Source organism: Candidatus Hydrogenedentota bacterium, from assembly GCA_035450225.1.
Classification (GTDB): Bacteria; Hydrogenedentota; Hydrogenedentia; order Hydrogenedentales; family SLHB01; genus DSVR01.
The window spans coordinates 1-57,671 of sequence record DAOTMJ010000010.1 but is presented as its reverse complement, the minus strand read 5'-3'; the positions used below and the strand labels follow the sequence as shown (position 1 = coordinate 57,671).

Here is a 57,671-nt window from a genome sequence, read left to right as displayed (position 1 = left end):
TACCGACGCCACCGCGTCGATGTCGCCGGGCAGGTCGTCCGGAGGCGTGCGATTCAACTCCAGGGGAATCGTTCCCACTTCATCGAACTGTCCCTCGTCGTGGCCATAGAGATTCTCGCCGGCCTCCCGGCGGAGGATGGTGGCCTCCTGGCCCGTGGCGCATATCAACGCCCGCACGTCGGACACGGCCGTAGCGCGCTCTGGGCCTGACAGTAAGGACATACGTTTACTCCCTGCTCATAGATGACCGGGGCGATATGCCCCGGATGAACGAAATAGTCGTCCTCGGCAAGAGCGGCCTCGGGCTTCACCTCCTTTAGTCGCGACCTGTATTGCTCGCGCAAGTCGGCTTCGAGCTTCGCCCACTGTTCAGGCTGCCTGCTCTTGTCCACCCGCTTATCGCCGCTGCTGAAGGCGAAGGCATTCGCCGTCCGCGAACGCATGATTTCGCACGCGTGAATCCGGGCCAGCAGGAGCAGGAGTTCCTGTTCCACGCCCTCCGGCGCGGGCACGATCTCACCGTCCACGATGGCAAAGACCATCTCCAAATCGCGGGCGAGCATGAGCGCCGCTCTGTGCAGACACCGCGTCAGGGTATTCTCGTCGAATAGCGTGGCATCGCTGTCGCCGAGGTCCGTGCGCAAGACGGCCAGCAAATCACTCGTTGCCACCCGTCAGTTCCTTCTTCTTCTGGCCGAGCGCATCCAGTGCCGACCGCCGCTTCTCGGTGCGCATCTGCGCCTTGGCGCGGTCGGGATCATCCATCGTATTCGCACTCGCGATGGCCTCCTGCGCGGTCATCGTGGGCAGGTTCGGCGTCTCAGGCGCCTGTTCCTGCCCCGACTCTTCCGGCTTCTTGTCAATCCGCGCCAGATGTCCGGAGGCGACCAGCGCCTCCATCTGTTTCGTGATCGTTTCCACCTCGACGGTCTGGCCCGGCTTCAGCTTCAGTCCCGCATCGGCAATCACGAGCATGCCCCGGCGTACGTTCTTCAGTTTCTCCATGGCTCGTAATCTCCTCAACCGCCGAGAATCTTGATCTTCGTGAGGATATCCGGACGCGTGACGCCCTGGCCCAGTTCCGACCACACGAGCCAGCCCGTCTTGAAACGGGTCTTCTGCTCGATGGCCTCGGTCTTGAGTGCCTCGCGTATGGGCATTTTGCCGACTTCCTCGTCAGGCACCAGGAGGATTTCGTTCAACGGCATAGACGAGGTCAGCAGAATGCCGCCGGTTCCGTAGTTTTTGATGACGCCCTTGGCGCGCAATTCCTGCTTCGTCTGCGGATCGAGGTCCCAGCCGCGCATGTCGTTGAAACGCCGCCCGCGCATGACGATGTACTTCACCGCGAGTTCCATGTCCTCGATCATCGAAATGGCTTCGTTGAGGCCGTCCGCCGTGAGGGCATTGCCGGAGATCTCGACCGTGTTCGCCGCGGGCACCGCCGCCGAGATGACGGTAAGCGTGCGCTTGTCGATTTCCTTGCGGATTTCGTCCGCCGCGCCGGTCTGGATGTCGGTCAGCGTGCCGATGTTGCCGTGTTTCAAGACGGAGATGTCCACCATCGGCGCGGAATGGATGCGGTTCGTCGGGAACTCGACTTCGTCCTTGCCGACCTCCTGTTCCCGCGCCTCGCCCTCCGTGCTGATCCAATGCGCCTTCACGGTAGGCTTCTTCTGGTAGACGGGACGCTCGCCCTTCGGGAGCGTATGCTGCGTGAGCAGCAGCGAGGAGATCTCCTTGCGTTTGATCTCCTGCTCAATGGGCGCGGCAACGGCCGCCGCCAGGGCGCGCATGCCCTCGGGAGACTCGAGCGCCTCACTCATGAGCCGCGCCATGGTCTCCATGTATTCCTGGCTGTGAATGTTCACGTTCTTGGTTTTCATGATGATTGGGATTCCTTTCCTCAGACGAGCAGCCGGAACTTGAGCGTTCCGCCGGCCACGGAAATGGCGCGCGCGACGACCAGTTCGCCTTCGCCGATGGTTCCGCCAGTGAGTTTGCCGTTCGCGGAGACCTTTAGGTCGTCGTCCGCATTGATGGTTCCCTCGAATACGTCGGTCTCGTAGACGCCGCCCATGCAGTAGATGCCGGGCATCTCGCCCGAGGCGTAGTCTTTAATCAGCAGCCCGAAGGACGGCGCGGTGGGGTCGGTGTTCACGGCGAACAGGTCGTTCCCGGCGATGGAAACCACTTGGCCGAGGGTGCCCGCGCCCTGGATATGGCCATCGCCATAGGCGAGACCTCGGTGACACGGATTGATGAATGGCATGTTCGTTTCTCCTGTGTGTTCCTGTTACTGGTTGGCGGCGGTGCCCACGCGCGACTCGTAGGCCGCCATGAACCCGTCGCGGAGCTTGTCTTCAAGGCTGGTCTTGCGGTCGTCCACATCGCGCGGACGCACCCCGGCATCACTGCGCATGGGCGGGTCGTCCTCGGTCTTGGCCGCTTCCTTCTTTTCCTGTTTGTCCGGCTTTTCCTCCTTCGCCTGCGCATCGGCCTTGGCCTTGCGCGCCATGCGCGAGAAGGCCGCTTCGGTCGCGGCAAACGCCTCGTCGGAAAGCTCCGTCAGCCGTTTCAGTTCCATTTCCCGCTCGTCGTCGCCCCCGAAATCCACGCCCTGCTTTTCCAGCTTGGCGAGCAGATTGCGGGCGCGGGACTTGTTCGCCGCCGCCTGCCGTTCCGCTTCGAGTTCCTCGACGCGTTTTTGCAGCTCGGCGACCTTGGCCTTCAGCGCCTTGTTCTCCTTCTCGAGTTCGGTGATCCGTTTCTGCGGATCGTCCGTGCCCGGGTTCTCCGGCGCGCCGCCGGCGGGCTTGTTCTTCGCCGCCTCGGCTGCCTTTTCTTCGTCTTTCTTCGTCTTTTCGTCCATGTCGGAATCTCCTTTGGATGGATCGTTGCCTGGTTGTTGCGAGGCGACCTGCAGAATCCGGGCGTTCTCGTCCGCGCCCTTGCGGTCGAGGAGGCCCAGCCCTGTGAAGGTCACGCCGTGGAGGATTTCATAGACGGGCTTGCCGCCCGATTCGCCGCCCTTCATCTTGCGTAGGTGCGGGCAGTAGTCGTTCTTGTTCTTGACCCGCTTGCCGCAGACGGAGCACTCGCCCTCGGCGTAGTCGCATTCCATCGAGACCTGCGCGATGATGCCCTTGCGCATGAGCTTGTGGGCGAGCCGCGCATGTTCGCTTTCCTGCACGTAGAGTTCGCCGACACATTCGATACGGCCGCCCTTCTCGTCTTCGAGGTAGTCCGCCGCGACGATACCGCCCACGATGTCCGCGAAGTCCTGTGAGTGCTGCAGGTCGATCTTCTTGTTCACGGCGGTCATGTGGCGGCTGGAAAGTTCCTCCGCCGTGAAGTGGTCGCCGTTCTTGTTGGTGCCCGTCCGGCACAGCACGAAGGTGAACTGCGGGTCGCCATCCGGCCCGGAGCGCATGGCTTCGGCGGAAAGGCCTTCATGGCTCTCAAACAACACCTCGACAGGAATGGTCGTGTGGAAGTTCGCGGCGGCGGAAAGCGGCGCGGCGCCCGGGATGTGGCTGGATTTCGTGCCGGAGGACCTCCGGCAGACGAAAAGCCGTTCCAGGGCGTTGGAGGCTTCCCCATGCCGCGAGGTGATGTTGTAATGGTGTTCCTTGCTCTGCATCCGGCTGTCGCGGCCCAGACCGGCGATAATGGTCTTCATTTCCTCTTCGTTCGGATACGCATGATCGCGATACGATATGAGCCAATGGGGAATGTGGCGCGCGCTGCCGAGGAAAGTCTGAAAAAACTCCGAGGCATTGACCTTGGTGACGGTTTTGTGGTCGGTCTCGTAATACTTGACCTTCGTGTCCGCCCGGAGCGTCAGGCCCTTCCAATAGGTCATGAGCCCCTCGACGAAGTGATAGGACCGCTCGTAGTTGGTCGTCGAAAACTCGGTGGCATAGGGCGGGTCGAAGTAGGCCAAGTCCGCCTTGACCTTCGGAAGCAGGGCATTTACGTCCTCGCAATGCGCTTTGCAGTCCTCGCCATTGTCGAAAACGAGTGCGTTGATGCGCCGCACGTTGTCCGCGAAGCGTTCCTTGAACTCCTCGGGGTTATCCTGCCGCCTCCCATAGCCCGTCGAGGACGAGAAATGACCGAAACCGCCCTTGCCGCTCATGCAGGTCTTGCCCAGCGCGAACAGGGCGATGTCTTTTTTGAATCCTTCGAGCCGGTCGCAGTTGGCGCGCATCACATCGATAAGCTGATGGACGCCCTTGGCGAAGAAAATGCCCTTGAAGTTGTCCTGGACAAAGCTGCCCGCCTTGGGGTTGTCCCCGAGTAGCATCTCCAAGTCATCGTCCGAGAGCCGGATGGACTTGTTTTCAATTATGGCGCGCGCCGCGTGGTGGCAGTAATGGAGCCGGTCGTTCGCCACGACGCTCAGGCCCTTGGTCTTGAACATGTACGCCACGACCGCTGAACCCGAGAACACGTCCACCGCCGACTTCACGTCCTGCGGTGTGTTTCGCCAGATCCAGTCCACCAGCTTCTGTTTGGAGCCGATGTAGTTCGTGATGTACTTCGGGCGCTGTTCCGGCGGCAGTTCCTCTTGCGCGCCCGCGCCGCCATCCGAGGCGGCTTCCGCCTCCAGAGCGCCCAACTCAACCTGAAAAGCGGCATCGGCCTCCAGCAGGAAGCCAAGCCGCTCCAGGTCCGTTGCAAACAGTTCCATGCGGTTCTCCCGGTATGTGGCGGGACACGGTCCACGGCGGACCGCAACCCCGCTATGGGTTACTTACCGGAAGAAGGCGGAAACTGTCGGGTCATGGAATTACTTCTTGGGGGAAAAGCCTCGGAGGATGGATGAGGCGCAGGATTCCAGACTTGGAGACTCCAATGTTGCGACGTCCAAGAAGGCGCCATTGTAGGGCGACCGCGTCTGGCGGTGGTATTCGAGAAAATCGTCAGGCAGGCTGGTGACATCGGCCTCGACAAGGCGGTTGAGGACCCAGTTCGCTTCGTCTTTGCGAGCAAGGACGGCGGGGTTCCTGCTATCGATATAGAACATCTCGATATCGAGCCCCGGACCGGGACCCTGGACCCAGACGCCAACAGGCTCGTACCAGGGGCGGTTATTCTCGTCGTGGCGCAGCACGCAATCGACCATATAGCGATATTTCATGCCCATTCCTCCGCGATTTGCAGGTGTTCCTCGAGTAGCTCCGCGTCAATACGGTCGAACATCCCGGCATTTGCGGCCTTGTACTTCACCCAGTCGCGCCAGTCACGGGCGTAATCCGGCTCGGAAATGGGTTCGATAAGCTCGACATGAAAGCGCCGTCCTCGGTCATCTGTGAGATCGACGATCAACCAGCAGTTTTCGAGGGTATCGCGGACGGTCACTTGGACGATCTTGACCGTGTGTGCGTACTGCCAGCCGTTGTTGTAGCCCACGGATTTCCAGAGCAACCAGAAGTCCGAACGCGTATGTTTGCCCTGCGCGTCGAAATGAGGAGCGATCCTCGTGACGGTGAAGCTGTCCACGAGTTCGCCAAAGAGTCGCTTCCCATCCTCGCCGAAGACCTCCATGCGGCTGCCCCGCTCATTGAAGAGCCGCAATAACCCCTGTATTCGGGCCTTCTCCTCGTCGATGAACTCCTTCACAGGACGACCTCCTCTATCTTGCGCCCATCGGGCAATGCGGTGATGCCGCGTTTGGCGAAGCTCTTCAATACGCTATCCCGCTCGGCCGTGTTCTCCGTGACGATGTACTCGACGTTGTCCAACAACGTGACCGAGTACTTGAAGATCGTCTCGTTGTTGGAGGAACCCGCGAATTCGCGCCACTCGCTCGGGGTGCTTCCGCGCCGGTTCCGGACATAGTCGTCGGTTACGCGGCCAAAGGCGTCGTGGTCATAGCTGACCGCGTCCATCCGGCGCAGCAGCCGCTTCTTGAAATACAGCCCCCGGTTCGTAGGCTTGCCGCGCGCGGGCAATTTCTTGATGCGCGTGAAGAAATAGCTGGCGCCGCCAGTGTCCATGTCCGCCTCCGGTGACATGCCCCCCGGCGGAATGCCGATGCGCATCTTCTCGACGGTGCTCACCATGGCCCCGTTGTTCTCCAGCGCCGTTTCGATGAAGGTGTTCATGCGCGCGCCGTCCGTCAGCTTATGAAAGAGCGCGTGCCCCTTCATTTCCCGTTCCAGGTCGGCGTCGCTCAGGTCAAAGCGGTACTGATGCCGGTACCCGCCCTCGAGTTTCCGGTCGAGGAACCCGAGTTGGTATTCACCGTGGGGGTTATAGCCGGGCATGGTTGCGAGATCGCGCACGCCGAGCCGCTGCTGCCAGTAATCGCGTAGCGTCTGCACCCGCTCGGTCACCGACGCGTCCCGGTCTTCGAGGCCCTTCAACACCTTCTTGTATGCATCGCCGCCGTCTTCCTTCGTCACGTAGGCCATCTTCCGGAGGTACATCCACTCGGTATGCTCGGGCAATGCCTCGGCGGTGTTGACGCCCAGTTCCTCGAGTCGCGCCAATGCGTCGACCACATCGTCCGGCGAGCCATGCCGCGGAAGGGTAATCTCGATCTCGCCCCGCTGCGCATAGAGGTTGTCGTTGTTCCACGGGCGGTAACGCACCCGCGTGCCATCGGGAAAAGATGCCGTGTACTGATCACCCTTCTTCATGCGGCGGCCCCGGAACATGTCCGTATTCGACGCCGCGTCGTCCTGTACGGTGATAGCGCCCTTGTCGAGGGTGCGAAGGGTGTTTTCCACGCCGCCACGCTGGACGGTAAAGGCGGCCTGTGATGTCTTGCGCGGCGGTTCCTTCTTGCGCAGGTATTGCGTCAGGTTACCCTGAATACCCCGCCGTTCCTGCCGGGCCTTCTCCGCCTCGCCCAACCATGCGAGATAGCCCTTGGCCATGTCACGTACTTCGGCATCGTCATGCTTGATCAAGGCTTCCAGAGCCGACCGGTGTTTCAGGGCCTTTTCCAGACTGGTCATGTTGTACTGGCCATCTTGCTGATGATGGTTGACGGTTTTCACCGCCGCGAGAATGTCATCGTAGAAGGCATCTTCATCTAGCGCTTTGCCGATCCGCTGCGGCGCGCCGCTCAGGTCGCCCTTGTGCAGCCCGGCCAACATCCGCGCGTCCGCTTCCGGCCGCAGCTTGAACTTCATGACGGTCCGTTTCTTGCCCTGATAGGTCTCGGTGAACACGAGCGCGTTCTGGTCCTCTATGTCGTCGAAATCGATGGGCAGCGTCTTGCCCTGCCAGCCCAGCGCCTCGGCCTCCTGAAGAATGCGTTCCTGCCCGGCGCTGATGCGCTTGATTTTCCCCGCGGGCGCGGCCATGCGCTGGAAAGAGAACTCCTTGTCGCCGAGAATATCGCCGTAGAACCCCTCGAAATCCCGCCGCAGGTTGTGTTTCCGGGCAAGGGCCTGGTCATAGAAGTGTTTCAGGCCGGCCTGATCGCCTCCGAAGCGCCCTTCGGCATAGGGCCGCAACATAGCCAGATAGGCGTCATCGGAGATCTTCTCGACTTCCTGGATATGCCGCAGCGTAACGGCGGGGTCGAACCGGACCTTTCCGGCCTTCGCGGCGCGAAATACCGTGTTGTAATAGGGTTCCTGCTCGCCGCAGGCCCGGTTCGGGTGATAGTCGATGGACAGGCTGTCCTTGCCCAGAAACTTGAATGCCTGCCCTTTGTCGATGCCGTAGACGTGGCCGTCCTTGCCGCGAATGAACTGTTTGGCGTGCCCATCGTGGTTGGAAACCAGCCAATCGACGACATGTTCCCGCTGAATCTGCTCCAGTTCGAGCGTGGTGAGGTTCTCTGGCAGCGTGTTCCGGAAATCGAAATCCTCCCGCAGGTCCGTCCGCCAACGCTGTATCGAACCCATGCGCCCGTTGAGCCGAATGGTTCGGACTTCGACGGCGTCGGGATCGATAAGCCGTCCGATGAGATACGCGGATTCCTCGCCATGAGCGACGAATTCATCCCGCGCGGCCACCGGTTTGAACAGCCAGCGGCCGCCGTTCTCGTCCACCCAGAATTCCTTCTCGTGGGCGCCCTCGACCTGCGCTTTCCCTTCCAGCTTGAAACCACCCGCTTGCTTCTTCTTTGTCCACGCATCGTCCGCCGCCTCGAATTCAACGCCTTTCTTGGCGAATGGCGCGGTGGACGGCGCAACGGTTGGTGCGGCGGGAGGCGCGACCGGCGGTTTTTGGGGTGGCAACGTCGCGCTCGGCATCGCGGACTTGCCACTCTTCTTTCCATATTTCTCCTGATGCGCCGTGTAGCCACCCTCGAGTTTGGCGTGGATCGCCGCGACCTTGGCCTCGTCGGTCTCGGTGAACAGGGTGATGAAGTCGTCCTTGCTGCCCCATTGCCAGTTCTTGACCTTGCCATCCTTGGCCAGTTTCTTCAGGTCGCCCGCTTTCATCCCGGCGATCTGGTCATGGAACAGCTTCTTCTTTAGGGCGAGGGATTCCGCCAGCGGCTTCATCTCGTCTGCGGACACCAATCCACTGCCCGCGAGCGCCTGCTCCGCTTCCTTCACCTGCACCAGGAACCCCTTGAACTGCGCCGGTTCCGCGGGCACTACGACTTTCTCGACCGATGCCTGCGCAAGATCCTTGGCCTTTGTCACTGCCGCCTGTTGGGCCTGTTGCTGGACCTGCTGGGCCATCTGCTGGCCCGCCTTCTTCTGCAGCGCCTCGACGAGTTGCTGCTTGTTCTTCAGCACGCCGATGCCGTATTTCGCCTTGGCCGCCGCGAGTTCCTGCCCCATGAGGCCCGCGTGGTCCTTGCCCGGTTCGAGTTTGTCCAGAAGGGCGATGGTGTCCTCCTTGGTCATGTTGAGCGAGATACCCTGTTGCTTGGCCATTTCCTTGAGTTGCGCGGCGGTAAGGTTTTCCAGGTCCGGCAGGGGCGCGAGGGCCGCCTGCTCCTTGGCAATGACCTTGGCCTGCAGCAACGCGGCCTGTTTCTGCGCGAGCAGTTCGGCGAGTTCCGATTTCGTCCGGAGCAACCCGATTTGGTGTTGTTTGAGCTTGGCCTTGAGCGCCTCGCCCGCAAGGTCGCTGTGGTCAATGCCCGGTTCGGCCTGGTCCAGCAACTTGATGAAGTCGGCCTTGGTGCGCGCGACCGAGACACCATTCTCCTTGGCGAGCGTCTGCAATTGCTTTGATGTGAGCTGTTCCAGTTCCCCGATCTCGCCGCTCTCGAAGGCCTTCTTGAGCGCCGCGTTCTCCTGAGCCTGCGCGTCGGCCATGCCTTCGAGCACATGTGGCGGCAGGATGCACGCATCGCCTTGGGCGTCATTCGCTGCGGCCTTCGCGGACAGGTCCGAGCCGCAGATGGCCAGCGGCTTTGCGATGGTGTTCGTGCAGCGGCAATGGGGATGCGCGGGTTGCTGGGGAAACTTGTCGATGGGAAAGACCTTGCCGTCGAGGCCGTTGCACACGGGACAGGACCGTTCGTCCTCCATGCACAGCCATTCGAGCCGCTGCACGCCCGCGCGTTCGTGGAACTTGAGCCGCCCCATGTTGTGCGCGCGCAGGACCTCCGTCCGGGCGATCATTTCCATCCGGTACTGGGCCTTGCTGAAGACCCGCGTCCCGGCTTGGCGGAAGGAGTCTTTGTCCTCGATGACCACGCCGAGGTCGCGCACGATGTCGCCCGCGCCCTTGCCCGTGGCGATGCCGGTCAGCAGCGTGCGCTTGATGCCGTCGGCCAGCTCGCGATGAATGTCGCCCGCGAGCGTCAGGTTGTACTGCGCGAGGAAATCGAGGGCGTTCGTGTCCACGATGGTGAAGCACTTCGTGGCGAGCTTGTCGAGACCGCCGGGCGTGAGGTCTTTATAGAAAGGAAGTGCCGCGTCGGTCAGTTCACCGATACCCCGCCCTATGCCCAAGCGAAAGGCTTCCTTCGTGCCGCGCCGCCAAACGAGGGTCTGCTCGCGCTTCAGCCGTCCGAGGCTCTCCCCAATTTCCGCCTGGAGCTTCTCCAAGCCTTTCAGCGCGGCCAGCTTGTTGTCCGGCAGCGAAGCGGGCGCACCATATTGGCCGAGACTCGCCTTTACCTCGCTTTCCGCCTGTTTGATCGCCTGCGTGAGTTGCAACGTGACTTGCGCGGTGTACCGGTCGCGCGCCGTGAGACTTCGCTCCGTGGCCGCGCGGATGCGTTCGGCCAGGGTCGGCATCAGTGCGCCTCACGCCGGTCCAGAAAGCGGCACGCGGGCGCATCAAAGGCCCGGTCGGTATCATGGACCCGGCAGCGGTTCATATCGCCGTCGAAATGGGAGCACTCATCGCATATCGCGCCGGACGCGGTTGTGGAGAGTTCCGCCCCGAGAAGTGAAGCCTCCGTCGCCGGCGAGCCGATGTGCGCGTCCTTGGGTAGCCCCAGCATCTCCTGCGCCCGCTCGACGCTCAAGATGCCCGCCATCACCATGTCCACAATGGGCTTGACCAGCTTTTCGTCGAACAGGTCGATGGTTTTCCCCTCGGTGGCCCGGTTCGAGGTTTCGATTTCCGGGTCGAGGTCCATCTTCAGTTGTAGGCTGGACCGGCTGATGAGCTTCCGGTCGTAGAGGTCCAGCAGCAACCGCTTCATATCCACGGCGTCGCTGGGGTCGAGGTCATTGAACAGATACTGCAGGGTTTTGTCCCCGTGGCCGTGCAGTTCCATCCAGTCGTCGAAGACCCAGTCGAGCAATGCGCGCGCCGCCTGCTTGATCTCCCGGATCATGACCATCATCTTCTGCATGCTCACGGAGGCCGTCGCGAAGTTGGGGCCGTCGCCCGTCACGAGTGAGCGGGACAGGCCGAGCGCAACGACGATGTCTTCCTTCACCTCCTTCACCTTGTCCTCGACCTTGAGCACTTGGCCCTCGGTGCCGTGGGTTTCGACGGTGACATAGAAGGGGACGACGAGGCCGCTCTTGAGGTCCATCTTGTTGACCATGTCGCGGACCTGTTCGAGCATGCGCTGGTCGGGCATGACCATTTTCTGGCCGAAGGCGCCGCCCACCTTGAGCAGGCGGAAAGGCGTGGTCCAGCGTTTGGCGATTGCTTGTTCGGCGCGGCGGTAGTCCCGGAGCAGTTCGATGGATTGGAATGCGGGCAACACAAGCGAGTTGCCGCGTGGTGAAAAGGCGGGCGCGTCCCACTTGAGATGTATCACCTGCTCGACCGGCAGGTCCACGCCCTCGTCCCCGGCGGACTTGTCCTCGGCGAACTGGCGGACCTCGACAAGGTCGCCCTGGGCGTACTTCACCTTCACCGAGACGGGATTGACGCAGACGAGTTCCTCGATGTCCCGGCCCGACTCGGCGTAGCGTTTGAAGCCGACGGCGTCGCCCTTCACGAGCAACTGGAGGACCATGTCCTTCACGAATCGCGATATGCGTAGCCGCCAAGCCGCTTCGACGGCCTCGTCCTTCAAGGTCTTGTCGTCCGAGGTGAGCTTGATTTCGTCACCCACGGCGAAGGTGCGCCACGAGTTCACGCAGTTCTTCACCAGCGGCTCTTCGAGGTAGTATTCCCACGCCTTCCGCGCCCGATCTTCCCAGGTCGCCGGGATCGCCTCGTTGGGGTTGAGACCGGCAAAGGTGGTCGAATCCAGCGCCGCCGCCGTCGCCAGCGGTGCGTCCACCACGCCAGCGGCGGAAAGGCCCGGTTCGGGCGTTTCTGGGTTTTGTCGGGTTTCCATGCGGTCTCCTCCGGTAAAGGGCGACACAGGCCCACACGCGCCGCAAAACGGCCGAACGTGCGGAGGGCCTATGGGTTACTTACCGGAAAACACCGTCAACTGTCTGATAGGCGAGGGAAAGAATGTTGACACAAAACAATCATCTTGTTGACAAAGTACACATTCCTGGTGTATAGTTGTGTTTGTCAACAGAAAAGGAGTGCTTCAATGTCAGCAGATACCCTTCTCGGAGTAGCGGAAATTGCTGAACTGGCTGGTGTCACAAAGCAAGCGGTCAGTAATTGGCGGATGCGCTACGATCACTTTCCGCGTCCGGTCCAAGACCTACAAAGTGGCCCCGTTTGGAATAGGGAGCCAATCGAAGCATGGGTTAGAGAGTTCAAGGGGGAGAATGCTCATGTCTTGAGTTTCATCAATCTCAAGGGCGGGGTCGGAAAAACTACAACTGCCGTGGCTGTCGCAGAAATGCTTGCTCAAGAAGACCGCAAGCACGTTCTCTTGATAGACCTTGACCCGCAGACAAATGCGACTGTCACGCTAATCTCTGAAGAAAAGTGGGCGGAAATGGATAGGGATGGGCGCACCATAGCTCAGTTGTTCGAAGATCGTCTCAATCCGCAGGCTCCTCAGAGGTTCAACATTGAGGAAGCCATCGCGCGACGCGTGTCCACAATCAATGACGGTATAGCGCGCCTTGATCTACTACCATCGAGTATACGACTTATCGACCTTCAGGATCGCATTCCTATGATTGCGTTGTCTGGCAATTTCACGGTAAATCCACTTGAAATACTTCGCGTTGCTCTTCAACCGGTTATCGACAGATACGACTACATTATCATCGATTGTCCTCCAAGCCTGGGTACCGTCACCAAGAACGGGTTAAGAATCTCAACGGGCTACATTGTGCCAACGATTCCGGACATTGTCTCAACATGGGGCATTTATCAGATTGTTGACAATGTTGCTCGCTTCTCCCAAGACACAGATCATCCAATTCAGGCGCTTGGTATTATTGCGACAAAGGTACAAGCAAATAACCTTCATCGGCGGGTGATCGATGATCTTGAGAACAGAAGACTGGGCCGATTTGGTGAGGAAGGTGTTTTGCCTCAGCCCCCGTTATTCACTAACACGATTCCGCAAACTGTTGCCGTTGCTCGTGGTGCCGATGTCGATGCTGATATCCGCACATTCAAAGGCAAGTATGGCAACGCATACGAATCTCTGCATGGAGTCACTCAGGAGATAAGGCAATTATGCGAAAAGAAAAGGCACTAATAAAGCTTCTTTGTGGTTTGGTAGAGGTGATCGCTGATGAAGCCTCACGAAACCCCGATTTCGAGGCGAAAATAGAGGGACTTCTTTGCAATCTGCCCGAAAGAAAAGTTGTCTCTGGGCGAAAGTGCTCGAAAAAACAGGATCACGCGCAACTACCCGACATTTACGCGGAGTGGAAGAGTCGTAGTGAAACAGATTTCCGCCTTTGGCTGCGTGAGCAGTCGGTCACAGATCTGCATGCTCTAATTCGCACCCAGGACCTCGATTCCACTCGGCGGACTTCAAAATGGAAAGAACCCGAGAAGTTGGCTGAATATATTACCGATTGCCTGCGTTCTCGCCTTTCAAGAGGTTCCGCTTTCATCGGAAGAGAATCTATAGAATGATACCCAGTGTTCCTGCTGGTGAGCCCGGACTCAGATAAACACCGGGTCCGTGAGAACAGGCTTGAGCGAGACAACCTCATCGTCGCTTTGGTCGAGGCTTTCCTCTTCCCGGATCAGCAGGGCACAACGGACAGCGTCGATGACGTGGTCGTTGCCCTTCGAGTAGACGACCTTACCGTCGCGCAGGGTGTACGTATGCGTCGTGAATTGGTCCTCGATGTCCGTATCCTCGGCGGGCAGGACTAGCTGCTTTCGTTGCAACGCACCGTTGATGAGGCTGGTCATGAGTTCCTTGGTGCGCTTCTTCACCTCGCGGCCATCCCGCACGGCCAGCCGGGTCATGCCGCCGAAGTCGTAGCCCTTGAGCCGTCCTTCCAGCCCAAGCTCCTTGTACTTGTCGAGCGTCAGTAGTTCCTGCACCACGGCCAGGCCATTGCCGCCGTTGTCCACGCCCATGCCCATCGGCGTGTAGTACCGCTCCAGCAGCGCGAGTGTCTGTGCGATGTGCGGGTACGCCACGTGCTCCAGATGCAGGCGCAGCACCAGCCGCAATACTTTGCGTTCACCGGCCTCGATCTCATGGAAGACCACGAGTTCCGTCGGATCATTGGTATAGCCGAGGTCGCCGCCGATCCAGAACACGCCGGTCTGCGGCGTGAGGTTCAGCAACATCTCCAGCCGGTCATGGGCCGTCTCCTCGTCCGCGCAGTCGCGCAGTTCGGAATCGGTGATGACTATCTTCCGGTATTCGAGAATGTCCTGCCGGCAAAGGTTGAACTGCTCCACATTGAATGCGCCATACGATGGCTTGCCGTGTTCGCCCGCGACTTCGTGCTGCCAGCCCGAGGTGTCGCGCCCGCCGTAGAATTCGAGTAACTCTGCCTCTCGTTCATCGTTCCAGAGAGGGTTCAGCCAGGACGGCCACCGGAACACCGTGAACTGCTCGGAAAGCGTCAGCCGGTAATAGGTGGTGTTGCGCAGACCGTTCGGCGTCGAATAGATGCGCAGCGTCCCTTCTGGATTGAGGCATTGCCGCAACGCCTTCCACGCCTTCTCGGAAAGCCAGGCCGCCTCATCCACCCAGATACGGTCCACGTGCAACGACCGGAACGCATCCCCATACGCGCCCGCCGGCCGGAAGTACAGGATGCTGCCGTTGGTGAACTCCAGCCGGAAGTACGGCTTCCGGTGAATCTTCGGCTTGCCGTACTTCGTGATCGCGACGCTGTTCATCAGGTCATCGTTGTGGTCAAGCTGGAACTCGATTTCCTCGATAACCGTGTCAAGATGTCCCTGATGCGGCGCGGCGATGAGTCCCTGCCCGCCGCGCGTGATGAAGGCGAAGTGCAGTACCTGTGTCGTCAGGTTTATGGTCTTTCCAACCGCCCGGCCGTCGAGGTGGATAATGTTCCGGCCCGGACACAGAAGGTCCTCCCGCTGGTGGGGCCAGTACTCCCTCGGCGAGCCATCCCGGTTCGCAAGGTATGCCTGGCCCCACCGCAGGGGACTCGCCAGCGTTTCCGCAAGGCGCTTTTCCTGTGCCGAGAGAGACGCCATCAGATCTGAGCGGCCCGCAACGCGCCGTTGATGATTGTTCCCGCGAGGTCGCCCAGGATCTGTTGGACCGCCAGCATGCCCTCGCGGTCGCGTATCACGGCCGCGATATCCGCCGTGGCTTGGTCAAGCTCATCCCACTCAGGGTACTTCTGCGGCGTGGCCGCGAGCTGCGCCAAGGCTGCCTCGATATGGCCCGAGGCGAGTTCCTTTCCGATCTCGGCCAAGGCCTGCCCGGCTTGGCGCACGGCAGCTTCATGTTCGCGAAGGATTTCTTTCATTCCGTTTCTCCTTCCGCCTCGCCTTCCGCTTCGCCCTGCGCCCACCGGTCGAGCGTGGCCAGGCCGTCGCGCAGCCGGGTGCCCATGCCCGTGAGCCGCTCGGTATCAGGATGGCCGCTGGCCTCCAGCGCCGCGTTGGCCTCCTCGACATACTCCGGCATGTGCCGGTTCATCGTGGCGATGGCGCTCTGGATGCGCTCCGGCGGTTGCGTCGTCGCACAGCCCGCCAGGGCCGCCGCAGCAACAACGATCATTCCTTCCAATAGTCTTCGCACGTTCATACCTCCTGTTTCGCGGCCCGAAGGCCGCACCGATGTTTCTCCCGGAAGCTCTTGACTTTGCCCCGGGAACCAAGCGTGTATGTGTATGCCGCGGGCGAAGCCGCCCGTGGCAAGCAACCGGAAACCAAATGAGAGAAAGGAATCCCACCATGCCAGAGCACACCATCCACGAAGCCGCCGAAGCCTTCCTCGGCCATCTCCGCGAACAGGGCAAGAAGGAGCGGACGCTGTATACGTACCGCAAGGATCTGGAAATCGTCGAGGCCTTCTTCGGCGGGGACAAGAAGATGAGCAGCATCCGCACGCCACAGGTCGGCAAGTTCTTCAAGTCCGATACGCTCCTCAAGCTGCCCACGGGCCGGGAACGCGCCAAGCCCACGCTGGACAAGACGGTCCGCGTCTTCCGCATGTTCCTCGTGTGGGCGAAGGACACCGGCCAGCTCGCCGACCTGCCGCTGCCCAAGGACACGCCCATGGGCCACAGCCGGGTGAAGGAGCAGGACGATGACGGCCAGCAGTAACGCGGCCATCATTCCGCTCGCGCCCCGGCGCACAAGGCTGGCGGACCACCTCGAAGCGTTCCTGACGAAGCTCACGGTGGACAGCCGCTCGAAGCACACCGTCAGCGCGTACCAGCGCGACCTCGCCCGGGTCTTCGAGACGCTCGAATCGTTGCGGCCCGTGCTCACCATCGCGGACGTGACGCCCGGCCTGCTCGACCAGGCGCTCGCGGCCCCGGCCATTGTGAACACCGCCCGGGGCCAACGGTCCGCGGCCTCGCTGCACCGGCTGAAGGCGGCGGTCAAGGCATTCTTCGCTTGGGCCAGAGACAATGGCCTCGTGGCCGAGAACCCGGCGCGCAGTCTCCGCCTCAAACGGTTGCCGCGCAAGCCACCGAGCTTTCTGACCCAGGCGGAGAAGCGAAAGCTGCTCAAGGAACTCCGGGGGCACAACGCCCCGGCGGACCGGCGCGACCGTGTCATCTTCGAAGTGCTGCTCGGCACGGGCATCCGGCTCGGCGAACTGGTCGGCCTCGACCTGGACGACGTGGACCTTGACGCGAAACACCTGCGTGTCCGCGCCAAGGGAAACATCTGCCAAGTAAAGTTTCTCAAGACCGACCTCCGTTCATTGCTGCGCGCCTGGCTCAACGAGCGGCGGCGTCTGACATCCGCCGAGGAGCGCGGCTTGTTCCTGTCCAACCGCGGCACGCGCATCACGCCGCGCCAAGTGGCCCGCCGCCTCGATGACTGGTTGGTGCGCGCGGGCATCGGCAAGCGGCTCTCGCCGCACGGCCTGCGCCACACCTTCGCGACCCACCTTTACGACGCGACCTCGGACCTGCTCGTGGTCCAGCGCGCCCTCGGCCACCGCGACATCGCGACGACCGAGATTTACACCCACCTCGTTGACGGCCGGCTCGAAGAGGCGCTCGAACGCCTCTGAGTCCCGGCCCGCATTCCCGCGCTCCTTCGTGGAGCGCATCTCTCTTCGCAAGCAAGCATTCGTGACAGTCACCATGACAGTCCTCACAGTCCCCGCCGAAGAACACAAACCACCAAGCAACGGCGGGAAGGAATGCTCAGGAGAGATTTCCTCGAACACGTCTTATCTGACCTCTCACGCATCGTCCGTCTCCGAATCGCCGCTGTTTGCGGGGTCTTCCGAATCGGGCAGCCCGGTGTTATCCGAACTCTTTTTCGCGTTTTTCCACGGGCGATCCGTCTTCGCCGCCTTGGCGCCTGGCTTGGCGCCTGACTTGGCGCCGGTCTTCTCCAGGAGTTCCGTCGCCCAATCCGCCGGCGTCGTCTGCGGTCCCCGGGGCTGGTCACCCTCGCGGGCGATCTTCGTGGCCTTGAGATCCTTCATGTGCGCGCGGATCATCATGTCCAGCTTCTGGGCGGCGTCCACGTTCCCTTCCACCTGGGCGCGCATCAGCTTCACCGAGTAGATGGCCACGAGTTCGAGTTGCAGGAAGTCGCTGGACTTGTTGAACTCGAAGTCCTGGTAGAGCCGCTCGATCAGCTCATCGAAGGACTCGCGCTCCTCGGCGTTGAGGCACTTGTTCGCGAAGATTCCGTGCTTCATCGGATTGAGATTGCCGTCGGGCGGCCCCATTCGTTTCTTGGGGGGCGCCGTCTTGCCCTCGTTCCTCTGCCAGCGGTCCAGCTCTTCCATATCGCGTCGATTCATTGCCATTGTTGGTGTAAGTAGCTCCCCAGACTTGTTTTCCGGGGCGGGAGACGAAAACAGCCATAATCATTCACTACGGGTTACATACCGGAGCCGCCGCCGAACTGACGGAAATCAGCGCGGTCCCTTGGCAAGAATCTGGTTAACGCGCCGCGTGGTGATACCCGCCAAGCGTGCAATCTCGTTCGTGGGCACGCCTTCCCCGCGCAGGGTGAGAATGAGTTGCCGCCGTTCGCGCAAGAAGGTCTTGGGCGAGGGAATCCATACAAGGCCTGTGCAGTGCTTCTGCACCTCGGCAAGCAATTCCGGCGGCAGAGTATCGCGCGCGTTTGCGTAGGAGGTCGTCATACCGCGACGGTCTCCTTCGGGATGCGCGGCGGCCACACGTCCGCGTTGGCGAAGCGAAGCGTGTTGCGGGCGCCGTTCCAGTCGTGGACGATCTCGATATGCGTTTCCGTGATCTGGCCCAGCGCATCCTTTGGCCCAACGAAACACACGAGACCCCAGTCCTGACCGCAAGGGAATACGAACCGCCCCCTGTTCTGATAAAGCCGCGCCTCGGACCATCCGAGCGCCTGGGCCTGTTCGCGGATGGCATCCACCTTAGCCAATGCGTCGGGAGCAATGGTGCGCTCGAAACGGTAATCGCCTTCCTTGGGGAACCGGAACGGCTCTGGTTCCGGCTCTGGTTTGCGATTGGCTGGTGGTATGTAGCTGGCCGGGTTGAATGCGCGGATGACCGCCTTGAGCGCGGCGTGGCCATACTGGCCGATGGCCCATTCCTGCAATCTGTTGAAGCGGCTCCTCAGTTCCTCCCATGCGGTTTGCGAGAGACCGCCCGCCTCGAATCGCCGCCGCGCGGATTCCATTCTGCCGCGAAGCCATGCGAAGTACTCCGGGTCCACGCGCCGATAGCAGACGTCGCCGATGAAGATGTCTCGCGGCTCGTCATCCCGCAGTCCGGCCTGGTGCAGTTCGAGGGCGGTCGAGACGAAGCAGGGACCGCCGGTATGTGTCTCTGTCATGGCATTCTCCTCGGAAGAGGGGATTTATGTTTCTTCCGAGGGTTACTTACCGGCGGAATGGCGAGACTGACGAAGGCCGCTTGCGCGGGGCTTGCGATGTGAGGAATTCCTTGTGGCATCCGGGGCGGCAGGAATCGGTCCACGCTGACCCACTCAACACCCATAACTTCCTTGAAATCGTAATATGAACTCATCTCATATTACGATTTGTAGAGAGTTCTACATATTGGGTGGGGCTATGTGCTGGGTGGGGTGGAATCGGTGCAAAATAGCGCAACGCATTGGAATGCAATGGCTTATGACGGATTGTCATTTAGGCGGGGAAAATATGGCCAGATTGGGCAGGGAATGGGCTTCCAACGGTCAAAACAGACGCACAGTGGTGCTGCAAACAGACATGGAAAAGCCGCCCGAGACGTTGGGATTGCCTTGGGCGGGAAGTGCTAGAGAGGCTTGGTCAGACAGTCGATCTTGGTCTAGAAGGGGAGCAGATCGTCGTCATCGTCGCCTGCGCATTCCGGGGCGGACTCGGGCGCCTGTCTGGGGGCGTCGATACGTTCAAATCGATAATACTTCTGCACCTTGTGATCGGAATATTGCGCCCGCCAGACATCCCTTTGGCCGAGTATGATGCGATAGTCTTCGAGTTCTATCTGCCCCGCGCCGTTGAATACCCTGGAGAATACGGAACCGACACGACATCTTCCCGAGGTTTCGTTCCAGTTTCTCAGGCCCGGAATGGGGATGTCGTTTTCCTCGGCAAGCTCATACAGCTCCGAGGCAGTCCATTCCTGGCCGAGCCTGCCCTGCGTCTCGATGAGCGCGGCCATCGTGCGGATGAACCCCTTGCCCGGGTCGCTGACGCGTTCACGCGCATCGCCGTGGCCGTCCATGAGCGGCGCGGCCTTCAGCAGATTCTGGACAATCCAGTCGAGCGCGCAGGCCCAGTCCCGGAAATCGTGCCGGGACTCCCGCGTCCGGGGCCTGCCCTCGGCCAGCCACGCCCGGACAACGGCAAACACGCATCCCAGATAATACGGCTGCCGGGTGCGCACGTGCGCGAGCAGGTCGCCTTCGGGGTACTCGTGAAACGACGCTGACTGCGGCCGCTTGCGAATGCGGATGATGGATGAGCGGTTGGCGAAGTCGCGCGTGGTCTCGAAGCCGTTGGACGACACAAAGATGAAGAACCGCGACGGGTCAATCATCATCTCGCCCCGGTGCGGCACGCGGACCGGGAAGGCTCGCTCCGAGGTCATGAAGGCTTCGAGGTTCGGCGAGTCGAGCTTGCCGCGCAGGTTGTCCATCTGGATGAAGGGGCGGCCCTCGGACAGGCGCGCCGAGAGCGATTCGTCGAAGGAACCGACGCCGCCCATCTGCCGCTGCGTGACGAGGCGCGGTATTTCATTGTAGATCGCTGCGACCACCTTCTGCCGGTAGGTCTTGCCGGACTGGCTGGCATTGGCCTCGGCCACATCGCACGGCACAAGGTTCAGCATGCCACCCAAGCGCAGCGCGGGCGTGATGAACGAGGCCAGCGCCCGGCTCCGGTCGCCCGGACAGAGGAAATCGAAGTCGTCGAGCAGCGCGGAAAGCGCGGACGCCGCTTCATCGAGCGGCACATCAAGCGGGGTTTCGCCGCTGGCGATGAACCACCCGCTTTGCGGATCGTAGCCCTTACCAATGATGCGCCCGTCCGAGTCAATCAGCGGACAGCCGGATATCCCCGCGATGACGGGCAGGTCATCGCGTGCTTCGAGCGTTTCCATGAGCGCCTTGGCCGTGTCGCGCGGGCAAACCGTCGGCTTCAGGACAAGGCTGTCGTTGGGTCCGGAGCGGTACACGAGCACCTCGAAATGCCGTTCGACCCGCGACCGGAAGGCGTCGGAACTCAGGATGTACAATTCAGGGTCACCGTTCATGTTGGCAATCTCCACCATATTTCCTCCGCGATGAAAGAAGACGTGTTTAGGCGCGACCACGGGAAACAGCATCCTGGCCGTGTCGCTCAGGCGTTCCCCGTGGGCTTCGTTGGGCAGAATCAGCGGCGGCAATCCGCTCTGGGGCCGCTGGGCCGGATTCTTGTCCCCCGTCACGAACAGGGAGGCGTTCTTGATGAGCGCCGCCAATGCCTCGCGCGGATTCTTCTCCTGCCGCAGACGCGCGTCCAGGTCGGCATCGTCCGCCGGAACGAACCGCACCGCGCAACGGGCGTTCGCGAGCGCGCGGCCCACGCGTTCCAGCCAATGCCGCCCCGCCTCGTCCGGATCGGGGAAGAGAACCACCTCGCGCTTGGCGAGCAGTTTCTGCAGCGCGGTCACCACCTCCCTGGGCACGCTCGCGCCGGGAGTGGCCACCACCGCGGCGTAACCCGCCGACAGGGCCGCGCATGCGTCCGCTTCGCCCTCGACCACCAGAACCTGGCGGCCATCGTCCTCCGGAAAGGGCCAGGGACAGAGCAGGCTGTTCTTCGAACCCTTGCTCGAAAGCGCTTTGGAGCCGTTCGAGAACGCCTTACCGTCGCTGCGCCGCCGCCGAAACCCGGCGGCGTTTCCCGACGCATCCCGCATCGGGAAGTGTACTTCGCGCGGGGCCTGGGCATTGCGGGACACCGCTCCCAGGGCGCGCAGGGCCTCGGGCCGCCAACCGCGCACCCTGGCCAACTCTTCGATGGCGTCCTGCGGAAAACCTCCGCCGTTCGCCACCGTTTCCTTGGGCGGAAAACCTCCACCCTTCGTCGATGCCGCTTCACCGGGCGGAAAACCTCCGCCCGCGGCATTCTTCCGTGCGGGACGCTGCGCCTGCTCGTAAAGCTCGTCGAGAGGCCGTCCCAGCACAAATGCGACCGCTTCCTTGAAGTCGCATCCGCGTACCTTGCGGACCAGCCCGATGGGATCGAGACGCTCGCCCGTCCCGTGGTCGAAGAAGATGTTCTTCCCGCCGGCCAATTGGCACGACGGCTTTTTGTCCTCCCGGAAGGGTGAACGAAACGCCGTGCCTGGCCGAACGCCGGGCAGGCCGAGACGCGTCCAGACCTCGCGAATGTCGGACGCGTTCGCCTGCTCGATATATTCCTTCTTCAACCGGGGCATCGCCGCACCTACCCTTGCGCGGCGATTTGAAGATCCTCCGATTCCCACGGCGCCGCCGCCGGGGCCGGACGGTTCACCCGCAGGAATTGGGACAGAAACGTCTTGCGCGCGTCCACCTGCACCTTGGCCGCGCAGTTGCGCACGCCCCAGCGGTCGCCAAGGATGATGGCCGAGGTCCGCGCCCGGGTCACGCCGGTATAGAACAGGTTCCGGTGATGCATGAACGAATGCGCCTTGTGGACCACCGTGATGACGCAGGGGAACTCGCTGCCTTGCGCTTTGTGAATTGAAAGGCAGTACCCCAACTGGATATCCCGCAGCGCTTGGTCGCTCTTCTTGATGGTGACGGGAACCCCGTCAAACTCGAAGAGATGCGTGCCGTCCTGCAATATCTCCATGAGGAATCCCACGGCTCCGTTCATCACGCCGAGGTCATAGTTGTTCCGAATCTGGATGACCTTGTCGCCGGGATACAGGGGCGCGCGCCGGTTCGCCGCATGCGGCGGGACCTCCACGCCGAAGCGTTTCCGCTGTACCAGCCGCTGTATCTGTTCGTTCAACGCCGTCGTGCCTAGCGGCCCCTTGTGTGTCGGCGTGAGCACCTGCACGTCGCGCAGGATATCGAAGCCGAGCTTCTCCTCGAGCACGTTCTCGAAGAGTTCGCGCAGGCACTTGTCCACGCCCATCGGGTCCGTGAACTGGTCCACGAGGTACCACGCGCAACGCCCGTCGGGACGCTTGTCGCTGGTCTTGCGCACGTCACCGGTCAGGATGGCCGCCGAGTTCTCCTTGAGCACGCCGGCCTGACGCACGCAGACGTCGAGGATGGTCGTGGGCACGGCGCGCGTCTGGATGAGATCGCGCAGGATGTTGCCGGGACCGACCGGCGGCAACTGGTTATGGTCGCCCACGAGCACCACGGCGGTCCGTTTGAGGTCGATGGCTTGGAATAGATGCCACGCCAGCGACACGTCCGTCATCGAGACCTCGTCCACAATGAGCAGGTCCGCCTCGATGGGGTCATCCGGTCCCTTGGCGAAGGCGCTTCCGTCGTAACCGAGCAGGCGGTGAATCGTCTTGGCCTCGCGGCTGGAGAGTTCCTCGATACGCTTGGCGGCCTTACCCGTGGGCGCCGTCAGCGCCACATCGAGTCCCAGTTCCTCACTGGCTGCCGCGATGGCGGACACGCAGAAGCTCTTGCCGACGCCCGCGCCACCGGAGATGAGGCTGATACGCCGGGTCAACGCCGTCCGCACGGCCTGCGCCTGTTTGGCGTTGAGGCTGGGGCAGACGCGCTCGAGTACGGTATCCAGGTCAGGGACGTCAACGCGAGCGACCTCTTCCGCGCCTTGGGCGAACCATTGGGCCAGCATTGTTTCCTGTTCATGGATGAACGGTAACGCCGCCACGAGACGTCCGCCCAGATCGGCGCACGCGAGTTGGTTTTCGCGGATGAGCGCGTCGAGTTCCTTCTCGATACGCTCGCGGCTGTCCAGGCAATCCATGATGAGCAACGTGTTGGCGCGGTCGATGAGGTCCTCGCACTCGACCCAGCAGTCGCCCTGGCTCACGGCGTCGTGCACGCAATGCAGGATGCCCGCCCGGATGCGCGGCTGGTGTTCCTTGGGCGTGCCCATTTTGCGGGCGATCTGGTCCACCTTCTTGAAGCCCAGCCCCTTGATCTCGCGCAGGATGTGGTAGGGATTGTCCTCCAACACGGCCTGCGCATTGTTGCCGAGTTTCTCGATGAGCGTTCCCGCCTGATGATGCGTCAGCCCGAAAGCCGACAGCCATGTCATCACCGCGTTGAACCGCCGCGAGGTCATCCAGACCGCGCGCAAATTCTCGATGATGGAAACGGGGACCTTCGCGACCTCCGCGATGCGCTCCGGTGAATGCAGGAGCGCGTCCTCGAAGTCTTCTCCGAAGGCATGCGCGATCTTCGCCGCGCGTGTCGGACCGATGCCCTTCACCTCGGGATGGTTCGCGATGTAGCGCGCCAGACCCTCGGGGTCGCCGGGCATCTCCACCTCGACATGGTCGACCTTGAACTGCTGGCCGTAGTCGGGATGGGTCTCCCAATGCCCGGCCAGCGCCACGTGCTGCCCTTCCACTGCGAAGAGGTTGCCCGCAAAGGAGCGGGATCTTCCGTCCTCATCGCGGAGTCGGCCCGCCGAGAACTTCGGCCCGGCGTAGAAAACCTTCTCAATATTTCCCCGAAGGATGGATGGTGAACGTTTCATGACAATGCCTTTCCGATTCGCATGCCGAGCCACTGCATTACGGGTGTGGCCATGCTGTTTCCGAGCGCCTTGTACCGGTGCCCATCGGGTGTCTTCGCGAGTCCCCGTGCGATTGCCTCCGGCCATCCAGAGGCGATCAAATAAGCGGTCATGTCCTCGTAGTCCTTGGGACGGTGCGCGTCCGGCCAGTCGACGAGCGTAAAATCATCCGGAAAGCCCTGCAGCCGCTCGCACTCGCGCGGCGTCAGCCTGCGCACGCCCATTTCCTGGCGCAGGAACTGGTAGCTGTGTTCTCCCTCCGCGCGCAGTGCGCCCGCGGTGCCATCCTCGACATCTCCGCCGCCCTGCGCCCAATGCACCATGACGCCGTGCTGGCGTCCAGCCTGGAGCGTGAACATGGGATCGCCGGGCGCGCCGATGCCGTCACCGCAGCGGATGTCGTCCGTCGAGACACCCGTGCGCGAGCCGGGTTCGAGAATGGGCGCGGCCACGGCCACTTGGCCGCCGCCGTTGGGATGGCTTTCCAGATGCCCCATGGCGCGCAGCGGCGGAGACAATGCGCCGGGCGCCGGGTCGTTCTTGCAGTCGAAGGCCAGAACATCCGGAAGCGCATCCGGGACGTAGAGTCCGCAGCCGCCGTTCACGTGCTGGTTGTCGATACCCTGGTCGTTGAAGAACCGGGCCGTGAGCGACGGCGCGATACGCTTGGGCCATGAGAGGAGGTTCTGGCATTCATCGCCCGAAGGTCCTCCAGTGCCCTTTGCCCATTTGGCGGTGACCGCCGAGGTAACGAGCGGGATGCCGCGCCCGGTGCCGTCTTCACTGCCATCGTGACGGGCGGGCAGGGCGTGGGCCGTTTCCAGGGCATTGAGGGGCGAACCATCGGCCCCGACGAACGTCAATTGCTGCTCTTTTGCGCTTGCGCCTCCAGTGCTCGCCGTAACGGCGCGGGCAACTGGCGTCCACGCCGGTCCGCCCGGCGCAGGATTCCCGTGCAGGCTTTCGCGCTCAAAAAGTATCTCGGCGGGGTCGACCCCGGAGGCTCGAGTACATGCCACAACGAAGACACGGCGGCGCCGTTGGGGCACTCCGAAATATTGCGCGTCCAAAATTCGCCATGCCGCGCGGCGCCGGGGTCCGCCGCAAAAACCAGCGCCTGACCAGCGCGGAATGTGTCGCCCCTGAGTTCGATTCCAACGCCAGAGGCGGCTGCTCTTTCCCAGATCGGGGCGGGGACCGGGTTCGAAGGGCCAGTCGGCTCCGGCCAGAGCGCCGAGAAAGCACCCGAAGGCGTTGTCCTCAGAGGAGAGCACTCCTGGGACATTTTCCCAAACGCACACATCCGGACCAATCGCATCACAAATCTCCACGTACCGCAGGGTGAGATTGCCGCGATCGTCGGCCAGCCCCTTGCGCAGTCCCGCGACGGAAAACGCCTGGCAGGGCGTACCTCCGACGATGATACGCGGACGCCCGAATTCCGCCACCCAGCCCGTGAACTCCGGACGCGTGATATCGCCCAGATTCGGCGTTTCCGGAAAGCGTTGCGCCAGCACGCGGCAGGGATAGGACTCGATTTCGGAGTACCAGAGCGCCCGGAAACCCAGCGGCAGCCAGGCCACGCTGGCGGCTTCGATCCCCGAGCACACGCTCCCGAATGTAATCTGTTTCATGAGTCGCTTCTTTCATTGCGTTGCCTCACCCAAGGACGCGTTCGTAATGGCCCGCCAGCACCGTTCGAGATAGTCCTCGGTGAAGCGCCGGGCCGTCTGGCGGTCGCCGCAGAAGTAGACGGGAATGCCCCAATCCACGCAGATGGAAATGGCCGCGCCGAAAACCGCGTTCGGATGCGCGCCCGTGCCGTAGCTGCCTTCGAGAACATCGCGCAGCGACGCCTCGACCACGACGCAGGCGAATTCGTATTCCGCCAGCTTCCGCAACTCGGCGTGGAACCGTTTCCGGGCGCGGATGACGGTGGAGACGAAGTCCGGCATGGACTTGCGTTCCACCGCCACCCGCGTTTCGCTGCCATCCAGCGAATAATCCCCGGCGGGAAGGGCGCGGCGGACCGTGGAGAAACGCTGGGAATCGAAGGCATACGCCTCCTGTTCCCGCGTGTCGGTGATGATGGGGATGCGGCTGTCCATCAGAACGGCAGGAACTCCCCGGTAGCGTCTTCGCCGCCGTTCGCCGCGTGGCTGGACGGCAAATCAATGTGAATACGCTTGTTCAGGTAGACGTTGACATACTCGCCGTTGGTCTTCTTCTGCACTTCGAGCGTCACGTCGAGGAGTTCGCCCAGGCGATTGGGCAGGTCGGAAAGTTTCAGGTTCTGTACGTCCATCCCGCACGTGGCGAGATCGTTCTTGAGCCACTTCACGTTCTCCGGACTGGCGATCATGTTGTTGCGGAAGAGATAGCGCCCTGCGCAGCGCGGCCCGACGATCTTGAGTTGCCACTTGAGCATGGGCGCGTTGGTCTGCTTGGACCTGGCCATCTCGACCTTGTCCACCAGCACCTGGTACTTGCCGTCGGGCGGCTCCTCGAATTCCTTCTCCTCGACCGGCGCGCCGGCGAAGTCGTCGTCGTATTGGGCCAGGTCGAATTCGTCATGCTGTTCGTCGTTGGGAAAACCGTTCGTTTCCATGGGCGTATCTCCTTACTTGGCGGGTTTGGCCGGTCCGGCGACCGCCGGAGCAGCGGGTTGCTTGGGGGATTCAAAGGCCTTGGCGAAGGCCGGGAAGCTGAGGTCCATGACTTCGGGAAGACAGCCGAAGCGGTCGCCCGCGTCGTAATTGGGGTTGGGCTTGGTGCGCACGACGCGCCGGTAGCGGCGGGTGCCGTCCTCGGCCTGCTCGACCTGGACATCGCAGTACAGGATGAGGTCCACGAGGCCGATGACGATCTGCCGGAAGGACTCCGACAAGGTCGGCACCGTGCGCGTGACGGTCCCGGTGCGCGTTTCCAGGTCGCGGTCCTGCGAGTGGCTGATGAGAATCAGGCCATAGGGTAGGTGGGCGAGCTTCGTCAGGACGCGGTAGATTTCGTTCTTGATCAGCCCGTAGATCTTGCCGTGCGAACCGTCGGATTCGTGTTCGACGCCGCGCTTTTGGCAGATATGCTCCGCGCAGAGCCGGTAGAGGATGTCGATAGTGTCGATGACAATGGTCTTGAACGGGTGATCGCCCTTGGCCAGTTCCCCGCAAACCTCCAGGAACTCGGCCCAGTTCGTGACGGGGTATTGATACACTTCGAGCGCATTCAGGCCTGGCTCGGTCGCGATAAAGATGGCATCGGGCGCCTGGGACGCGAACGTGCTCTTCCCGATCTTCGAGGGGCCGTAGAGAAGAATGGAAACGTCGCTGAGCGAACGTTTCGCGGGCGTTTTGGCTGTCGGCAAGGGCATGGCATGAGTCTCCTTTGGGGTCAGAAAGCGGGTTTGTCCAGGGTGTTCTCGCCGTCGCGCAGTTCGGTGTGCGGCAGCTCGCGGCGATAGAAGTTCTCGATGACGTTGGGGCTGCCGCCCGAGCGGCAGAGTGCGAAATACGGGCAGGGGCGGCCGTACGTGAAGCATTGGGAAGTGTTCTGGTAGAAGACGCCCCGGCGGCGCGCGTCGAGGAATGACCGCGTCAGTTCCCAGAGTTCCGCGCGAAGCGTGTCGAACTGGTCGCGGCTGACGAACAGCATTTCCCTGTGGAAAGCGTCGGGCTGCGCGTACCACTCGGCCAGCCTCGTCTGGAACTCCTCGTCCATTTCCGGCTCGCGGCGTTTCGCGGAGGTCTTGCCTGTTTTAGACTTGGCGATGAGTTCCGCGCACCGCGCCTCATACTCGGCCTCGGTTTCGCCCTGCTTCTGGCGCAGTTTCGCCTTGGCGAGAATGTTGTAGATGACGCCGCTGATGCGCCAGCCGAAGGTCTGCTCGATGTACCAGCAATAGAGCTGAATCTGGAAGTCGCCCCAGAGCCGTTCCAGGTAGCCGGAATCGATCTGCGAGGCCGTCTTGTGTTCGAGCAGGAAGTACTGGCCGTCCTTACGGACGATGCCGTCCACCTTGCCCGCCAGCGAGAAACTGCGCGAGGGCGCGCCCGTGGCGGGGTTGACGATCTTTTCCTCGAAGCCCTTCTCCAGTGCGACGATCTCGAAGTCCTCCTCGGGATAGCGCGCGGCGTAGGCTTTGACCATCGCCGTGGCGAGGTGCCACTCCGCGAGAAGTTTTTCGTCGCCGCACCGGCTTGCGTACGTGCGATCAAGGTGTTCGAGCACGCGGTCGAGGTCGCGATGGCGGTGCCAGAGTTCGAGACAAGCGTGTATCACCGCGCCGAACGCCAGATTGTGGTCGCTCTCCAGCGGTGCGAGTTCCTTCAGGTACCGCCATTCGCAGGCCTTGCGGCAGTTGCGGAAGGCGGACCACATCGAATAGGTAGTGCGCATCTTCTCGCTCATACCGCCGCTCCCGCCGCCGCGGTGCGGCAACCGCCTTGTCCCGAGCAGGCATGCGCGGATTCACGGGTGATGTCCACGGCCTTCTCGCCATACTCGCGGGTGACATAGCCGGTGAAGATCTTTGCGAGGTCCGCGCCGATGCGCGTTCCCGCGTCGATAAGACAGATGCGCCGGTCCTTGTCCAGCCGGAAACGACCATCCATCCGGACGCGCGCCCGACCGTGGAGGCTCTCGACGGCCATCAGGGCCAACGTGAGCGTTTCTTCGATGTCGCGCGCGGGCACCGCCCGGGCGAATCGGTAACGGTAGCTTTGATTTTTCATGGGTACTCCCTTCTGAGATTCCTGTGTTTCGCCCGAGGCCTCGGCGTTGAGCGGCGCCGCGTTGACACCGCTCACTGGTTACTTACCGGAGAAATCCGGAAACTGTCGGGGCCTACGGCGCTTCGCTCATAGTCCCGCGGCACTCAAGGCATCGCGGAGCCGCTTCAATCGGTAGTAGAGGGTGGTTCGAGGTATGCCCGTGTCTTGCGCGATACGGTGCATGTTCGTGTTCAGGAGCAGATCCCAGAGTTCGCGCAGGTCGCTGGGAAGAGCATTGAGCGCGGCCTGCAGATCAAGCGTGAGCGCAATGTCATTGCCGTCCGCCGCCGATGGGTCGGGATACCAGTCACCGCGCGGCGCTCCGTCATCGTCTTCCCGCCATGCAGGGTCGTCCAACGACTCCTGGCATAGCCGCCAGTCCCGGCAGCCAGCGCGACGTTCCTCGATGAGAGTCGCGATCCGGTGATCGACAACGCGCGCCATGAACGTGCTGCGTTTGCTCTTGCTTGGGTCGTAATTTTCCAGGCGCGCGAGGAGATCCATCGCGAGCTCCTGCTCGATATCTCCGCAATCCGACTTGGTGAATCCGGCCTTGCCGATGATCTGACGGGCTTTGTTCTTGATGAGGTCATGGGCGTAGTCGCCCAATTCGTGGTACTTGTTCTGGTGATGCATTTCGCGCTCCTTCCCGGACGGGAGGGAGTCGCGTGGATGCCGGCGCGAACCGTGAAAGGGACGGACAGACAGAAAGCGGAGGCCGAAATGGAATCGCCGCAATCAACCGATCTCTCGGTTCGGCGACATCCACAACGGCCTCCGCTTGGCGTCCGGTCCTTTGTCTGATGCCTTGGTTTGTTTTTCCGGCCTAGACGGCCTGCTCTTCGACAGTCATGTCGAAGGGCAATCCGCCCTTGATTTCCAACTTCAGGATGAGTCCATCGCCCAGCCGCTCAATGGCGTCGAAGAGTTCGACGACCTTGTCCTTGAGGGCGAAATCCTCCAGTGCGGCTTCGGGCCGGGGCTGATTGTCCCCGCCGAAACGGATCTGCCGCTCGATCTTCGTCATGGGCGTGAAACGGGGCTCTCCGCCGATGACCTGGATGTTCCTGATGCGGCCGAAGTTGAGAGCCTGCATCTGTTCGAGCAGGTTTCGGCGCGCGCGGGTCAGTTCCCGCTTGGTGGGATTCTTCATTGTCGATTGAACCGTCATGTCTTACCTCCAGATGTTTGGTTTTGCTGGCGCCATTTCGCCGTGTTACGGGTGAAATCATGCGGGCAAAACGCCACCCACCTGCAGGGCAGGTCTGGATTCGACCGGACGGGTCTCAAAAACAAAACCGGAGAAAAGTCCGCATTATCGGGACTCTTCTCCGGCACATTGCTTCCGACCGGACAGGTCTAAATTTGACCGGTCATGTCTCGGTTTCGGGTTGTATCGGGGGACGGATGGCGACCGAAACCGGGTTCAAACGATAGCCATATTCACCATCGCCCTTACCTTTCCATCGAACGGTCTCGATGACGTCGCATTCATCGATGGGCATACCCGTGTTTCTCTTGACCGCTGTCTCGATGTTCTTCCGAATACGGCCAATCGCCTTGCTCAGCGACTCATCCGAGGCAGGCTCATCTCCCGTTTCGTCATAGAGGAGGGAACACAAGTCCTTCGTGGGAATGGCAGTCGAGTCCTCGTCCGCAGCTTCGTCAGAGAATCTGGCCAGGAAACGCTTGTACAGGATGTTGAAGATACTGTACGCCGTTCTTGATTGCTTGGCGACTACTTGAAATCCATTCACGAACACCTCCCGATCGCTCATTCGCACCACAAATAAGCGGTCGGGATTCGGGGGCATCTCCACTTCGAAAGAAGCCGGATGACGTCTGCCCTTTGTGTAGATCGGCAACGATGAATTACCGAGATTGCTTGGTGGTGGAGATGTGGCCCTGGCATGAAGGAGCGACTTGATCTCGGCGTCTCCGCTCAGGAGTTCGGCCAGCGCAACAACCGGTATCCAGTCTTCCTTGAGAAAACGTTCCACCTTGCCTCGCGGATTGACGACAAGCCACAGTGCCTTGTTCTTGTTCGCAACCGCCCATTCACGCGTCATGTATTGACACGACTCGCAGAAATCAACGACGCATAGCCAGATGTCTTCACCACCAATTTCGATGCGGTAGACCCACGGCGCCTTCTCCTTCCAGGGAAGCCCCGTCCGCTCAAGCGCGGATTCGACATAGGCCTTGACTCCCTCCGGCACGATGCTAAACCGCAGTTCGTCATACCGCTTCTTTCTGCCGGGTAGAATGCGCCGGTCGCAATCCGGACACTTGTAGTCCTCGCCATAGAGGTCGAACCCTTCTTCGATATAGATGCGCCCGCGGCAATTACGGTTCTTGACGAAGCGGAAGTCCTCAATATCCTCGGCGTTGGCGCAGCGGACATATTGCCGTTCCTCCAGCGCCAGGATTCCCAGCTTCTCCAGCGGCGCCGCCGCTTGGCGAAGCTCACTGGATGGAACGGCTCGCGCACCGTCGGCCAGAAGTCTGTCGAGAAGATCAGGACTGCTTCTTGAAACGTTTTTCCGTCGAGAGGATGGGGATGCCATAGGTTTTCCTCATGTGGTTTTCGAATTCCTGGCGTTCGAATACGTTCAAACGGTTGTCGGAATAGCGGACGACAAACTCGTCATCCTCATGTTCCTCATCCCGCTCGAAGATGACGCTCACGCGTTTCTTGGCGAAGCAGACCTTGATGCTCTCGATATTGCTCAAGTGCTCCAGGAGGCCGCCTATCACCGACTCGAAGTGCGCGATGGCCGGGCCGATGGCCTTCTGGTCGGAGATCTTCAGTTTTGGCGAACCATCGAGGGGCGAATTTGTGAAGATCAGTTCCACGAATGTCATCTTTTCGTCCTGGCCCTCCTTCAGGCAAGCCAGCAGGCGTTCCAGTTGCTTGGCATATGTCACTTCGGATTCATTGGCGTAGGAGACCTCCTTGCCAAAATATCCGGACGCCAGTTGATTGGCGAGTTCCAGGGACTCGGCGATGCTGCGTGAAGCGATGTTGACACGTTTGGCGCCATCCTCGAAATCCAGAATGATCCATTCGGGACGGTGCCCGTGGATGATCTTGTTTTCGTGGACGATATGCTCGGGGCGCTCGGCGCGGCGAACGAAGACAAGGAGTCTGCCGTTCAGTTCGATTACGTCCCGAAACTCGCTCGTATGTCCGTCGGCAAGAGAACTGTCCGCTTGGCGCAACGCTCCACGGACATCGTCCGAACGCAGGTAGTCTTCAAAGGTTCGGTCGGCGGGTTTTCGCGCCTGGGTACTCATTTCCATCCGGGCGAAGCCCTTGCGGTGTATCTTGCTCAGGTGAAATACGTCACGCAGCAGCATCGGGTTTTCCCGGTAGAGCGCGAACAGAAGAGCGGGCACGTCAAATTTCTCATCGTTCACCCGGCATTGCTCGACGACCTCTTTGGGAAGACGCCGCTGAGCCAGTTCGACAACGGCGATGCTGGACTGACGGTTGGCAAAGCAGGCAACCAAATGATAGGGGGTCAAGGTTCCGTTGCACGCCTGTATCGCCGCGCGCCGCGTGTGTATGGTGTCTTCTGCCGCGAGACCAAGGTTCCGGCAGAGAATCGCCGCGCATCGCCCATTCAGACTTCCGGCCCACTCGGACAGGTGTCCATCATTGCTCAGTCGCCGAAGAATATCCTCCAGACCAAGTTCCAAGTCGTTTTCCCAGAACTCCGCGAGTGGGGCGCCGACTTTGCGCATGCTCTCATTGAACGCGTTCCGCATCAGCAGAATCTCCTTTCATGTTGTGGCAGCCGCACTCACGGCTGATAGAGTGAAATAAACACTAAACACTCAAGCCAAAAAAAAGAGAGAACCGGGATCATTCCCAGCCTCCCGAAAACAAATCCGGCTCCGGTTTCTCGGGCAGAACGAGCTTCAGATTCTCCAGGCGAATCTGCATCGCTTGGCCGGACACGTTGAACCGTCTTGCCATCTCCCGTGCGACCTTGACCGTCGGACGCTTTTCACCCCACCGATCCTTCAGTTGCTCGATCTCCTCGAAAGCAACGTATTGTCCGGATGATCCGTAGACCTGTGCCCAAGTCTTGAAGACGCGATCCTCGGGCATGAGCAGGTACCCCGCGAAACAATCGGCCTGCCATTCCATCGGTTCCCTGGACTGGCTGGACCGGCAGACGATGGACGGCTCGGTCTGAAAATCGAACAACGATGGCTGGTCGGGAGGATCGCAGATCTGAAAACGATGGAGTTCCCAGTGGCCAACCTCATGTGCGAGCGTGAAATTGAAACGACCTTCCTTGGAAGGGTTGTCCGTCGGCTCCAAGGTCTGGTCGATCATCACGGTCCGTGACTCGATCCACGTAGCGCCGAGCACATCATTCAAACCAAGCCGATTGGCCAGATCGCCGATCTCGAGCGTCAGCCCCAGTGAACACTCAAGAATGGCATCCACCGGTACCGGCGCATCGTCCGGGAGGCCGTACTGGCGCGCATATAAGTGAATCAGCGCTTCGGCCGCTCTCTCGATATGCTGCTTTGGCATGTACTTGACGGAATGAAGACGGCTCACTGCTTTTCTGCATCTCCCTTCTCCTCCGGATTCACCATGCGAGCCGTCATCTTGCGGATCTCTTCTTCGCTTCGGCCGTGAGCGACGCGAAGAAAGTCGGCGAGGGCTTTGGGTTTCTTTCGGATGATCTCGGCGATATCCGGATCGACCTTGCCGGCCAGAGCGAGCAGTTCATCGGCATTACATTCCAAAAGCGCGGCCATCTTCTTTATGTTCTCCGCACTGGGAGGGTCGAACTCGCCATTCTCGATTTTGCTCACGAACGTGGGGCTGATGCCCACCTTGGCCGCAAACTGGCGGAGCGAGAAAGATGGATCGGTCTCCATCTTCCTTTTCCGCAGTTCCTGGATGCGTTTTCCAAACTCAATGTTTCCCGTCATGTCCACTCGCTTCCTGTCATCCGTCGGGCCAAACAACCCCGAGACATTTGGGTGTCTCATCCTGGGTGTTGAGGAATATATAAACACACTGAACCGCATGTTGTCAAGCCCCGGCGTCCGTTTGCGTAAACTCCGTCAGTTTCTTGTTCTCGCCGGTAGATAACCCTTGGGGGTCGATATCGCGACTACCCGTGGAACAACCGACATCAGGACCAGGAGACCAATGCCCGAACGTCTGCAACCAAAGCATTCCGAGGAGCCGCATGAACCGCAAGGGCTCAATGTCGTTGCCTCGATTCTGGCGGCTGGGGTACTGCGCCTTCGAGCTAAGAGAAACCTGTCGGATACCAGAAAAAGAGATAAACGTTCTCCAAAAATGGACTTGATTTCGACCTCCGAACGAAGCGTTCATGACCACCGGAAACAACGTTGAAGGAGGTTCAATGAACGCAAAAAACAAGGAGATAGAAGCCGGGACGAACGGGAACGCGCGTCTGCGGGGAACGGTCCTGCGGCAGTTGGCCGCACTGGCCAAAATGAAGACCCCGGAGTTGCGTGAGAAATGGCGGGAACTGAATGGCACCGAGCCGCCCGCATACAACCGCCAGCACCTTGTACGGAGACTGGCCTATCGCATCCAGGAGATGTACTACGGCGGTCTGAACGAACGCGCGAATCAGCGTCTTGTGGAACTCGGGGAAACGGATACGTTGGCGAGCGTCGCCAAGAAGCCGGAGAAAAAGACCGTAGGCGCGCAACTGGCTCCGGGAACCCGTCTCCGACGCCGCTGGCGCGGAATCGAATACGAAGTGACAGTAGTCGAACGCGGATTCCTTTACAAGGGAAAGGTCTACCGCTCGCTGACGGCGGTATCGGAAACCATAACGGGAATGAAGCGAAGCGGCCGGGATTTCTTTGGTTTGCCTCGTATCAGGAGCTGCAAGAGGAAACTGCGGAATGCGTGAGACAGGTCGTAATTCGCGAAATGAACAGACCGTGCTCCGCTGCGCCATATACACCCGCAAGAGCCATGAAGACGGTCTGGAACAGGATTTCAATTCACTGGATGCCCAACGGGAAGCGTGCGAGGCATTTATCCGCAGCCAGGCCGCTCGTGGCTGGGTAAAGGCGCCCGGTCAGTATGATGACGGCGGTTTCTCCGGTGGCACGATGGAACGCCCGGCTCTGAAACGGCTTCTCAAGGATATCGACGCGGGCGAAGTGAACACCATCGTCGTCTACAAGATAGACCGGCTGTCCCGTTCGCTGCTGGATTTCTTCCGCATGGTCGAACTCTTCGAGGAACGAGGCGTCAGCTTCGTCTCGGTCACCGAGCAATTCAACACCACCGATTCCTCTGGACGGCTCATGCTGGGCATCCTGATGTCCTTCGCGCAGTATGAACGGGAAATCGCGGGCGAGCGTATCCGGGACAAGGTAGCCGCCGCCAAGCGGCACGGAAAATGGTGCGGCGGCCCGCCGCCCCTCGGATACGACGTGGACCGCGCGAACAAACGGCTCGTGGTCAATGAAGCGGAAGCGGCCGTCGTGCGTCGTATCTTCCAGCGCTTCTATCAGACGAGTTCCACGATTCAGGTCGTGCGTGAACTGAACGCCGATGGCGTGGCTACCAAGGCATGGAAAACGAAGAAAGGAAAGAACCGGGAAGGCCATGCCTGGGATATAGGGGCGATTCGCCGGGTGATCTGGAATCAGGTTTACACGGGAGAGGTCAATCACAACGGCAACGTCTATCAGGGTGAACACGAGGCTATCATCGACAAGGAGCTTTGGGAGCGAACCCGCGCGTTGCTCGACAACAACCATCGCACGAGATGTCACTCACGAAGGATCACCACGGACTCGCCGCTGCGAGGCTTGATACGATGCGGGCATTGCGACAGAGCCATGAGTCCAAGCTACACAAAGGGACAGGGACGGGAAGTGCATTATTACCTCTGCCAAGCCGCTCATAAACGCGGCGCTGGCGCCTGCCCGGTAAGCCGCGTCCCCAAGGGAGAAATCGAGAAGGTCGTCGTTGAACAGATCGGGGCGGTGTTTCGCACGCCGGCGCTGGTCGCGAGGACGTTCATGGCCGCGCGAAGTCAGGAGGACGCGGATCGCGAACGGTGGAATGATGAACGCGCCCGGCTCAGGGAAGAACTCGCCGCCATCCAGAACAAGGCGGTCGAGTTTGTGAGGGCGGGAGGCGATCCAGGTCAAATAATGACCCTCAACGAAAAGGCCTCATCCATTGGTGGACGGCTGGACCAGGTCGAGCGGGAACTTGGCGGGCTGGGCATGGAGCGCATCACCGAACACGATGTCGCGAAAGCCTTTGGCACGCTCGAGGAACTCTGGGAGGTGCTCTTCCCCGCGGAAAAATACCGCCTTGTCCACATGTTGGTCGAGCGCATCACCGTGTGGTTGGACGGGATAGACCTGAAACTGAAGGCCGTCGGTGTCGCGGGTCTTGTCTCCGACCTGACTGCCTACGCCGACGAAGCGCGGCGACGCGGAGAACTATCATGACCGAAGGACAAGTCACTATCAGGCCAACCGAGGACGGTGGCTTGCTGATTCATGTGCCCATGCTTGTGCGGAGGCGCGGCGGACGCAGGCTTATCATTGCACCGGAGGGGCTGGATGGCGCCTCCACGGATGATCGCCCCGCCAATCAGGAACGGCTGGTTTCCATCCTGGCCCGCGCACACGCCTGGACCCGGCTGCTCGACAACGGACATTTCAAATCGACCGGCCAGCTTGCCGCGGCGGTGAAGAAAGACCCGTCGTATGTCGCCCGGGTTCTGCGGCTGGCCACGCTCGCCCCGGACATCACCCAAGCCATCCTGGACGGCCGGGAACCCGATGGCTTGTCGTACATGAAGCTTGTCAAGGTTCTGTCATACGACTGGGACGAGCAGCGCCAAGCCCTCGGGTTCACGTAACCGCCAGTCTGATCACCTTCAATATTGATGCCGGAAGCCGCCCCCTGAGCTTCCGGCATTTTGCTGTCTTGCCCGGTTCGCCCGGAGGCTCTTTTTGAGCAGGAAATACGCCCCAAGAGGAAGCCTGCTTAAGAATCGCTTCCACCCCAGGAAGCCCAACTTGAGAACGCTTCTCGCCGGAATGCGTTTAGCCTTTGTTTACGGGGGTGAGGCGTATTCAAAACCGGACGTGGGTTCGTGAACTTGCTTTTCGTCCCTGTTTCCGGCGACACCGATTGTATCCCGTTCGCAACCTACGAAAAATGTCACGTTTGTATCTGGTTGAAATACAAGGGATTACGCCAAACGGCAATTCCGGACTCAGTCCAGAATTATTGGAGAGAATAGAGAAAACCGGGGAGAAATGTGCCCGAATAGAGCGAAGATGTGCGGGGGCAAGTCCGGTTTTCGCGGGGGCGTCGAACGCGCGAAAGCCCGCGAATATTGGCCGAAAACGCGAAACGCTCCTGCGGAGATCATCTCCGAAGGAGCGCAGTTGCGAAGAGAAGAATGGTGGAGGCGGGGGGAATCGAACCCCCGTCCGAAGGCGCTTCGGCGTGCGTATCTACATGCTTAGCCTTTCGATTGGGATTCGCCATCCGTGACGTCGTCAGGCGCGGCATCACGGACCGCTAGGTGCACTGAATACCCGCTTGCCGGCTATGCGCCGCGACCGGGGCGGGACCCGCTGTCGGCGCCCTGTCCGTCTAGCAGGCGGTCAACGGCAGGACGTGTCGCCTAATTAGGCGGCAAGTGCCAATGGTTCGTTGGCAGTTGTGTTTTTCCCGGTTTTTTTACGAGGCCAACCGGGGACCTCGGCATGCAACTCACGCGTCTTTCACCCCCGTCGAAACCTTGTCGCCCCCACGAAAATGCGGGTGGGAAGGATTGAACCACGGGCGCGGACGCATCTCCCGGTCATCGGATGTCATGAACTGCATAAACCATGGACCGGCAACCGGGAAACGGATTCAACTGTATAACGATGCCGGCTCCACACACCGGCATGCGTACCGTGTAAGCAGTATAATTATACCATTTTCCGTGCTGGATGGGGAAATCATTCTGATTTTTGGGTACGCCGTCTGATCGTCTCTTATTCGCCCATGATTTTTACGACCAGTCGTTTCCGGCGGCGTCCGTCGAATTCGGCGTAGTAGATTTGCTGCCACGGCCCCAGATCGAGTCTTCCCTCCGTGACGGGCACGATGACCTCGTGGTGGATGAGCAGGCTTTTGAGGTGTGCGTCGCCGTTTGTCTCCCCCGTGCCGTGATGCCGGTAATTCGGGTCGAACGGCGCGAGACGCTCGAGCCATTCGTCTATGTCCTTGATGAGTCCCGACTCGGCGTCGTTCACATAAACCCCGGCGGTAATGTGCATCGCGCTGACCAGCGCCATTCCCTCGCGAATGCCGCTTTTGTCCACGATCTCCTGGACGGTATCGGTGATATTGATGTATTCACGCTGCTGTTTCGTGTTGAACCACAAATATTTTGTTGCCGTTTTCACTGTGCCGCCATTCCTTTTTTCCGCCAACCCATGTTCGGCCGCCGCCGTTCATGCGGCAGTCCTCGTCCATTGCGAGACTGTCCTTTTTGTCCTTTGCGTCTTTTATGTCCTTTTGTTCATTGTCTTCCCTGTGGTCGTTCAATGCGATTTCAGGGGCGCTCACCGCGCGCGAGGCGTTCGTTGATGGCATCGAGCAGCGGCGGCACGTCGGCGATGCCGTCAACAACGTAGTGCGCGCCGGCCTGCGCCATGCGCGAATAGGCGCGTTGCCGTTTGGCCGCCTTGAGTTTCGGTTCCATGGCGTCGAGTTCTTCGAGCGACACGCCGACCTCGTTGCCCGTCATGGCGAGTCCGATGGTCCACATGCCCGCGTTGAGTCCCTCGTAAATATCCGGCAGCGTATCGCCCACTTTCACGATGGCTTCCATCGGATAAATGCCGAGGCGCATCGCGTTCATGAGGCACATCCATGGTTCGGGTCGTCCCGCCGGCACGTCCGTTGCGCAGACGGTCGCGTCCGGCGTATAGCCGCGTTTCGCGGCCTCCGCCTGGAGCAGGTCCATCATCTCGCGGGTGTAGCCGGTCGTCGAACCGATCTTGAGTCCGCGGGCGCGGAACGCCGCAATCGCATCGAGGCACCCCGGTACGAGGTCGGCATAGTCTGCGAGAACCTTCAACTGCGCGGGAATGAATGCCTGAAACATCTGCTCGACATCGTCGTCCGTGGGCGGCGCGCCGTGGACTTCCTGCCATTTTCCTCTGACGGCTTCCATTTGCGCGATTTGGGCGATGTGGACTCGTTTGTGGGCGCCCATTGGTTCACGCGCCTGTTCCATCGAGATTTCGACGCCGAAACGCCGGTAGATTTCGCGAAACACCACGGCGGGCGCCAGGCACCCGAAATCCATCGTCGTCCCGGCCCAATCGAGGATGACAGCCTTCAACGGCCCCCGATACGAACGCTGAAAATAGAATTCCATGCACAGTCCCTCTTTTCCTATTTATTTTCCCAAGGGCAATTCGATCCCCATGTCCGCCATGGTTTCGCGGATGGCGGCCAACAGGGCGCGGATGTCGGCTTCGAAGATGCGGCCGATGTGGCCGATGCGGAAACAGTCGGCGTTGCTGACTTTTCCCGGATAAATCACGTAGTCGCGCTCGTTCAGCCTCCGGTAGAATTCCTCGAAGGTGAAATTGGGGTGTTTCGGATAGCGAAACGAGGTAATGATGGGGCCTTGCAGTTCGGGCGCGAGATACTCCTCGAATCCCATCGCGCGCATGCCTTCGATCAGCGCGCGGTGGTTGGCGGCATACCGCGCCGCACGCCCGGTCACGCCGCCCTCCGCCTCCAGTTCGGCCAGCGCCTGATGGAAGGCGAGCAGGGCATGCGTGGGCGGGGTGAACCGAAACTGTCCGTTGGCTTCGAGACCGCGCCACTGGTTCAGGAGATCGAGGCTCAGGCTTCGCGCACAGCCCTCGGTTTCGAGCAGGCTCTTCCGCCGCGCAATCACGAATCCAAAACCCGGCACGCCCTCGATGCACTTGTTCGCGGAGGACACAAGATAGTCTATTTCGCATGCGGGCGCGTCGATCGGCACAGCGCCGAAACTGCTCATCGCATCCACGAAATAGCGCTTGCCGTACCGGTGGGCCAACTCGCCGGCCTGCCGGATTGGGTTCATGATGCCCGTGGTCGTTTCGCAATGCACAATGGCCAGATGGGTGATGGCGGGATCCCCGGAAAGCGTCTGCTCCACGCGATGCAAGTCCGGCACGGTATCTTCGGAAAATTCGATGGAGCAACACGCCACGCCGGCCACGGCGCAGATTCGAACCATCCGCTGTCCATAGGCGCCGTTGATGACGACCAGCACCTTGCCGTCGTGGGGTACGGTCGAGGTCAAGACGGCCTCGACGGCATAGGTCCCACTGCCCTGCAAGGGTATCGCCTCGTATTCGCCCGGTTTTGCGCCGGCCAAAGCGACCAGCCGTTCCCGGATGGCGCGGACCGTTGCGATGAACTCGAAGTCGCGCGATCCCAAATCGCGCAGCATGGCCTGTTTGACCGTCCGGCTGGTGGTCAGCGGACCCGGTGTAAACAGAATCTTGTCTTTCCAGCCGGCAAGCGGATGATTCATCGAACAGACTCCATGAGAGCCAAAACGGCCATTCATTCAGAATTTAACGCCGCGCAGCCAATACCCGGCGGCGAAGCAGGCCGCGCCGAACGCCAGCGTCGCCAGCGACCAAAGCAGTTTCATGCCGTGGCTGCGGAAAAACGCCTTGAATCGCTGGCCCACCGTGGGACTAATTCGCGCGACGATAACGGTAATGTTGTCCTTGCCGCCGTTCTCATTGGCGCGGTCGATCAGGCGGTGGGCTATGTCGGCCGAGGATCCGCCGCGGCGGAATTCCTCCTTGATTTCGGATTCCTTGACCATGTTGATTAGACCGTCGCTGCACAACATGAGGACATCGCCGGGCACCACGTGCCAAATGTAGGAATCAATTTCGACTTCGGGATGCGTGCCGATGCACCGGGTGACGATGTTGCGGCGCCGGTCGGATTCGGCCTCGGCGCGCGACATCAACCCGAGTTTGACCTGTTCGTCCACCCATGAATGGTCTTCGGTCTTGGCCAGGATTTCGCCGTCCCGGATGTGGTAGCAGCGCGAATCGCCCACGTTGGCGATATGCACCTTCTTGGGTTCGACCAGCGCCGCCAGCAACGTCGTACCCATCGGACGGCTCCCGCGCACCAATTCCTTATTGGTGGCATGGATGCTGTCGTTGGCCTTTCGGATGCCACCGCGGAGCACTTCCAAATAGGGCGAATCCTTGGTCTCGTCCGCTGTTTCATCGGGATCCGGCGGATCCAACTGCAATGTGTCCTTCAACAGCGACACGGCCAATTTGCTTGCGATCTCGCCGCCTACGTGGCCCCCCAGTCCGTCCGCCACGCACAGTAGCGCGCCTTCCTTGAACAAACGCAAACCGGGCGTGTCTTCACGGAAGACCCCGTAAAAATCCTCGTTGTTTCGCTTGTGCCGTCCGACATCGGACTGGGCTGCAATGTCAATGCGCATAACCGATCCCACGTTGTCCTGATTGGGAAAATAACAGACCCCCCCGCGCTCGCGCAAACAGAATGCGATCCGCCGCATCCGGCGGATCCGTCCGATCGTTCACCGCCCGCGCCAAGAGGGGGGCTGCACGAGTCACAAAGGGTCACGCTTCCTCGACGACGCGAAATCCCATCAAAGAACCCAGATCCCGCATGCTCTGGAGGCGATCGCCATAGCACACTACGCGATGCAGGAGCGTCATGACGTCGCCCTCGAGCACTCCGCCGCCCCAGTTCAGGAACATTTTCCGGGCATCGGGTACTTCCGTGACGAATTGGGTGCGGCACGCAAGCGCATCGTGGGTGACTTCGGTAATCTTCCCGGTCGAGATCAGCATGGTGTCAAGATTGATGAACTTTCCGCAGGTGACCGGCTGGCCGACGCGCATCTCGACGTCCAGCGCCACGCCGCGCCCGCTGTCGGTCTGCGTGCGGATGCTGAACGGCAATCGCTCGCCCCTGCATCCATCCATCTTCGTGGCGCAGGTGCAATGAAAATGGATAAGGGCGTTCCGGGCCGTGTCGAACACGGGATCGCTGACGAATCCGGGCACATCGAAAGCATACTGGAACATCAGCATCGTCAGGGTCGAATCCATGTCGCCTTCGCACGTGCCCACGAGTCCCAGATCGTTGAGTTTGCTGAAGGCGAAACACCCCTTGGCGGGCTCGCCCATGCAATTCGAGCTGGTCACGGCCCGGGCGCCGTGGTCCAGCATCAGTTTTTTCAGGGCAAGATAAAACCGGGACGCGTTTACGATCTCGTCCCGCGTGGGTTCGACAATCTGTTTGGCGCAGCCCATCCAGTATCGTTCGGCCTCGGCTTCGGCGGCGGCGAGATCGATGGAGCGATGCGCCTCGAGCGTTTCCTCTACGCTTATGGGCACCATCTCGATTCCCCAACGCGCCTTGACCTGCTCGGCTGAACAGGCGGGAGCTGTGCCCATCGGGCCGCGCACCACCAGGATCTTCGTCTGGCGCAACCGGGGCGCGACGCGCATCAGCCCCGCCACGCGATCCAGTTCGCTCCAATCGCTTGTGGGAAGCAGGACCACCTTCTTGCCGGCCTTCTGCCAACGCGGGAAGTACATCCACCCGTGCCCGCTGAACGGCTGCGAAAAAACGGCTGTCTGAATGTCCATGTTCACGATCTGATCCATCGCTTCCCCGGGAGAACCGCCGCCGTGACCGCTGAGATGAAACAGCATCACCCCGTCGGCGCCGGAAATGTTCGCAAGAACGGACGCCGCCTCGGCGGGCGGAATCAAATCACCACCGGTAAACTGGATCCCGCCGATTTTTTTCTCGACCCCGGCCAGATATTCGTTGAGTTTGCCGATTTCCTCGGTCGGTCGCGACATATAGATATCGCCCGTTCGCCCCACGAAAACCTTGTGGATCCTCACCGGCGGCATTTCGGGCCAACCTTCCTCGCTTGCGCCCAAGGAAGACGAAACTCCCGGTTGAGCCGCAAGCAGGATGCTTCCCGCCGCCGTCGTACCCAGAAACTGGCGCCGCGTCAATGGACAACTCATGGCCGTTGCTCCTCTCATTCGTTTGATCCCGCCAAACTATTTTTTTCCTCTGCCCGACGCCTTCACGCCGGCAACCGCAAGGAACGAAACCAGCGCCAGCAGCGCCCATCCGCCCGCGACGGGCAGCGTTTCGCCGCCGGAAACCGTCAGATTGGCCGCATTGGACGTGCGAACATCGCCGTTGGAATCGTTCACGATCACGGTGTATGTCCCCGCGTCGGACGGCGACATATACGGGATTTCCAGGGTGTTCGCGTTGGGCGCGCCGGGCAATATCTGGCCGTTCTTGCGCCACTCGTAATGCAACGGCGGAAATCCGCCCGTCGTCTGGACGCTGAACGCAAACGATTCGCCTGCGTTCACCGTACCGCCCGCCGGATGCGCCGCAATCTCCAGATGGTCGGCCACTTCGAGCATGGCATGCGCACTCTCGTGCGGCGTACCCTCGTAGGTCGCCACGCACCAGTATTCGCCGTTGTTCGCCACTGTCAAATTGGTCAACGTCCACGTCTGCGTGGTTGGGCCGTCCAGCGGCAGGTGATTGACACCGTCGTCCCATTTCCATTGGAACGTCAGCAGACCCGGACCGCACGCGGGTGTCACGGAAAACGTGTAATTCGTCCCCGTGTAGCCCTTGTGCGAACGCGGTTGCGACGCCCACTCGTTCCATTCGTTGGAGAGCAGTTCCACCGTCCGTTCCGTAATATTGCCGCTCGTGATGCCCACATTGACCAACTCGACGGGAGCGTAGCCCGTCTTCGCGATTTGAACGCTGTAGACGCTCGGGCCCAAACTCTTATAGTAATTTCCCGGCGTATTCGATTTGGCCGGCTCAGCCTGGCCGGCCACCTGAACCGTCGCATCGGAAACCGGATTGCCGCGGGTATCGCGGATTTTAACCATCAGCGTGCCGGGCGTTTCGGGGTTCACATTCTCGACGGTGAAATTCCACACCGCCCCGTCCGCCGAACGCGCCCCGAAACCGTCCACCGCGTACACCCGCCAATAGTAGGTGCGTAAATCGAGGATCCCGTCGTCCGGCCCCAGCACGATGTATGACGATTCGAGGTTGTCGCGAATAATCGCGCCCGAACCGAAATCCCCGTCCTCGTCCACCTCGATCCGGTATGTCACGCCGTCTGGATCCGTCACGGCGTTCCACAAGAACAAGAGCGGGGTGTGCATGATGGACACGTTCTCCGGAAGCACCAGTTCCGGCGCGGGCGGCGGCTCATTTCCTCCCAGCCGGCGGTACACGGTCGTCAGCAGGTGCGTGCTCACCGCGCCCGTCTCGCCATCCTTCACGAAGTAGAACACCTTGTACGTCCCCGCGTTTTGGAACGTCGTGCCGAAAAGGCTCCCCGGCCAGCGGAAGATCCCGTTCAGCAGGTCGCTCGTCCCCGCATCCGCGTCGAAACGCGCCAACTGCACTTCCTGCGCCCGATCTTCGATCGGCGTCTCATCCTCGACCGGCGTACTGCCTGTATACGCCGGCGTCTTCACTTCTACCCACGCCGTGCAGCCCGTTGCCGGGCGCTTGTCGCAGTATGCTTCCAAGCCGCCCAGCGACTCGCCCGAATCCAGCGTCACCGTCGGCGTTACGTTGATCCAGCCCGCGTTGCCCGTGTCGTTCACGCCGTAGCCCAGCGTCAGCACATGGCCCATCGCCCCGTCAAGGCCGGGAAGCGGGGACAACGCGCCGCTCGTCCCTTCCCCGTCGCCGTTGTCGTCGTACACCGGCTTCTGCACCGTTGACGCGCCCGCGCCGCTCGTCGCGTTCGCCGTGTACTCGGACATTTTCCCGCTGGCCGTCTCGAACGCCTCGCGCAGCGTCTTGCCGTCCCGCAGTTTCCGGAAGAACTCCGTCGTGAACGCCTCGCCGTCCCGGATATTGTCCGCCGGGTCCATCACGCCCCGGTGCGACACCTGGCCCGACTTCGCGCTGGCCACGATCACCCGGCCCGGCTTCGACACCACCGGGATGAAACTCCCCGAATGGCATCCGCCGTACACCACCACCCGCGCCTCGTTCAGCGCATCATGGCCCGCGAGCGCCGTCTCCAGCGTGTTCATCCAGCCGTTCAGATCCAACGGCGACAGATACCACGTCTCGTCGTATGCGCCCGAATACACATAGAATTTGTTCACGCTGCCGTGGTCCACGAACACGATATACAACGGCGCCGCGCGCGACAGCATCTTCGATGCCGCCCAGCCCGTGATCGCCGTGGCGACCTCCGCCTTCGTCGGCGTCGTGTCCGACACCAGGATATCCGGCGCGGGCTGGGCCGGGCCTTCCCGGAAATAGTAGATGTCTTCCGGCGCGATGCCCCGGTCGCGAAGCACGCGATAGACGCCATCGCCGGTCTTGGCGTGTTCCGGACGGCCCTCGCCCGCCGCGTTGTACTTGCCCACCACGATTACGGCGTATCCCGCCCGGTCCTTCACCGTCACGCGGACCGTCTCCGGTTCGTCGTAGGGCGTCGAGGCCGCCGGCAGGAAATCGTTGTCGCCCTGGAAATCCGCGCGGAACTGCCAAGTGCCCGGCATGTCCAGTTCCCACGCGTCGAACACCGCCTTGCCCGTCGAGTCCGTCACGCCCGTCAGGGTCGCCGCCGAGGAGCCGTCCGGTTTTTTCGCGTTCAGCCGGACCGCGCGGTTCGCGACAAGGCCGGCCAATTCCGTCGGGAAGCCCGTCACGAACGTCACCGTCACATCCACATCTGCATAGCCCAGCGGCACCGACGACGCGTTCGCCGACACCGCCAGCGTCGGGAGCGCCTTGAGCACCTCGAAGGTCACGTCCGTGCTGGTCGCGCTGCGGTACGTCGCGTCGCCCGGCCACGCCGAGGTGATCGTCCACGGATTGCGGCCCTGGCTCGCTTCCGTCGGATGGAAGGTGCGGGTGTACCCGCCGTTGCTGAACACCACGCCTTCCGGAAACACGTCGGATGCGACGCCCGACGGCGTGATGCTCCGGAACGTCACCGTGCCCGAACCCGACGGCATCGGGAAGATCTGGCCGTTAGCCGTAATCGGCTGGCCCAGCGTAATTGACGGGACGTTCGTTCCCAACAGGATGAACGACATCTCGACGCCGCCTAGCACGATCGTGCAGTCCAGCGCCGGCGACGGCGTGCCGTAATCCATGCCGTCGTAGGCCGTCACCACCACGCGCCACACGTCGCCCACCTGCGTCTCGCTGTTGTTGATCTGGCTGGAAATCGCCGACGACGGCGGCGACGGCGGCAGCGCCGTGAACGACGATTCGCCGCTGCGCTTCACCCACCATTGGAAGCGGAACTGGAGCGGATCGCCGTCCGGGTCGCCGCTTACGTCGCTGATCCGGCACACCAGATTCGCCGAATCGCTTTGGACCGCCGGATAATTCAGCGACGGCGCGCCCGGAAGGCCGTTGGCGATCGTTGTGCTCACATGGCCGGGATTTGTCGTGTACATGACGCCGTCGTACGCCTGCACGAAGCAGGACCACGTCTCGCCCTTGGCCGTATTGGAGGCGGAAATCGTGTCCGACGCCACGGGAACCGGCAAGACATGCTCGATAATCGTCCCCGTCCCGTTGTCCCACACAAACCGGTAGGATTCTATTGTCCGCGACGGCGTGCCGGGCGAAACCGACTCCGATGTCAGGGCGCAAACAAGGTCTTCCGTCGTGTCGTACGGCGCGCCCGTCCAAGACAGGCCGGGCGTCGTCGGCGGCTGATACGCCGAGGTCCGGAAGTCCGACGGACCCGGCGTCACCCATTGCGGGCGGAACCACGGGCCGTGCGCCGACTGGCCGGGAACCGGGCCCAGCACCGGCGCGTACAGCGCGCGCATGCGGCAGTGGAAACCGTTCGCCAGCGGGAAACCCGTTACAGTCTCTGTGAAGGTGTAGCCCGTCAGCGTGTCCTGCCACGCGCTCGATTCACCGAGACCCGTGCCGTCGAATGGCGTGCCGTAAGGCTTGATCTCCCACTGCAACTTCACTTTCGACCGGCCCGCTGGACTCTTGCACTGCATGAACAGTTTCACACCGTCCGAACCGATGTCCACTCCGGGGGAACCGATGGGCGTGCTGTCCGCGCGCGTCAAGCGCAGATTGACATTGAAGCCTTCCGAGGCGCCATAGTAAAGCATTGTTCCGCCGGGATTGTCTCCGCCAACGGGGCCTGGGTAGTTGTTTGCGCCGACCAGTAGATCGGCATGACCGTCTCCGTTCACGTCGCCCACACCGGCCACGTCATATCCGAATCCCGGATATACGTTGTAGCCCGGATTGGCGAACAGGCTGCCGGCGGCGTCGGCCGGCGTGGTTCCAACCACGCCATTGCGCGATCCCGCAAACACAAAGGCCGCGCCGCCCCGGTAATTGGTGGTTCCCGCGAGAAGATCATCAAAACCGTCGCCGTTGACATCCCTTGCTCCCGAGAGGGATTGGCCGAATTGGCTTCCGGTCAGGTTTCCGGTAATTATAGCGTTCGCGTCGGCAATGGTACGCGCCGAAATACCCCTCGCCGATCCGTGAAACACGAACACCGCGCCCTCGCGATATTTCTGCCCTTCGTAAGTAGGCGCCGCGACGGCAATATCCCCGTAACCATCGCCATTCACATCGCCAATGCCCGATACACACTTTCCAAAGAGCCACCACTCGTTCTGATCGTCGGAAAAGGGATGATCGGTTTCGATCAAAGCATGTCCGTTCGATGGGCCGGTTCCGATGACGCCGTTGGCCGATCCCAAGAACACGAAAGCGCCGCCTTCCCATCGCTTCAAGCGTCCGACGCCGCCATACGTGGCCGCGCCGACGACGACATCCGCGTAACCGTCGCCGTTGACATCCCCGGCGCCCGACACGCTTTCCCCAAACCACGAACTGCTGCACTCGGCGGTCAACTTGGCCTGCGCCGTGCCTGGACCGCTTCCGATGAGACCTCCGGGCCCTCCCAGAAACACGAACGCCGCCCCGCCCAACGTGGCAAAATCATAGTAACCCGCGCCGACGATGACGTCCGCATAACCGTCCCCATTGACATCGCCCGCTCCCGCGACCGATCTTCCAAATTGCGAATTGACCTGATCGGATTCGACCTTGGAGGCCGCCGCTGCCGGTCCCGTGCCCACCAAACCCGAGGATGATCCAAGGAACAAGAACGCCGCCCCGTGGCCTGCGTAACCTTGATTGCCGACAATGACATCCGCATAGCCGTCGCCATTCACGTCTCCCGCGCCCGCAACCCCTTCGCCGAAGGCGCCGCTTGGATTCGAACTGTCTCCGTAAAGGGCGGAGGCCGGCGTCAGGCTCAGGCCGTTCGCGGAACCGAGATAGAGAAAGGCCGCGCCTACATCGCTCGAACCGTAATCATACAGCGGCGCGCCCACGACCACATCCGCATAGCCGTCGCCGTTCACGTCGCCCGCGCCCGCGACCGCCAAGCCGAGTTTCGACTGTGGTTGGGTTCCTTCGAGAATGGCTGCCGCCTCCGACAGGTCGCTGCCCTGCATTTGGGTAATTGGACCGTAAAAGACGTGGACGCCGCCTTCCGTGCCGTAGGCGCGCGTATAAGCCTGTTCCCCGGCGATCAAGTCGGCAAAACCGTCTCCATTCACATCGGTTTGTGAACAGAACGCCCCTCCAAAGACGGTTGCCGGCTGTTCCGAGTAGAGTTTCAACGCGGCATCCTGAACGTATGAACCCATGATTCCGTTCTTCGATCCGGGAAAAACATAGACAACCCCGTCAATGCCGGCGCTGGTTACCGGATAGAACGAGGAACCCCATGCCACATCGGAGTATCCGTCACCATTGAGATCGCCGACGCCCCTAACCTGAGTCACGCCTATGTTCGGCTGATCGCTGTACAGTATGGCATTGGCGTCGGACGGATTGAGCCAACGGGATCCCGCCGGCGTTCCCAACGGCGGGGCCGCGCTTCCAAGAAAGACCAGGGCGGCGCCTTTGTTGTCGGCTTCATGGCCCGGTTCGTCGTACAAATATCCGGCAACAATCACGTCGGCATACCCGTCGCCGTTCACGTCGCCCGCGCTCGCCGCGCATACGCCGAGCCTGGCGCTGTATTGATTGGATTCTATCTTGGCCCAGGTCAGCGTGGAGGTATCCGGGTCTTGCCATCCCGAGGGCGCCGTCGGCCCTCCCGCCATGATGTAGGCGGCGCCTTCGGATACATCGTCATACGCGGCCCCATGCGTCTCGTAGAAGGCGCTGAAAATCGCGTCGGCGTATCCATCCGCATTCACATCGCCGGCCGCGGCGACATAATTGCCGAGATAGCCTCCTCCTCCCCCGCCCCCCGCGCCTCCCTGGAATTTCACCCAAGTGTAGGAACTGGTCGCGGGATCTTCCCATCCCGCGGGCTGCACATTCAACCCGGAGATGACAAAGACGGCTCCTTCGGTCGGCACCCCGAGGTTGTAGTTCGACGCGCCGATGGCAATTTCAGCGCGGCCATCGCCGTTCACGTCGCCCAAACCCGCGATGGCGGCGCCAAAATACGACTGGGGTTGATCGGATTTGAATTTTGCCCAAGCGTCATTGAGGTTCAGCCATCCCGGCGGACCCGTGGTACGGCCCAGAAAAACATAGACGCATTCATCCTCGGCGGTGACTCCATCGTCGTAGTTGATGGCTGAAGCGATAATATCGTCATATCCGTCGCCATTGACGTCGCCCGCGCCCGCGACCACGGTTCCGAGCCACGATCCGGTTTGATTGGATTCGATCTTCAAGAAGGCATCGTCCGGTTTTTTTGCGGTTACGCCGTCTTTGGAACCCAAGAAAACAAACACGGCGCCCTCGTTCGTTTCACCGTGATCGTAGAAGCGGGAAGAGGCAATGATGTCTTCGTACCCGTCGCCGTTGATGTCTCCCCCGCTGGCCACGCTCCATCCCAGCTCCGCGCCCGATTGATTGCCGGTTACCGTCACGTCCGCCATGGCGGTTCCGCCAATCATCGGATCTATCTCGATGGGATACCGTGCCCCGGCATCATCCACTACGAGACTCAGCGTGTCGGTAAGCAGCACAATATTGACAGGCAGCGCCTTGCCGTCCGCGTCCCAGGCCACGGCATGCGAATAACGCAACACCGTCCGTCCGTTGCCGTCCTTGAACGCGATACCGCCGTCTTTTCCGTGCGACACAGCTTCCAAACCATCGGAAAGTAGCCCCTCGATGCAAAGAAGACCTTCGCCGTCCGGACGTTCCAAGACGGTAAACCCCTGTTCGACGCCCCGTTCGTCGTTGACATACCACTCGACGATTTCCGGACGCCCGTATTCGACCCGGTTGCCGTTGGCATTCGGTACGGCGGGTTCGACGGGAATCATCTGGCCGGACCGGCCATAACCCGTGAACCGCCATTCGAAGGTCCACCCGGAGGCGCCGGCCTTGGCCGCGTCCCCGCGCTCGACGACCCGAATCCCTTCCGGACGGAACTCCGCCCGCAGATTCTGCGCCCGGTTCGCGGCGGACAATCCGGCCGATTTTTCCAGTCTCACGGCGTTATATTCGGCCTTTGCCAAATTCGCCTGGACTGTCCCGAACCAGGATGACTGTTCCAGCGTCCCGGATGCCGCAAATTCTCCACCCGATGCGAACACAGGAAAAAGAACAGCGGCCATGACAAGGTATGAATTGCGCGCGACCCTCATTTGCTTCCCTCCCACTGGCTTGTCGGTTTCGGACTCCCGCGGAACGCTTCGGCAACGATGCCAAGGATCGACAAGACCCGATTTTCGCTAAAAAGGCGCGCGTCAACATTTCAACGCGTCAAAGCAATTAGATCCCCTGAAAGTCGCCCCGATACACCCAATTTGCCTTATACGTTAATTCCGACGACCGCGACTTCCCGGAATTTCACTACTTGCAGTGTACCATATTTCCGGGGATTTGACCACCGAAAAAACGGGGACAGCGGCGAGGAACGAAATGGACAACGCAGACAGGGTGGATAGAAGTGAAAGTCAGCGCGCCCAAGATTGGATAAAGGGAAGAATGGCATGGCGAAGTATTTTTGGCGAAAGAGTGTCCGGCGCGAGATCGAACGAGTCTCCCAGGGCGGCAAGACGGAGCCCCAACCATCGGACGGCCGTTTCGACGACAAGGTTGTGATCGGCGGACAGTTTGGGCAGATCGCGCACGAGCATCCAACGGGCATCCGCGGCGTCGTCGCCGGCCTTCGGCGCCCGTTGCCGATAATCGGCCAATCCCACGTAGGCGATGGTAATCACCCGTCCACGCGGGTCGCGCCCGACATCGCCGAAGGTGTGGAACTGTTCAAGACGAATCCCCTTTAGGCCGGTTTCTTCGGCGAGTTCGCGCGCCGCGGCCGCTTCGAGTTCCTCGTCCATGTCGAGAAAGCCGCCGGGCAGCGCCCACATGCCCAGAAACGGGGGGCGCCCTCGCTTGATCAACAGGACCGCCAACGAGTCTTCGATCACGGTAAACACGACGGCGTCAACCGTGACCATGGGGCGTGGATAGGGATAGGTGTAGCCTGCGGTGTTCATGGAAGGCTCCCAAGGATCCGTTCGGCGTTTCGGAACGCAATCGCGTCGTGGTCCGCCTCATCGAGCGCGGCACAACGGAGTTTATCGGCGTTGGCGCGCGGGTTGAACATCGGCATGTTCGATCCGTAGAGGAGGCGGCCCGCGCCGAAACGCGCGACGGCGTGTTCAAGTTCGCCCAAGTGTTCGTAGTTCGAGATGTCGAAGTACAGGTTTTCCGGCCATGGCTCGCCTACGGCTTCCGGCTGGCCGAATTTGAGACCGAGCGCCACGATATTGACATCCGGCCATGCGCGTGCAAATGCCCCAACCGCTTCCGGAGGTACGTCCTGGGTCTTGTACGGACGAAATTGCCGGCGTACATCTTCCATGGACATCTGCACAAAAACCGGCAGACCGCGCCGGGCCGCCTCGTCCAGTATCGGCGCGACTTCCGTATCTTCCAGCGTGTATTCGTGATAATTGGGATGCAGGAGGATGCCTCGCATGCCGTATTCGTCAATACACCGCCGCAAATCATCCTGCCAGCCTGAAAAACCGGGGCGCATAACAGCCAAGGGAACAATCCGGATCCCGCTATCCGGGCGATCCGCCAAAAACGCGGCCAAGGCGTCGTTGCCGTCTTGCGGATTCAGGTAGTGGACCGCGTCGAGCGACGAAACGGCGGCGGTTTGGACGCCCATTGCCATCAAGGCCGCCAATACGGCGTCGCCGTCTCTCACGGGACGGTAAGGCCAATGCCCGATCTTCACGTTGACATCAAACATCGAGCCAGCGCCTCACGTTTTCACCGAGGATCATCGCCTGTTCGTGTTCACCCAACCCCGCGGAGTGAACCTTGCTCATTTGTACAGCCATGTTGCGTCCCGGCGCATCCGAACCGAAAAAAAGGCGATCCGGTCCGATGTGTTTCAGCAACGACTGCACGATGCCGTCTTCCGGTTCGCCGCCTGAAATGTCCATGCCGACGTTCGGCGCGCCGCACACGATGCGAGCGGCCTCTTCCCATCGCCCGCTCGCGTGTGCGAGCCAGATGCGAAGGTCCGGAAAGCGCCTCGCAAGATGGACGACATGATGGCACGTAGATTCCTTGGCCATGTTGCCGGTCGCCTTGATCCAGGCATGCGCGAGGATCGGCGCGTTGCGTTCGATGCAGCATTCGGCAATCGGATCCAGCCGGGGATCGTCCGCGAATTGAGACACCCACAGTTTCACGAACCGGCAGCCGCCCGGCACGAGATGCCGCCGCAACAACGTCAACGACGCCTCGACATGCTCCGCGCTCACATAGACACCGCCGATAAATCGTTCGGGATAGTTTGCGCACGCGTCCGCGATATCCGAGGCGGCGTCTTCGAGGTCTTGTACCGGGGGAAACTCGGCCCACGTCCGTCCGAGCGACGTAATGCACAGTTTGTCTATCCCGCAACGATCGGCGGCAGCGATTAGTTCCCGCAAATGCGAGTCTTCCGCGTTCAGGATGTGTACATGACAGTCTATGATCACGTTCGCGTTGCGCTCCCCCGAACTTGGGCGCGGAGTTCGTCGAAAAGACGCTCCTCGCCGCCGCGGTAGATGAGGTTGTCGTCAACCAGCAATGTCTCCTCGGCGGACAACGGCAGGAACTTGCCGGTTGCGCGCGCATATTCGACGCCATCGTCACCGGCCAGCCATCCGCTGACGACAACGAGCCGGCGCGAGACCTTTTCCGCTTTGGCGCGTGCAGTCAAGTCTTGCGAATCGGGTACGGGCCGGAGATAACGCACGGTGAGTTCGCCGGTCACGCACGATCGCGTGATGGCGCGCGCGGCGGCCCATGCCATGCACTCGTCGAGCAGGGCCGCGATCACGCCGCCGTGCACGGTATGCTCGTAGCCGCAATGATGTTCGCGGGCGTTCCAGCGCGCGCGTACTTCGTCGTCCTCGACGTAAAACCGGACTTGCAATCCCGCATGGTTCGCTTCGCCGCAGACGAAACAGGGATGCGAATTGGGCAGATACTTTCGATGGTTGGTTCCGTCCATCGGACTCCTGGCATTACAACGACGCCTGCATGAGATCGTCGAGTTCCTGTTGGATGCTTTGCGTGACGGGGAACCGGAAACCCGTCTTCGGATCGAGATCGAGGTCCATCACTTTCATCGTGACGGGATGCTGATCGCGCTTCCACTGGTTGTACACGAACCGCTTGCCGAAATCCATCGTCCACGCGCGCAGTTGCTCCGCGCCATGCTCCGCATACCGGTGGCAAAGCACGCGCCAGCAATCCACGAGCGTCATGCGCCGTTTCGCGAAAAGATACAGGAGATCGTCGAGCACGACATACGGCATGAGATCGTCCTCGTCGCGCTGATCGGGCGCGAGTTCGGCGCTTGGCGGAATATCGAGCACCTGTCTGAGCGATTGAATGCCGTCGCGGCGCGCGAGGTATTCGAGCAGACGGCTGATGACCGTCTTGGGCACGTTGGCGATCGGCGAATAGCCGCCCTGGTTGTCGCCGCCCGTCGTGGTGTAGCCGACCGCCGCCTCGCTGAGATTCGACGTGACCAGCAGCAATCCGCCGACACTGTTCGCCCAGTTCAGCATCATGCTGCCGCGTACGCGCGCCTGAAGGTTTTGTTGGGCGAGCGGCGTGATCCGGTCCGCGCCTCCGGCAAGTTCGGCGGCCTTCTTCATGGCCACCTCGACCTCGTCCTCGATGGACACAACCTGGAACGGCACGCCCAATTCCTCCGCAAGCGACCGCGCGGCTTGTTCGGTGGCGCTGCTGCTGTATGCCTTGTTGGGAAGGTAGACGGCGCGAATGCGTTCGGCATATTGATCCGCTTCGCGGCCCTCCTTCAGCGCCTTGGCCGCATGGACGGCCATCAAGAGACACAGCGCGCTGTCGCGTCCACCGGACAACGCCACCAGAAATCGCTGAAAAACGCCGACCTTCTCGAAATAATCGCGCAGTCCCAGTACCAGCGCATCGAACAGTTCGTCGAGATACTGCTCCGGTGAAGCACCTGCCGGTTGCGGTTCGGCGTCGAAGAAACTGCGCGGCATGCCGGCCGCGTAATCCGCCAGCGGCGCCGGTTCGAAGGATCCCTGCGAGACATCAACAATCGCCGTGCCGTTTGTTCCCTTGCCGAAGACAACGGCCTGCCGCCATGTCGAATTCTCCGCGCGCGCCCGGTCCACGGCATCCAAGTCAACGATGCCGTCCGCCAGCGTCCACGCCGCCTTCGACAACGCCGGCCCCTCGACGACCAGACGGTCCGGCGAAGCCACGAATCCGCCGCCATCGAATACCAGACGGCTGCTGTCACAACCCAGCAGGTTCGCGTAGGCGTACACGCACGCGAGATTTTCCGCCGCATTGCGAACCAGCCTCCGGCGCTGCTCGTTCTTGCCCGGCGTGAACGGCGATGCGCTGCTGTTGCAGATGATCTCGGCTCCGGCCATCGCGCGGGTCTGTGCGGGCGAATTCGCCGACCACAGATCCTCGCAGATTTCGCCGCTGACCATACCATACGGCAGCCGGAAAACAAGGTCGCCCGCGGGAACACCGTTGATCTCCGTGACGCCTTCCATCCACGGCGCCCAATTGCGGCCCTCATAGAATATGCTGTACGTCGGCAGGAATTTCTTCAGGATCATGCCCCGGACCCGCCCGTCGTGAATCAGCGCCATCGCGTTGTATACCATCGCGTCCTTGCGAACCGGCAATCCGACAAACACGTCTATGCCGCTGCATTCTTTCGCGAGAGTCCCCAGCGCGTACCAACTCCGGCGCGCCACGTCCGGCCACCAAATCCGGTCGCCCAGACTGTACCCCGAGATGGCCAATTCCGGCAACACCAGCAGGTGAACGCCGCGCCGGCGCGCCTCGCCGACCACCGCCGCCAGCCGGCAGCCGTTTTCCACGAAATCGCCTACCTTCACCGAAACGGACCCGACGCCAATACGCACCAGTCTCATGTTGTTTTCTCCCGCGGGGCTCGCCGGCGCCTGCCGGTTCGTCTTGCGCAGTCCATGCGTTCTGTCCTCATTGCGCCATTATAACGCGCATGCCCCCCGCGATGCGCGCTAAGCCGTTTCGCTTTCGATCCGGCATTTCAATACACTTCTTTCATGATTTCGATTGCGCCCGATATCGTTCTCGACGAGAAGGAACTGGCGTTTTCCTTCATTCGCGCATCGGGGCCGGGCGGCCAGAACGTCAACAAGGTCGCAACGGCCGTTCAACTTCGATTCGACGCGAAAGCCAGTCCCTCGCTTCCGCCGCATGTTCGGAGGCGTCTTCTCGGCCTTGCCGGAAAACGGGCCACCGAGGCGGGGCTTATCATAATCGAAGCGCGCCGCCATCGCACACAGGAACAAAACCGGTTCGACGCCGTCGATCGGCTGGTTCGATTGATCGCGGCGGCGGCCCGGCCCCCCAAGCCCCGAAAAAAGACAAAGCCCACCAAGGCCGCCCGGCAGCGGCGCATGAATGAAAAGCGACAGCGCGGCGAAACGAAAAAAATGCGCGCCGCGATAACCGATCATCGCGATTGATGTCTTTTCCAATTTCAAAGGTGGCAACAGGCCAATGGATTGATCTTTTGTGCATTTGCCCGGGGTATTCGAGAATCATTTGCCTGCGGCTGAAAGCGATGGATCAACCGCGTTACAATCCACTCGGTTTTTTCTCTCTGAACCGCCCATTGGGCAAAATGGATTTATTTCAACCAGGGAGTTAGACATGAGCGACGTCATGAAATCATTACGGAAACGGCTGGGGGAAATTGCGGATGTCCAAGCGGCGATAGCACTGATGGACTGGGATGAACAGACCGTCATGCCCCCGAAAACCGCCGGCGAACGGGGACAACAACTTGCAACCTTGTCCGCCATGGCCCACCGGATGACGACTTGCTCGGATATGGGACGTCTGTTGGCGCGGGCCGAACGGGCCGCCTTGTCGCCCGATGACAGAAAACTGGTTGAAGTGGCCCTCTATGATTACAAGCGCAAACGTCGAATTCCGGCCCATCTGATCGAAACGTTCGCCCAAGAACGCAGCCACGCATTTCAGGCATGGGTCACGGCACGGAAAAATTCGGATTTTCCCCTGTTTGCCCCCCATTTGGATCATCTGCTGGAATTGTTGCGGCGCATGGCCGATTGTTTGGGATACAACGAGTCGCCCTACGATGCCCATCTCGAAGACTATGAGCGCGGTATTACGACACGTCCGTTGAAAACACTCTTCACCGAACTGGCGGACCACCAAAGCCGGCTTCTCCGCCGGTTCGCGGTTCACGGCCCTTCGGCCGCCGAACCCGCATGGATCAGACAGATCTGGGATGAACAAAAACAGTGGGATTTCACACTCCGTGTTCTTGACGGCATGGGCTATGACCGGCAAGCGGGTCGGCAGGACCGCTCCGTTCACCCTTTTACGACCAGCATGGGCATTCGTGACGTGCGAATTACAACCCGTCTCGATCCACGCAATCCCTTGCCAGCCCTCTTTTCTTCAATTCATGAATGCGGCCACGCCCTCTACGATCAGGGACTGTCGCCGGACGATGCCCGAACGCCATTGGCGCAGGGTGCCTCGCTGGGTATTCACGAATCCCAGTCACGGTTGTGGGAAAACATGATCGGACGCAGTCTGCCCTTCTGGCGATATTGCCTGCCCCTATTCCGGTCGTTTTTTCCCGGCCAATTGGACAGTGTTTCCGCTGACGATCTTTATCGTGAAACAACCCGAATCATGCCGTCGTTCATACGCACGGATTCAGACGAATGCACATATAATTTACATATTATCCTGCGATTTGAATTGGAAGTCGAATTGATTGAAGGCCGGATGGCTGTGCGCGACATTCCTGAGGCATGGAACGCCCGTTTCAAGCAACTATTGGGACTTGACGTTCCCGACGATGCACACGGATGCTTGCAGGACATCCATTGGTCGCATGGATTGATCGGGTATTTCCCAACCTATGCGCTCGGCAATCTGTATGCGGCGCAAATGTTTGAAGTTATTGAAGATGAACTGCCGACATTGTGGACGGATATCGAATCGGGACGTTTCATGGGATTGCGCGAATGGCTGCGCGAACATGTTCATCGCCATGGACGGCGTAAAACCGCCCTTGAACTGATGCGTGACATCACCGGACAGGAACCAACCCCCCGGCCGTTTCTGAATTACCTGGAGAAAA

50 protein-coding genes and 1 other RNA gene (1 of these 51 running past the window's edge) are annotated in these 57,671 nt (G+C 60.9%); 9 read left to right on the top strand and 42 right to left on the bottom strand.

Annotation, left to right across the window (positions count from 1 at the left end; translation table 11 throughout):
• The 10 genes from P5540_07965 to P5540_07920 form a co-directional block, all read right to left on the bottom strand.
• Positions 1-177, bottom strand: the 5' portion of a protein-coding gene (locus P5540_07965; protein HRT64751.1) for a hypothetical protein. 141 nt of this gene lie to the left of the window's left edge; 177 of the gene's 318 nt are visible here — the first part of the coding sequence; the start codon lies at positions 175-177; its stop codon lies beyond the left edge, outside the window.
• Positions 165-671, bottom strand: a complete 507-nt coding sequence (locus tag P5540_07960) for a hypothetical protein (GenBank protein HRT64750.1) — start codon at positions 669-671, stop codon at positions 165-167. Before P5540_07960 ends, P5540_07965 begins: the two co-directional genes overlap by 13 nt.
• A complete protein-coding gene (locus P5540_07955; GenBank protein ID HRT64749.1) occupies positions 658-1,005 on the bottom strand; it encodes a hypothetical protein in 348 nt (115 codons plus the stop codon). The genes P5540_07960 and P5540_07955 overlap by 14 nt, the downstream gene beginning before the upstream one ends.
• A gap of 14 nt (positions 1,006-1,019) precedes the next feature.
• The gene (locus P5540_07950; protein HRT64748.1) at positions 1,020-1,886 is read right to left on the bottom strand and encodes a hypothetical protein; all 867 of its coding nucleotides are present in this window, start codon (positions 1,884-1,886) and stop codon (positions 1,020-1,022) included.
• A 20-nt stretch (positions 1,887-1,906) separates the two neighbouring features.
• Complete coding sequence (locus P5540_07945; GenBank protein ID HRT64747.1) at positions 1,907-2,272, bottom strand: hypothetical protein; 366 nt, start codon at positions 2,270-2,272, stop codon at positions 1,907-1,909.
• Positions 2,273-2,296: 24 nt separating this feature from the next.
• Entirely contained in the window at positions 2,297-4,696 is a 2,400-nt protein-coding gene (locus P5540_07940; protein HRT64746.1) for a DNA adenine methylase, read from the bottom strand.
• 99 nt (positions 4,697-4,795) lie between these two features.
• Positions 4,796-5,146, bottom strand: coding sequence for a hypothetical protein (locus P5540_07935; GenBank protein ID HRT64745.1), 351 nt, complete (start codon positions 5,144-5,146; stop codon positions 4,796-4,798).
• Entirely contained in the window at positions 5,143-5,628 is a 486-nt protein-coding gene (locus P5540_07930; GenBank protein ID HRT64744.1) for a hypothetical protein, read from the bottom strand. The genes P5540_07935 and P5540_07930 overlap by 4 nt, the downstream gene beginning before the upstream one ends.
• Complete coding sequence (locus tag P5540_07925; GenBank protein ID HRT64743.1) at positions 5,625-10,175, bottom strand: minor capsid protein; 4,551 nt, start codon at positions 10,173-10,175, stop codon at positions 5,625-5,627. Before P5540_07925 ends, P5540_07930 begins: the two co-directional genes overlap by 4 nt.
• On the bottom strand, positions 10,175-11,686 hold the full coding sequence (locus tag P5540_07920) for a hypothetical protein (protein ID HRT64742.1): 1,512 nt from the start codon (positions 11,684-11,686) through the stop codon (positions 10,175-10,177). The genes P5540_07925 and P5540_07920 overlap by 1 nt, the downstream gene beginning before the upstream one ends.
• Positions 11,687-11,893: 207 nt before the next feature.
• Here P5540_07920 and P5540_07915 point away from each other — a divergent pair, with 207 nt between their 5' ends.
• Entirely contained in the window at positions 11,894-12,967 is a 1,074-nt protein-coding gene (locus P5540_07915) for an AAA family ATPase (protein HRT64741.1), read from the top strand.
• The gene (locus P5540_07910) at positions 12,946-13,353 is read left to right on the top strand and encodes a hypothetical protein (GenBank protein HRT64740.1); all 408 of its coding nucleotides are present in this window, start codon (positions 12,946-12,948) and stop codon (positions 13,351-13,353) included. Before P5540_07915 ends, P5540_07910 begins: the two co-directional genes overlap by 22 nt.
• A 30-nt stretch (positions 13,354-13,383) precedes the next feature.
• Here the strand turns inward: P5540_07910 and P5540_07905 are convergent, their stop codons facing one another.
• The 3 genes from P5540_07905 to P5540_07895 are packed head-to-tail and all read right to left on the bottom strand — an operon-like array spanning position 13,384 to position 15,463.
• Positions 13,384-14,910 carry a terminase family protein gene (locus P5540_07905; protein ID HRT64739.1) on the bottom strand — a complete coding sequence of 509 codons (1,527 nt, stop codon included), beginning with the start codon at positions 14,908-14,910 and terminating at the stop codon, positions 13,384-13,386.
• Positions 14,910-15,188 (bottom strand): hypothetical protein, encoded by a 279-nt coding sequence (locus P5540_07900; protein ID HRT64738.1) that lies wholly within the window; start codon positions 15,186-15,188, stop codon positions 14,910-14,912. The genes P5540_07905 and P5540_07900 overlap by 1 nt, the downstream gene beginning before the upstream one ends.
• Complete coding sequence (locus P5540_07895; protein ID HRT64737.1) at positions 15,185-15,463, bottom strand: hypothetical protein; 279 nt, start codon at positions 15,461-15,463, stop codon at positions 15,185-15,187. Before P5540_07895 ends, P5540_07900 begins: the two co-directional genes overlap by 4 nt.
• Before the next feature lie 155 nt (positions 15,464-15,618).
• Here P5540_07895 and P5540_07890 point away from each other — a divergent pair, with 155 nt between their 5' ends.
• Both P5540_07890 and P5540_07885 read left to right on the top strand, forming a co-directional pair.
• Positions 15,619-15,990, top strand: a complete 372-nt coding sequence (locus tag P5540_07890; protein HRT64736.1) for a hypothetical protein — start codon at positions 15,619-15,621, stop codon at positions 15,988-15,990.
• Positions 15,974-16,915 (top strand): tyrosine-type recombinase/integrase, encoded by a 942-nt coding sequence (locus tag P5540_07885; GenBank protein ID HRT64735.1) that lies wholly within the window; start codon positions 15,974-15,976, stop codon positions 16,913-16,915. Before P5540_07890 ends, P5540_07885 begins: the two co-directional genes overlap by 17 nt.
• Before the next feature lie 174 nt (positions 16,916-17,089).
• On the opposite strand, the gene P5540_07880 is transcribed toward P5540_07885, so the two are convergent.
• The 17 genes from P5540_07880 to P5540_07800 all read right to left on the bottom strand — a co-directional run bounded on the left by P5540_07880 (position 17,090) and on the right by P5540_07800 (position 33,786).
• On the bottom strand, positions 17,090-17,647 hold the full coding sequence (locus P5540_07880; GenBank protein HRT64734.1) for a hypothetical protein: 558 nt from the start codon (positions 17,645-17,647) through the stop codon (positions 17,090-17,092).
• A gap of 129 nt (positions 17,648-17,776) precedes the next feature.
• Positions 17,777-18,010 (bottom strand): hypothetical protein, encoded by a 234-nt coding sequence (locus tag P5540_07875; GenBank protein ID HRT64733.1) that lies wholly within the window; start codon positions 18,008-18,010, stop codon positions 17,777-17,779.
• Positions 18,007-18,687 (bottom strand): hypothetical protein, encoded by a 681-nt coding sequence (locus P5540_07870; GenBank protein HRT64732.1) that lies wholly within the window; start codon positions 18,685-18,687, stop codon positions 18,007-18,009. Before P5540_07870 ends, P5540_07875 begins: the two co-directional genes overlap by 4 nt.
• Positions 18,688-19,163: 476 nt before the next feature.
• The gene (locus tag P5540_07865) at positions 19,164-21,779 is read right to left on the bottom strand and encodes a toprim domain-containing protein (GenBank protein HRT64731.1); all 2,616 of its coding nucleotides are present in this window, start codon (positions 21,777-21,779) and stop codon (positions 19,164-19,166) included.
• An 8-nt stretch (positions 21,780-21,787) separates the two neighbouring features.
• A complete protein-coding gene (locus P5540_07860) occupies positions 21,788-24,022 on the bottom strand; it encodes an AAA family ATPase (GenBank protein HRT64730.1) in 2,235 nt (744 codons plus the stop codon).
• Positions 24,019-25,695, bottom strand: a complete 1,677-nt coding sequence (locus tag P5540_07855) for a DNA cytosine methyltransferase (protein HRT64729.1) — start codon at positions 25,693-25,695, stop codon at positions 24,019-24,021. Before P5540_07855 ends, P5540_07860 begins: the two co-directional genes overlap by 4 nt.
• Before the next feature lie 12 nt (positions 25,696-25,707).
• On the bottom strand, positions 25,708-26,169 hold the full coding sequence (locus tag P5540_07850; protein ID HRT64728.1) for an ERCC4 domain-containing protein: 462 nt from the start codon (positions 26,167-26,169) through the stop codon (positions 25,708-25,710).
• Positions 26,169-26,669, bottom strand: coding sequence for a DUF669 domain-containing protein (locus P5540_07845; GenBank protein ID HRT64727.1), 501 nt, complete (start codon positions 26,667-26,669; stop codon positions 26,169-26,171). Before P5540_07845 ends, P5540_07850 begins: the two co-directional genes overlap by 1 nt.
• Positions 26,670-26,681: 12 nt before the next feature.
• Positions 26,682-27,428, bottom strand: a complete 747-nt coding sequence (locus P5540_07840) for an ATP-binding protein (protein HRT64726.1) — start codon at positions 27,426-27,428, stop codon at positions 26,682-26,684.
• Between the two features lie 20 nt (positions 27,429-27,448).
• Complete coding sequence (locus P5540_07835; protein ID HRT64725.1) at positions 27,449-28,465, bottom strand: PD-(D/E)XK nuclease family protein; 1,017 nt, start codon at positions 28,463-28,465, stop codon at positions 27,449-27,451.
• Positions 28,462-28,788, bottom strand: coding sequence for a hypothetical protein (locus P5540_07830; protein ID HRT64724.1), 327 nt, complete (start codon positions 28,786-28,788; stop codon positions 28,462-28,464). The genes P5540_07835 and P5540_07830 overlap by 4 nt, the downstream gene beginning before the upstream one ends.
• 126 nt (positions 28,789-28,914) lie before the next feature.
• The gene (locus P5540_07825; GenBank protein ID HRT64723.1) at positions 28,915-29,463 is read right to left on the bottom strand and encodes a sigma factor; all 549 of its coding nucleotides are present in this window, start codon (positions 29,461-29,463) and stop codon (positions 28,915-28,917) included.
• 190 nt (positions 29,464-29,653) lie between these two features.
• A complete protein-coding gene (locus P5540_07820) occupies positions 29,654-29,998 on the bottom strand; it encodes a hypothetical protein (protein HRT64722.1) in 345 nt (114 codons plus the stop codon).
• 202 nt (positions 29,999-30,200) lie between these two features.
• The gene (locus P5540_07815; protein HRT64721.1) at positions 30,201-31,394 is read right to left on the bottom strand and encodes a hypothetical protein; all 1,194 of its coding nucleotides are present in this window, start codon (positions 31,392-31,394) and stop codon (positions 30,201-30,203) included.
• Positions 31,345-32,598: a hypothetical protein gene (locus tag P5540_07810; protein ID HRT64720.1), complete on the bottom strand. Its 1,254-nt coding sequence runs from the start codon at positions 32,596-32,598 to the stop codon at positions 31,345-31,347. Before P5540_07810 ends, P5540_07815 begins: the two co-directional genes overlap by 50 nt.
• A gap of 97 nt (positions 32,599-32,695) precedes the next feature.
• Positions 32,696-33,406: an ImmA/IrrE family metallo-endopeptidase gene (locus P5540_07805; GenBank protein ID HRT64719.1), complete on the bottom strand. Its 711-nt coding sequence runs from the start codon at positions 33,404-33,406 to the stop codon at positions 32,696-32,698.
• A complete protein-coding gene (locus P5540_07800; protein HRT64718.1) occupies positions 33,403-33,786 on the bottom strand; it encodes a helix-turn-helix domain-containing protein in 384 nt (127 codons plus the stop codon). The genes P5540_07805 and P5540_07800 overlap by 4 nt, the downstream gene beginning before the upstream one ends.
• A gap of 443 nt (positions 33,787-34,229) precedes the next feature.
• Here P5540_07800 and P5540_07795 point away from each other — a divergent pair, with 443 nt between their 5' ends.
• From P5540_07795 to P5540_07785, 3 genes are read left to right on the top strand one after another with little or no spacing between them, the layout of a single operon-like run.
• Positions 34,230-34,751 (top strand): DUF2924 domain-containing protein, encoded by a 522-nt coding sequence (locus P5540_07795; protein HRT64717.1) that lies wholly within the window; start codon positions 34,230-34,232, stop codon positions 34,749-34,751.
• On the top strand, positions 34,744-36,318 hold the full coding sequence (locus tag P5540_07790) for a recombinase family protein (protein ID HRT64716.1): 1,575 nt from the start codon (positions 34,744-34,746) through the stop codon (positions 36,316-36,318). The genes P5540_07795 and P5540_07790 overlap by 8 nt, the downstream gene beginning before the upstream one ends.
• The gene (locus P5540_07785) at positions 36,315-36,734 is read left to right on the top strand and encodes a hypothetical protein (GenBank protein ID HRT64715.1); all 420 of its coding nucleotides are present in this window, start codon (positions 36,315-36,317) and stop codon (positions 36,732-36,734) included. Before P5540_07790 ends, P5540_07785 begins: the two co-directional genes overlap by 4 nt.
• Positions 36,735-37,284: 550 nt before the next feature.
• On the opposite strand, the gene ssrA is transcribed toward P5540_07785, so the two are convergent.
• From ssrA to nadE, 12 genes are all read right to left on the bottom strand, one after another.
• Positions 37,285-37,639: a transfer-messenger RNA gene (gene ssrA / locus P5540_07780) on the bottom strand.
• A 230-nt stretch (positions 37,640-37,869) separates the two neighbouring features.
• Positions 37,870-38,283 (bottom strand): secondary thiamine-phosphate synthase enzyme YjbQ, encoded by a 414-nt coding sequence (locus P5540_07775; GenBank protein ID HRT64714.1) that lies wholly within the window; start codon positions 38,281-38,283, stop codon positions 37,870-37,872.
• 149 nt (positions 38,284-38,432) lie between these two features.
• Positions 38,433-39,263, bottom strand: coding sequence for a phosphonoacetaldehyde hydrolase (locus P5540_07770; protein HRT64713.1), 831 nt, complete (start codon positions 39,261-39,263; stop codon positions 38,433-38,435).
• A 21-nt stretch (positions 39,264-39,284) separates the two neighbouring features.
• The gene (locus tag P5540_07765) at positions 39,285-40,421 is read right to left on the bottom strand and encodes a 2-aminoethylphosphonate--pyruvate transaminase (protein HRT64712.1); all 1,137 of its coding nucleotides are present in this window, start codon (positions 40,419-40,421) and stop codon (positions 39,285-39,287) included.
• Between the two features lie 36 nt (positions 40,422-40,457).
• Entirely contained in the window at positions 40,458-41,447 is a 990-nt protein-coding gene (locus tag P5540_07760; GenBank protein HRT64711.1) for a protein phosphatase 2C domain-containing protein, read from the bottom strand.
• Positions 41,448-41,511: 64 nt separating this feature from the next.
• On the bottom strand, positions 41,512-42,942 hold the full coding sequence (locus tag P5540_07755; GenBank protein HRT64710.1) for a hypothetical protein: 1,431 nt from the start codon (positions 42,940-42,942) through the stop codon (positions 41,512-41,514).
• A 36-nt stretch (positions 42,943-42,978) separates the two neighbouring features.
• The gene (locus tag P5540_07750) at positions 42,979-50,463 is read right to left on the bottom strand and encodes an FG-GAP-like repeat-containing protein (protein ID HRT64709.1); all 7,485 of its coding nucleotides are present in this window, start codon (positions 50,461-50,463) and stop codon (positions 42,979-42,981) included.
• 465 nt (positions 50,464-50,928) lie between these two features.
• Complete coding sequence (locus P5540_07745; GenBank protein HRT64708.1) at positions 50,929-51,474, bottom strand: NUDIX hydrolase; 546 nt, start codon at positions 51,472-51,474, stop codon at positions 50,929-50,931.
• The gene (locus tag P5540_07740) at positions 51,471-52,238 is read right to left on the bottom strand and encodes an amidohydrolase family protein (GenBank protein HRT64707.1); all 768 of its coding nucleotides are present in this window, start codon (positions 52,236-52,238) and stop codon (positions 51,471-51,473) included. The genes P5540_07745 and P5540_07740 overlap by 4 nt, the downstream gene beginning before the upstream one ends.
• On the bottom strand, positions 52,231-52,977 hold the full coding sequence (locus tag P5540_07735; protein HRT64706.1) for an amidohydrolase family protein: 747 nt from the start codon (positions 52,975-52,977) through the stop codon (positions 52,231-52,233). Before P5540_07735 ends, P5540_07740 begins: the two co-directional genes overlap by 8 nt.
• Positions 52,974-53,495, bottom strand: a complete 522-nt coding sequence (locus tag P5540_07730) for a PaaI family thioesterase (protein HRT64705.1) — start codon at positions 53,493-53,495, stop codon at positions 52,974-52,976. The genes P5540_07735 and P5540_07730 overlap by 4 nt, the downstream gene beginning before the upstream one ends.
• 13 nt (positions 53,496-53,508) lie before the next feature.
• Complete coding sequence (nadE, locus tag P5540_07725; GenBank protein HRT64704.1) at positions 53,509-55,434, bottom strand: NAD(+) synthase; 1,926 nt, start codon at positions 55,432-55,434, stop codon at positions 53,509-53,511.
• Between the two features lie 153 nt (positions 55,435-55,587).
• On the opposite strand from nadE, the gene arfB reads away from it, so the two are divergent.
• Positions 55,588-56,013: an alternative ribosome rescue aminoacyl-tRNA hydrolase ArfB gene (gene arfB / locus P5540_07720; GenBank protein HRT64703.1), complete on the top strand. Its 426-nt coding sequence runs from the start codon at positions 55,588-55,590 to the stop codon at positions 56,011-56,013.
• 187 nt (positions 56,014-56,200) lie between these two features.
• A partial coding sequence (locus P5540_07715; GenBank protein ID HRT64702.1) for a carboxypeptidase M32 occupies positions 56,201-57,671 on the top strand: 1,471 nt, incomplete at its 3' end.

Coding starts and splice junctions, on each gene's coding strand:
- P5540_07955 (HRT64749.1), bottom strand. CDS start 1,005: ATGGAGAAACTGAAGAACGTACGCCGGGGCATGCTCGTGATTGCCGAT.
- P5540_07950 (HRT64748.1), bottom strand. CDS start 1,886: ATGAAAACCAAGAACGTGAACATTCACAGCCAGGAATACATGGAGACC.
- P5540_07945 (HRT64747.1), bottom strand. CDS start 2,272: ATGCCATTCATCAATCCGTGTCACCGAGGTCTCGCCTATGGCGATGGC.
- P5540_07940 (HRT64746.1), bottom strand. CDS start 4,696: ATGGAACTGTTTGCAACGGACCTGGAGCGGCTTGGCTTCCTGCTGGAG.
- P5540_07935 (HRT64745.1), bottom strand. CDS start 5,146: ATGAAATATCGCTATATGGTCGATTGCGTGCTGCGCCACGACGAGAAT.
- P5540_07925 (HRT64743.1), bottom strand. CDS start 10,175: ATGCCGACCCTGGCCGAACGCATCCGCGCGGCCACGGAGCGAAGTCTC.
- P5540_07920 (HRT64742.1), bottom strand. CDS start 11,686: ATGGAAACCCGACAAAACCCAGAAACGCCCGAACCGGGCCTTTCCGCC.
- P5540_07915 (HRT64741.1), top strand. CDS start 11,894: ATGTCAGCAGATACCCTTCTCGGAGTAGCGGAAATTGCTGAACTGGCT.
- P5540_07910 (HRT64740.1), top strand. CDS start 12,946: ATGCGAAAAGAAAAGGCACTAATAAAGCTTCTTTGTGGTTTGGTAGAG.
- P5540_07905 (HRT64739.1), bottom strand. CDS start 14,910: ATGGCGTCTCTCTCGGCACAGGAAAAGCGCCTTGCGGAAACGCTGGCG.
- P5540_07900 (HRT64738.1), bottom strand. CDS start 15,188: ATGAAAGAAATCCTTCGCGAACATGAAGCTGCCGTGCGCCAAGCCGGG.
- P5540_07890 (HRT64736.1), top strand. CDS start 15,619: ATGCCAGAGCACACCATCCACGAAGCCGCCGAAGCCTTCCTCGGCCAT.
- P5540_07885 (HRT64735.1), top strand. CDS start 15,974: ATGACGGCCAGCAGTAACGCGGCCATCATTCCGCTCGCGCCCCGGCGC.
- P5540_07880 (HRT64734.1), bottom strand. CDS start 17,647: ATGGAAGAGCTGGACCGCTGGCAGAGGAACGAGGGCAAGACGGCGCCC.
- P5540_07875 (HRT64733.1), bottom strand. CDS start 18,010: ATGACGACCTCCTACGCAAACGCGCGCGATACTCTGCCGCCGGAATTG.
- P5540_07870 (HRT64732.1), bottom strand. CDS start 18,687: ATGACAGAGACACATACCGGCGGTCCCTGCTTCGTCTCGACCGCCCTC.
- P5540_07865 (HRT64731.1), bottom strand. CDS start 21,779: ATGCCCCGGTTGAAGAAGGAATATATCGAGCAGGCGAACGCGTCCGAC.
- P5540_07860 (HRT64730.1), bottom strand. CDS start 24,022: ATGAAACGTTCACCATCCATCCTTCGGGGAAATATTGAGAAGGTTTTC.
- P5540_07855 (HRT64729.1), bottom strand. CDS start 25,695: ATGAAACAGATTACATTCGGGAGCGTGTGCTCGGGGATCGAAGCCGCC.
- P5540_07850 (HRT64728.1), bottom strand. CDS start 26,169: ATGGACAGCCGCATCCCCATCATCACCGACACGCGGGAACAGGAGGCG.
- P5540_07845 (HRT64727.1), bottom strand. CDS start 26,669: ATGGAAACGAACGGTTTTCCCAACGACGAACAGCATGACGAATTCGAC.
- P5540_07840 (HRT64726.1), bottom strand. CDS start 27,428: ATGCCCTTGCCGACAGCCAAAACGCCCGCGAAACGTTCGCTCAGCGAC.
- P5540_07835 (HRT64725.1), bottom strand. CDS start 28,465: ATGAGCGAGAAGATGCGCACTACCTATTCGATGTGGTCCGCCTTCCGC.
- P5540_07830 (HRT64724.1), bottom strand. CDS start 28,788: ATGAAAAATCAAAGCTACCGTTACCGATTCGCCCGGGCGGTGCCCGCG.
- P5540_07825 (HRT64723.1), bottom strand. CDS start 29,463: ATGCATCACCAGAACAAGTACCACGAATTGGGCGACTACGCCCATGAC.
- P5540_07820 (HRT64722.1), bottom strand. CDS start 29,998: ATGACGGTTCAATCGACAATGAAGAATCCCACCAAGCGGGAACTGACC.
- P5540_07815 (HRT64721.1), bottom strand. CDS start 31,394: ATGGCATCCCCATCCTCTCGACGGAAAAACGTTTCAAGAAGCAGTCCT.
- P5540_07810 (HRT64720.1), bottom strand. CDS start 32,598: ATGCGGAACGCGTTCAATGAGAGCATGCGCAAAGTCGGCGCCCCACTC.
- P5540_07800 (HRT64718.1), bottom strand. CDS start 33,786: ATGACGGGAAACATTGAGTTTGGAAAACGCATCCAGGAACTGCGGAAA.
- P5540_07795 (HRT64717.1), top strand. CDS start 34,230: ATGAACGCAAAAAACAAGGAGATAGAAGCCGGGACGAACGGGAACGCG.
- P5540_07790 (HRT64716.1), top strand. CDS start 34,744: ATGCGTGAGACAGGTCGTAATTCGCGAAATGAACAGACCGTGCTCCGC.
- P5540_07785 (HRT64715.1), top strand. CDS start 36,315: ATGACCGAAGGACAAGTCACTATCAGGCCAACCGAGGACGGTGGCTTG.
- P5540_07770 (HRT64713.1), bottom strand. CDS start 39,263: ATGGAATTCTATTTTCAGCGTTCGTATCGGGGGCCGTTGAAGGCTGTC.
- P5540_07765 (HRT64712.1), bottom strand. CDS start 40,421: ATGAATCATCCGCTTGCCGGCTGGAAAGACAAGATTCTGTTTACACCG.
- P5540_07760 (HRT64711.1), bottom strand. CDS start 41,447: ATGCGGCGGATCGCATTCTGTTTGCGCGAGCGCGGGGGGGTCTGTTAT.
- P5540_07755 (HRT64710.1), bottom strand. CDS start 42,942: ATGAGTTGTCCATTGACGCGGCGCCAGTTTCTGGGTACGACGGCGGCG.
- P5540_07745 (HRT64708.1), bottom strand. CDS start 51,474: ATGAACACCGCAGGCTACACCTATCCCTATCCACGCCCCATGGTCACG.
- P5540_07740 (HRT64707.1), bottom strand. CDS start 52,238: ATGTTTGATGTCAACGTGAAGATCGGGCATTGGCCTTACCGTCCCGTG.
- P5540_07730 (HRT64705.1), bottom strand. CDS start 53,495: ATGGACGGAACCAACCATCGAAAGTATCTGCCCAATTCGCATCCCTGT.
- nadE (HRT64704.1), bottom strand. CDS start 55,434: ATGAGACTGGTGCGTATTGGCGTCGGGTCCGTTTCGGTGAAGGTAGGC.
- arfB (HRT64703.1), top strand. CDS start 55,588: ATGATTTCGATTGCGCCCGATATCGTTCTCGACGAGAAGGAACTGGCG.